This window comes from uncultured Endozoicomonas sp., from assembly GCF_947495845.1.
In the GTDB taxonomy this organism is placed as follows: domain Bacteria; phylum Pseudomonadota; class Gammaproteobacteria; order Pseudomonadales; family Endozoicomonadaceae; genus Endozoicomonas.
In genome coordinates, this window is sequence record NZ_CANMAO010000002.1 from 230687 (window position 1) to 288357 (window position 57671).

The window sequence follows — 57671 nt, forward strand, 5'->3', positions numbered from 1 at the left end:
TCAACAGACTCACTGAATGCCTCAATGAAAGCCGCCACGTATCGCTTTATTGAAAGTATGAATGACACTCACACTCTGCCCTGGTATCAAGAATATCTCGATAGCAAAAGTGCATTCAATGACGTGATTCGTGAGCGACTGGACACCGGCTACAGTTACCAGCAACTCTCACAGATACTGCAACTGGCGGGTATTGATTACCCGATTATCTATCAACATATCCGTGACTTTTCGCTGGTGCACCCGCAACCCTATTCTGAATAATTGCGTTACCATGGCTTTCCCTTTTCTGGAAAGCCCTCTCTCAAAAGCCCTCTCTCAAAAGCCCTCTCTCAAAAGCCTTCTCTCAAAAGCCCTCTTTGAACAGCCTTGTGTTAATATGCGTCATTTATCGAGTTCACGATTCATGGCGCTCAAAGCAACCATCTACAAAGCGGCAATCAATATTGCCGACATGAACCGGCATTACTACGCCGATCATGATCTGACCCTTGCCCAGCACCCGTCTGAAAATGCGGAACGCGCCATGCTTCGAGTATTAGTATGGGCTTTGCACGCTAACAGTGAACTGTCGTTTACTCGCGGCATCAGCACAGACGATGAGCCGGATATCTGGGAAAAAAACCTGAGTGGAGAAATTGAAACCTGGATTGAACTGGGTCAGCCCGATGAAAAGCGCATCCGTAAAGCCTGTGGCCGGGCACGAAAAGTCTGTATCTATAACTACGGTGGTCGAACACCTGAAGTCTGGTGGCAACAGAATAGAGACAAACTGTCACGGTTCGACAACCTACACGTGTATCGGATTCCCGAAGCCGCCAAAGAACTCACCGTACTTATGGAAAGAGTCATGAAGCTGCACTGCCTGATTGATGAAAACCAGATCACGATGGGGAATGATAAAGACTCAGGTCAGTATGAAATAACACAGCTATTTCCGGAAAACTAACGCCGATTTATATACCCGTTTCCGCTATTACTTATTGATCATTATTCCCTGAGCCAATAAAGTGCCGACCCCAGCCATGACAGAATCAAGATGACGTGGCTGGCATCATCGATCACTGAGGCCCTGAATGAAGCAACCCAATCATTTCGTCGCTGTAGAAGCCAACATAGCCGCCGGTAAATCTACCCTACTCCCCAAGCTTGCCGCAGAGCTTGGCTGGGAAGCGATTCAGGAACCCGTCAATGATCCGGAATTTACACGACTGCTTCAGGATTTCACCGACCATCCTCAGGACTCCAGCAAACGCATTCTGTTTCAGGAATACATCACTGATCGTCGTGCAGATATAGTGAAAAAACTCCCTACGGATAGAAACTATCTGATTGAGCGCTCCCTGTACTCTGATCTGATTTTCACCCAGGCGAATTTCCTGTCAATGGATGCCCCTGATGAGCGCTACATGCTGCACTACTGCGCGATCCAAAACCGTCTGAAAGATTACCCGGTGATTAGTGCGGTCGTGTATTTACGTACTGCACCGGAAGTCTCACACAGCCGATTGATCAATCGCGCAAGAGCCGCTGAGGATGGTACACCATTGTCGTATCTTCGCGATATTCATAATTATCACGAAGCGATTCTGCCTCAGATCTGTCGTTCAATGAATACACCATTGATCACAGTAGAATGGGATGATTTTGGTTGTGAAAGAAAAGTAGCGAATGCGTTATTGCAGATCATATCAAAAGAACAACAGTGATTTTTTTCCTCATAATTTGATCAATTCTCATAATTATTCAGGTTGAACCAATTTACTGCTTGCCCGTTCAGGCAGTAAATGATCTGGATAACTAGTGGATGATAAAAAGCATCACCATCGCAATAATTCATCATGCGTAATCTGGAAGATTAGTCTAAAAATAGAGTGTATCTATTCTTAGTTCTTTGTCTGTATACAGAAGTCCGCAATGAAAATGCCATTTGAACCCGGCGATCAAGTGACCACTCCCTTTTATCCCATCCACAAAAAGCATCCGAGAACGGTCATACGATGCTATCGCTCCATTGACTGCCCTTCCGGATGGTTGGTAGACACCGTGGATAGCCACGGAAAATCACTGAACGCGCTTGATTCCAAGTGGTACCAACTTGCACGTGAAAGTGAAGGGTTAAACGAAAATCAACAGTTCAATCCAGCTTAAACATGCTGTCACTGAAGAAAAAGGAGAATTTAATAATGGTAGTCGGTACTGGACTCGAACCAGCGACCCCCACCATGTCAAGGTGGTGCTCTACCAACTGAGCTAACCGACTGAAGTGCTGCGTATATTATCAATGCCGCTAAAAAAAGCAACACTGTGAGCCGGTTAATTCTAATGGGAAAACTACTTACTTATTTAATCATGCATGCATGATTAATGCTTTAACACCTGCTCACGCAACGCAGCAATTTCATCACGAACCGCAGCAGCCTCCTCAAACTCCAGATTACGGGAGTGTTCCATCATCTTTGTTTCCAGAACTTTGATGGCTTTGGTCATCGCTTGCGGCGTCATGGGCACCTGATATTCGGCCAACGGTTCAGCCACAGCGCGCTTACCTTTCGCGCCTTTCTTGCGCCCGATAATCACAGCACCTTCAAGAATATCCGCAACGGATTTAAAGACGCCTTTCGGTGTGATGCCATGCTCTTTATTGAAGTCGAGCTGCTTCTGTCGACGGCGAGCGGTTTCACTGATGGCTCGCTCCATGGAACCCGTGATTCGGTCACCATACAAAATCGCCCGACCATTAATGTTTCGCGCAGCACGGCCAATGGTCTGAATCAAAGATCGCTCTGAACGCAGAAACCCTTCCTTATCGGCATCAAGAATGGTGACCAATGATACCTCGGGCATATCCAGCCCTTCCCGCAGCAGGTTGATACCCACAAGCACATCAAAGGTTCCGATGCGCAAATCACGAATGATTTCCACTCGTTCAACCGTATCGATATCAGAATGCAGATAACGAACCCTGATCCCTTGCTCATGGAGAAACTCTGTTAAGTCTTCCGCCATCCGCTTGGTCATCACGGTCACCAGCACCCGCTCTTCTTTCGCCACCGTTTTATGAATTTCCATCACCAGGTCATCCACCTGTGTGGTAGCCGAGCGCACTTCAATTTCCGGATCCACCAATCCAGTTGGGCGAACCACTTGCTCCGCTATCTGATCCTGATGCTCTTCTTCGTATTTTCCCGGCGTGGCGGAAACGAAAATCGTCTGCGGTCGTCGTGCTTCCCATTCTTCAAACTTCATGGGCCGGTTATCCAGCGCCGATGGAAGACGAAAGCCGTATTCCACCAGGGTTTCTTTTCGGGAGCGGTCACCTTTGTACATGGCGCCAATTTGCGGCACCGTGACATGGGATTCATCAATGACCAACAAGGCATTGTCAGGAATATAATCAAACAACGTCGGCGGCGCTTCACCGGGTTTATTGCCGGACAAATAGCGCGAATAGTTTTCGATACCGTTGCAGTAACCCAGCTCAATCATCATTTCCAGATCATATTGCGTCCGCTGCTCTAAACGTTGCGCTTCAACCAGCTTGTTATTATCTCGCAATTGCTGCAGGCGATCTTTCAACTCCACCTTGATGGACTCTGTTGCATCAATAATGGTTTGTCGGGGCGTGACATAATGCGTCTTTGGATAAATGGTGGCCCTTGGTAGTTTTCGAAACACCTCACCGGTTAACGGATCAAACTCGCTAATGGATTCCAGCTCATCATCAAACAACTCCAGTCGTATGGCCTCTTTTTCCGATTCTGCCGGAAAAACATCAATCACATCACCACGGACCCGATAAGTGGCGCGGCGAAAATCCGCATCATTACGAGTGTATTGAAGCTCTGCCAGCCGACGCAATATGGTCCGCTGATCAACACGATCACCACGGTCCAGATGCATCATCATTTTCAAATAGGATTGCGGATCACCCAGACCGTAAATAGCAGACACTGTCGCAACAATAATGGCGTCCTCGCGCTCCATTAATGCCTTAGTCGCAGAAAGCCGCATCTGTTCAATATGCTCGTTTATTGATGCATCTTTCTCAATGAATGTATCGGATGTGGGTACGTAGGCTTCTGGCTGATAGTAATCGTAGTAAGAAACAAAATACTCCACCGAGTTATTGGGAAAGAACTCTTTAAACTCACCATACAACTGCGCTGCGAGGGTTTTATTATGCGCCATGATGATGGTGGGGCGTTGAATGCTCTCAATGACATTGGCAATGGTAAACGTCTTACCGGAACCCGTTACCCCCAGCAGCGTCTGACAAGCCAGGCCAGACTCAATGCCAGAAACCAACTGTTTAATGGCAACAGGCTGGTCACCAGCAGGACTGAAACGGGATGACACTTTGAACAATCGACTCATGCGACTTTTTCCAGTAAGACCAATGCTATTTACAGTTCAATTTACAATTCGATTTACTAACTGTAACGGATAAACGGATAGGAACAGAACAGCGGATTGTGTATGATGCCAACTGTGCTCTGATAACGGTTATTAACTAACTGACACCGTCATTCTACAGTGAACAGTAGATAATTTCCCAAGCACTTTGATGCCTGTATTGATAATTATACAAATGGCGTTTTTAAATTTTGGAACGAGCAAGTTATTTTGGACGACTGGGCAATACCCGAGGGCATAAAGGCGAAGAGACGAGTCATAGCCTTAGCTATGGCGAGGAGCTTCAACGCAGATCCAGTCGATCAAAATAGCTGCGCAGCCCATAATTTAAAAACAGAGTTGGTATTCAAGTCACGGGCATCCACAAACTTCCCACGGCTATCATAATCAGGTAATAACGAGGCAATCGTGACTAGTCCATCTCATCGTGTGCAAATGGTAAAACCATCCCCCACTCTGGCCGTGACTACCAAAGCAGCAGAATTGAGAGCTGCCGGACATGACATTATTGGCCTGGGCGCCGGTGAACCCGATTTCGACACACCTGAACACATCAAAGCGGCAGCGGTAAAAGCCATTGCCGACGGCAAAACCAAATACACCGCAGTGGATGGCACTGCCGAGCTGAAAAAGGCCATTATCGATAAATTCCAGCGCGATAATAATCTGACTTACTCGCCTACGCAGATTCTGGTATCCAGTGGCGGCAAACAGAGCTTTTTCAATCTGGCACTGGCGCTACTGAATAAAGGCGACGAGGTTATTATTCCTGCACCATATTGGGTGTCTTACCCCGATATGGTGTTGATTGCCGAAGGGGTTCCGGTCATTGTTGAAGCCGGCCTTGAAAACCGTTTCAAAATCACCCCGGAACAACTGGCAGCCGCCATTACCGAGAAAACCAAACTGGTGGTACTGAACAGTCCATCGAATCCGACAGGAACAGCATACAGCCGCAAGGAACTGGAAGCTCTGGCAGAGGTTTTGAAGAAGCATCCGGATATTCTGATCGCCACTGACGATATGTATGAGCACATCCTCTGGACCGAAGAATCGTTCTGCAACATTCTCATGGCCTGCCCTGAGCTCTACGATCGCACCATTGTCCTGAATGGCGTTTCCAAAGCGTACTCCATGACAGGGTGGCGTATTGGCTATGCCGGTGGCCCCGAGTGGCTGATTAAGAACATGAAAAAAATCCAGTCTCAGAGCACTTCAAACCCTTGCTCCATTGCACAAGCCGCTGCCGTTGAAGCATTGAATGGCCCGCAAGACTGCATCAAAGAAATGCTGACCGTATTTAAAAAGCGCCATGACTATGTGGTGGGTCGCTTGAATCAATTACCTGGCGTCAGCGCTATTGAAGGGGACGGCACTTTTTATGCGTTTGCCGACTTCAGCGGCGCTATGAAAACACTAGGATTTGAAAAGGACACCGACCTTGCGGCACTGCTTCTCGAAAAAGGCGTCGCTCTGGTTCCGGGTTCAGCTTTTGGCTCCAATGGCTGCATGAGACTCTCCTTTGCAACCAGTGATGAAGCCCTGGAGAAAGCACTGGATCGCATTCAAAACGCGCTTTCCTGAGGTAGAAAATGATCATGGGCTGAGCGCCTGATTCCAGCGCTCAGTCCCTTGACAGCCAACACAAGGAAGGTATTATTGATTCACCCACCTTGATCCCCGATAGCTCAGTTGGTAGAGCAAATGACTGTTAATCATTGGGTCGTTGGTTCGAGTCCAGCTCGGGGAGCCAATATACTTTTTCTCAGAATTTCCCCACACCTTTCAACACTTCTTCAGACTTTCACTCGCCTTCAAATCCTTGAATAGGCTGAACGGTTCCCCACTGGTGACAACGCGGGCACTGCCAGTGCAATTGCTTACCCGAGAAACCACAAGATGAACACGAATACACTGGCTTAAGATCCACCAAACGGCCGGTGAGATTTTTTATGAGCACCAAAAGGTTTTCTGAAAACACCGCTTGATCAGAGTTGCGAAACGAGATCAACTCATTCAACCCGCGAAGCGTAGGGTGACGATTAAGCTGATCAGAAAGAAAACGAATGGCCGCCTCTTCTCCAGACTCACTTTTCAATTGGTGCGTCATTGCTATAATGACCGCCGTTGCCGGCCGCTCATTCAGGCATCGTCCAAGAAAAGCAGTGTAGCTGCGCGAGCCACCGGAGTATTCAAACGCCTTTTGCATGACGGGCAAAGCAAGTGGCAGAAATCGAATATTTTGTGAGGATATTCGCTGCAGCACCTTAATCGATTCTTTATAGCTACCTTCATCGAACTCCAGCTGCCCTAACATCAAGCTGGCTCTTACGCTATTTTTATCACGGCTAAAAGCCTGCCGAATTAAACGACGAGCGGTCACACGGTCGTTTCCCTGAAGCGCAAGCTCAGATTGCTCACAATAGTAATGGGCGAGCAATACCGCGTATTGCTCGCCATGGGTTCGCCGTAATCGCTCAGCAACGTCAGCCGCTTTTGACCAGTCATTCTGCTGTTCATAAATCCGCAGCAACTGTTTTAAAGCCTGACTCTGGAACGCGTGCTCCTGTGATCCAAGATCCACAAGAATCGCCTCTGCCCTATCCAGTAAACCAGCGTAGGCGTAATTGGCAGAAAGCGCCAATTGAACCTGTAAGGACTGAGTTGAGGTAAGACTGGGACGAGCCAGAAGATCCTGATGAATTCGAATAGATTTTTCTACTTCACCACGCTTACTGAAAAGACTCCCAAGCGCCAGGTAGGTTTCCACCGTATCACTATTGAGATCAATGGCTTTGATAAACACATCAATCGCTTCTTCCGTCTGCTCATTGATCAAATAGTTGAGACCAGTGAAGTACTCTTGAGAAAGGCGACCACTGCCCTTGGCGGCACGCTTCTTCTGATCTCGCCAACCAAGAAAATAACCAATGACTATTGCCGCCAGAACGAGAGCCAGTAAAGCTACATCAGGCATCCGTAATCCCTTTCAGGGCACTGCTACGAAGTTTATGAAGCTCGGTATCACGACGCTCCAGTTTTCTTTTCAAGCTGGCATTAGTAAGCCGGAGTCGTGTAACCAGAATCAGAGAAATAACCAGCCCGGCAAGACCACCAATCACAAATGGCACCAGAACCAGCGTAGAGGCACTAAAGGAAGGCAAGCTCATCCCGCCCAGTTCAAGAACTACCTGCTCAGTATTTGAAAGGGTAAAGTTAACAAAAAATACCAGTAGAACAACAAACAGCGCCAGCGTTAAGAGGCGCTTGATCCATACAAGGATGGTCGTAAAAATAGCCAACTTCACGTCCGCCATACAGTCGAGTTTTTACGATAAACAGGCAGCACCGAGATTCTGTGCAACCACATTCATGTTAGTGGGTCGATAATATACCGCTTAAGGCCGAATAGAACACCTTACGTTCTATCCAGCTCTCTCTGAAGACCAAGGTTCACCCGGTCTCTCAATTCCTTACCTGGCTTAAAGTGAGGAACGTGCTTGCTTTCCAGATTCACTGCCTCACCGGTTTTTGGGTTTCTTCCCACACGCGGTGCACGGTAATGAAGGGAAAAGCTACCAAAACCTCTGATTTCAACCCGTTCACCCGTCGCCAGCGAATGCGACATCTGTTCAATAATAGCTTTTACTGCCAACTCAATGTCTTTAATAGAGAGTTGCGGTTGTAATACGGCAATCCGTTCAATCAATTCAGACCGGGTCATCTTCGTTTTTCCTTTCCCTGCCATTCCCGGAATGTCCCAGAGCCTCTGCTCTGCCAGACACCATACTCACCTACATCTACGTATAGACAAGTATTTCTACACTAGCTAACCCACAATAAGAAATCAAGCAACCCTTTGATTCATCATCAAAAAAGCCAAATCAAAAAAAACCGCAGGCATAATACCTGCGGTTTTATTCATTGAGGAACTGAGTCAGCCCCCAATATCAGAACAAGAGCATCAACAAAAAGAAGTAATAGAATTACTTGCTTTCCATCTGAGCTTTGATCAGATCACCGATAGTGGTCGGACCAGAAGTCTCTTCTTCAGTCTTAGAACGCAGCTCTTTCATCGCTACTTTCTCTTCAGCCTGGTCTTTCGCTTTGATAGACAGACTGATGTTGCGGTTCTTACGGTCAACGCTGATGATGCGAGCTTCTACTTCTTCGCCTTCTTTCAGGACGTTAGTAGCGTCTTCTACGCGATCAACACTGATTTCAGAAGCCTTCAGAGTCGCCAGAACGTCTTCAGCCAGCTCTACAACCGCAGCTTTGGCAGTGACTTCCTTAACGATACCTTTAACGATGGTGCCTTTTTCATTCAGAGCAGCATAGGTATTGAAAGGATCTTCAGACATCTGCTTGATACCCAGAGAGATACGCTCACGCTCAGCGTCGATCGCCAGGATAATCGCTTCAACTTCATCGCCCTTCTTGTAAGAACGAACAGCGTCTTCGCCAGTTTCGTTCCAGGAGATGTCAGACAGGTGTACCAGACCATCGATACCACCGTCCAGACCAATAAAGATACCGAAGTCAGTGATCGACTTGATCTTACCAGCCAGCTTGTCGCCCTTATTGAAGGAACCGGAGAAGTCTTCCCATGGATTAACTTTGCACTGCTTGATACCCAGAGAAATGCGACGACGCTCTTCATCGATGTCCAGAACCTGAACTTCAACCTCATCACCCAGGTTAACAACCTTGGATGGGTGGATGTTCTTGTTGGTCCAATCCATTTCAGACACGTGCACCAGACCTTCAACACCTTCTTCCAGCTCAACGAAGCAGCCGTAGTCAGTCAGGTTGGTTACGCGGCCAGAGGCACGAGCACCTTCTGGGAAGCGCTTGGTGATCGCTACCCATGGATCTTCGCCCAGCTGCTTCAGACCCAGAGACACACGATTGCGCTCACGGTCGAACTTCAGGACTTTAACGTTGATTTCGTCACCAACGTTGACGATTTCGCCAGGATGCTTGATGCGCTTCCAAGCCATATCAGTGATGTGCAGCAGGCCGTCAACACCACCCAGATCAACGAATGCGCCGTAGTCAGTCAGGTTCTTAACGATACCCTTAACTTCGATGCCTTCCTGCAGGGTGCCCAGCAGCTGCTCGCGCTCAGCACTGTTTTCAGCTTCCAGAACGCTACGACGGGATACAACCACGTTGTTGCGCTTCTGATCCAGCTTGATAACTTTGAATTCGAGTTCTTTGCCTTCCAGGTGCGCAGTATCGCGAACCGGACGAACGTCAACCAGAGAGCCTGGCAGGAACGCACGAATAGTTGCAACGTCAACGGTGAAACCACCTTTAACCTTACCACTGATAACACCTTTAACCACGTCTTCTGCTTCGAAGGCTTTTTCAAGCTCTTTCCAGGCTTCCATACGCTTGGCTTTTTCACGGGACAGACGGGTTTCACCGAAACCATCTTCAACCGCTTCAAGAGCAACCTGAACTTCATCATCGATGGCGATAGTCAGTTCGCCATTGTCATCCAGAAACTGAGACTTAGGGATAACGCCTTCAGACTTCAGCCCAGCGTGAACAGTAACCCAATCGCTGTCGATATCCACCACGATACCAGTAACGATGGCACCCGGCTTCATTTCAACTTCTTTTTGGCTCTCTTCAAAGAGATCTGCAAAACTCTCGATCATGTGTTTTCCTGTAGCATGGTACGCAGCAGCAAGGTAAAGGCCTTATCAGCCGGCTATAAAAAACCGGGTTTGCGACGATGCTTGTTTGTCATCCATACCGCCAGCCAGTATGGGTTACTTAAATAAGGTCCGCATCAGCAGTGCTGGCTTGTCGACCGACACGAACCTGCAAAAAAAATGGCGCACAATGCACCGTTTACAGCACCACTTGCACAGAAACATCTATAAAAGCAGTGTTTTATCAAAGCATTAATATGCGAGCAAAGGTGCTAATAAAAAATGCTTATAAAAGCCCTTTCAAACGCATTTGCTTCAGTATCTCGTTGAACACTTCATGAATGCTCATGCGGGTACTGTCAAGGACGATGGCATCATCGGCCGGTTTTAGTGGCGCTACAGTCCGTTGACTGTCTCGCTCATCCCGAGCCGTAATATCATCCAAAAGGCGATCAAAACTAGCATCAATCCCTTTTTGTTGCAACTGTTCAAACCGCCTTTTGGCACGTTCTTCTGCACTGGCGGTGAGAAACACTTTTAAAACCGCATCAGGAAATACGACAGTGCCCATGTCTCGGCCGTCCGCGACCAAACCCGGAGCTTCAGCAAAATCACGCTGCCGTTGCAACAAGGCACGACGAACACCAGGCAACGCCGCTACTTTGGAAGCCATTGCACCAACATCTTCTGTACGCAAACTGGCACCGACCTGCTCACCTTCCAGAACAATAACCAAGCCATCACGCTCTGATGGTAAAAACTGAACATCCAAATGACCCGCCAACACTTCCAGTGACGACTCATCGGAAAAATCCACACCGTGATTCAGAGCCGCAAGCGCGGTCAGACGATACAACGCACCGCTGTCCAGAAGCCCCCAACCAAGCTCTCTTGCCAGTAAAGCCGCAATGGTTCCTTTACCTGAACCACTGGGGCCGTCAATAGTGACCACCGCCACTGAAGTCTGAGACTCGCTCATAGGTACCTATATTCCATGGAATTAAGCGCTCTACTGCAGAACATAAAGCCCTGCATTATAAAAGACAGCTACAATCCTTGCTCAAGCATCCGCTGGCAAGGACTCATCATTAACGCCATCAATTACATTGATTCGCATCCCGACACGCTTGGCCAGGCCGGCAAAATCGGGAAATGATGTAGCAACGTTAGCGCAATCACGAATTTCGATGTCGCCACCGGATCGCAACGCCGCCACGGCAAATGACATGGCAATTCGGTGATCACCATGACTGTCTATGATACCACTTCCGAAAACCGATTGGGTATTATTGCCAGCACCCTTGATCACCATACCGTCCGGCAATGGTTGAGCATCGACACCCAGCGCTATCAGACCATCAGCCATCGCCTGAATTCGATCACTCTCTTTCACTCTAAGCTCTTTTGCGCCGGTTAATGTGGTCTGGCCATCCGCGCAGGCCGCGGCAACAAAGAGCACAGGAAATTCATCAATCGCAATAGGCACCAATCGTTTTGGAATCTCGATTCCTTGCAAAGGCGCATGCCGCACAACAATATCGGCCACCGGCTCACCACCTACGATGGTTTCATTTTCAAGGGTAATATCCGCACCCATTAGCTGCAATATCTCCACCACACCAGAGCGCGTCGGATTCATACCCACATGGGAAATACGAATACCAGAGCCTTTGGCAATGGATGCCGCCACCATAAAAAACGCAGCGGAAGATACATCGCCTGGTACATCAATGCGAGTTCCGGTCAGCTTACCACCGCCCGTAATCGTTACCTGACTGCCATTATCTCCAGCTACATCAACAGAGTAACCAAAACCACTCAGCATACGGTTGGTATGATCACGAACAATCCCCGGTGCCACCGTCACCGTATCGCCATCCGCATACATGCCCGCAAGCAATAGGCAGGACTGTACCTGAGCCGATGCCATTGGCAGATGATATTCAATACCCTTTAATGACAATCCGCCACGAATTTTCAGCGGCGGGCGCCCACCTTCGGAAGTTTCAATCTCTGCCCCCATTTCCGTGAGAGGATCAACCACTCGATTCATAGGACGACCAGACAACGACTCATCCCCGGTCAACACGGAATCAAAAGACTGAGCAGACATCAAGCCCGCCATCAAGCGCATAGCGGTTCCGGCATTACCAAGATACAGAGGCCCTTTTGGCGCCTTCAGCCCGTGCATGCCAACACCCTGAATCGTCACACGCCCCTGATGAGGACCATCAATTTGAACCCCCATATCGCGAAACGCTTTCAAGGTTGCCAATGCATCCTCGCCTTCGAGAAACCCTTCAATAACCGTTTCACCCTCACCTAATGCACCCAACATAATAGAGCGGTGAGAAATGGATTTATCACCGGGTACGCGAAACTCGCCAGATAATGCACCACCGGCATGAGCAATAAATGTTTGCATGCTTTCTTCTGGAGTATTAGTGCTCATAACATCTACCACCTTATTCGCTGTTGCCAGCCTGTCATTATCAATTTCATGTCTATCATGGGCAGAAACATCCGCACCCGCTTTTTCCACGCGGCGTTGCCGGGATTCAAGCAACGTTCCAAAATGTCGCCTTGCCAAACGAGCCCTGCCAAATATATTCAGCAAGGCTTGGCTATCCTTTGCCACAATTGCATTTCGAAGCGCATCCAACCCCTCGGCAAACTCATCCAGCGCTTCCAGCACCGCATGGGAATTCCCTAACGCAACATCGTGCCACATCACCGGATCACTGCCCGCAATTCGTGTAAAGTCTCGAAAACCACCGGCCGCGAAGCGGAATATCTCATAGTTGTCCGGATTCCCTGCCATCGTATCTACCAGAGAAAACGCCAGAAAATGAGGCAAGTGACTGGTCTTGGCCAACACGTCGTCGTGATGATCAATGTCCATTTGAGACACCACAGCCCCTACCGCTTCCCACAGAGTACTGACGATATTCAACGCTTCAGGGTCGGTATTCGGCAGTGGCAAAAGAATCACATCATGAGCCACAAACAGCTCTGCACGAGCTGCACCCACGCCACTTTGTTCAGAACCCGCAATGGGGTGTCCAGGCACCAGGTTAGCAGGCACCTCACCAAACACAGCGTTGGCCGCCTCAATCAATGCTCGCTTACTGGAACCCACGTCAGTGAGTACTTTTTTACTTAAATCAAACACCGACAGCGCTTGAAAAATCGGCTTCATTGCCAACATAGGCACCGATAAAACAATCACATCCGCCTTATGCACCGCATCAGCAAGGGACTGACAACCTTCATCGATAATGTTGAGCTGCAACGCCTGGCTAAGTGCATCTGCTTTCTGATCATATCCATAAATACGATAACCGGCGTTTGCCGACTTCAGCGCCGCTGCAAATGAACCACCAATCAGACCCAGCCCGATGACCAGAATATTCTGCTGAAAAGCGTCTTCAGAATTAGCCTTTTGCACCATTAACAATCCTACTTCTGACCAAGAATTTGCGACAGCGCCGCCAGACATCGACGATTTTCTTCTGGCAAACCAATGCTTACGCGAAGATGTTGAGGCAAACCATAGTTGCCCACGGGCCTGACAATCACACCATGAGATAATAAGGCCTGATAGATTGGCATCGCCTCTTGAGCCAGATTTACTGTTATAAAGTTACCCGAGGAAGGAATCCAATCCAGCCCAAGCTCAGCAAACCCTCTTTCCAACTGCACCATACCCTGCTGATTCAGGGTAATCGATTCAGTAAGATAGTCATCATCACTCAGTGCTGCCACAGCACCAAATTGTGCGGGAAGATTCAGGTTAAAAGGCTGGCGCAGGCGGTTCAAAATATCCGCAACCTCAGGATTGGATATCGCGTAACCCACCCGGGCACCAGCAAGGCCATAGGCTTTGGAGAAAGTACGAGTAACTACCAGATTGGGGTAACGACCCAGAAGCTCTACACCATCCGGAAGCTCACCCCCGGCGGCATATTCGAAATACGCTTCATCAAGAACCACAATCACATTTTCAGGCACTTTCTCCAGAAAACCTTCCAGGTCTTGCTGACTAAAAGCAGTACCCGTTGGGTTATTGGGGTTGGCTAGAAAGACAAGACGCGTATTGTCTTTAATGGCAGAGGCCATTGCATCAAGGTCATGACCATAATTCACCGAAGGAACAACAATCGCCTCAGCGCCAGTAGCCTTTACCGCAAGGGGATAAACGACAAAGGCGTATTCAGAGAAAACCGCTGACGCTTCCGGATCAAGAAACGCTTCAGCAAGCAACACCAACACATCATTGGAACCGTTGCCTAGTGTCAGCTGTTCAGGATTTACACCCAGTTTTTTGGACAGTGCATCTTTCAGCAAAAACCCACCGCCATCCGGATATCTCGCCAGCTCGGACAACGACTCAACCATGGCCTTCACGGCGACAGGCGATGGCCCTAATGGATTTTCATTACTGGCCAACTTAACAATGTCTTCTACCTTAAGCCCCTGCTCTCTGGCCAACTCATCAATAGGTTTACCAGGTTGATAGGGACTCATGCCTCTGACTCCGGCAACTGCCAGGTGCAAAAAATCACAGGCCATAATCTACTCCAATGCAATAGGCGCTGCCTGCACTGGATAACTTTCACAGTACAGTCAGGCAAAAAATATTATCGTTATTGTCAAAAGCGTTTTAGAGAACGCCTTTTGGATAAGAGCCAAGCACTCTTAAATCATTCGCCCGCTCTGCCAAACGTTCTAACACCTTTTTTACCACGGGGTCATCTTTATGGCCTTCAAAATCCACAAAGAACACATAATTCCAAACCCCGGAACGGGATGGACGAGTCTCAACCCTGGTCAGATCAAGACTGTGAACATGGAACGGCTCAAGAATCGCATGCAGTGCACCGGGCTGGTTACGCATACTGATCACCATGGACGTTTTATCATCGCCACTGGCTGGCACATCATCATTACCAATAATAAGGAAGCGCGTTGAGTTATCTGGCTGATCTTCAATCTTGTCCGCGATTTTTTCCAACCCATACATATCCGCTGCCATATCACCAGCAATGGCGGCAGAATTCCACTCACCTTTGATGCGTCTGGCCGCTTCAGCATTTGAGCTAACAGCAACACGTTCAGCCATTGGCCAATGAGAATCCAGCCACTTACGACACTGAGCCAGAGACTGAGCATGGGAGTAAATTCGGGTGATATGATCACGACGGGTATTTTCAGACACCAGCATATGTTGGTGAATACGCAGCACCACTTCCCCACAAATTTTCAGGGAAGAATCCATAAAGCTGTCCAGAGTATGACTGACAACCCCTTCGGTGGAGTTTTCAACCGGCACTACACCATAATTAACGGCGCCAGCAGCTACTTCACGGAAAACATCATCAATAGACGCCATGGGAACCGAAACCGCAGAATGACCAAAATGCTTCAGAGCCGCCTGCTGAGTAAAAGTACCTTCCGGCCCGAGAAATGCCACCTTAATAGGCTCTTCCAATGCCAGACAGGCCGACATAATTTCACGAAACAGCCGAGCCATCTCTTCATCGTTCAGAGGCCCGACATTTTTCTCCATAATTTTACGGAGAACCTTGGCTTCCCGCTCAGGACGATAAAAAACAGCATCCGGGTCTGCCGCCGTTTTCACTCTGGCCACTTCTTGAGCACAACGAGCCCGATCACTGATCAAATCGAGAATTTTCTGATCCAGCTGGTCAATTTGAATCCTTAGATGACCTAGATCGTCTTTTTTATCATTCGCCATTATCCATACCGCCGTTCAAATTCTTTCATAAATTCTATAAGAGCATCCACATGTTGCTCCGGCACTGCATTATAGATACTGGCGCGCATTCCGCCCACTGCCTTGTGGCCTTTCAGATAACGGAACCCTTCTTGTTCAGACTCAGCAAGGAAGGTTGCATCCAGCTCCGGTTTCACCAGCGTGAAAGGCACATTCATCCTGGAACGCCATACAGGGTCAACAGGGTTTTGATAAAATCCGGAATCATCAATCTGACCGTAGAGTTTTTTCGCCTTTCGACCGTTGATTTCTGCCATAGTCTCAAGCCCACCCGATACCTTCAGCCATTTGAACACCAGGCCCGCTAAGTACCAGGCAAAGGTTGGAGGTGTGTTGTACATAGACTCTTTGGATGCTTGAAGCCGGTAATCAAAAATAGCCGGGCATTGTGGTGACACCCGCTCCATCAAATCTTCCCGGACGATCACCAGAGTCAAACCAGCGGGGCCGATGTTTTTCTGGGCGCCGGCATAGATCAAACCAAATTTACTGACATCCAAAGGCCTAGAAAGAATATTGGACGACATATCCGCTACCAGCGGCACATCACCTGCATCCGGAATAAAAGGAAACTCAAGACCACCAATGGTTTCGTTGGTGGTGTAGTGCAAATAGGCCGCATCCCCATTGGATTGCCACTGAGATTGCTGAGGCATGGACGTAAACCCACCCGCACTGCCATCCGCAACCACATTGACATTGAGATACTTACTGCCTTCCTGAATAGCAGAATCTGCCCAGTGACCACTGTTTACGTAATCCGCAGAGGAATGACTGCCTTTCAAGTTCATGGGAATCGCAGCAAATTGACCTCGAGCTCCACCCTGAAGAAACAGAACCTTATAATTATTCGGAATTTTCATCAGATCGCGAAGGTCTTGCTCAGCTTCGTAAGCAACCCTCACAAATTCTTTACCACGATGACTGACTTCCATGACCGACGCACCGAGATCCTGCCAGTTCATCAGTTCATCCCGCGCCTGCTGCAATACCTCAAAAGGAATGGCCGCAGGGCCAGCTGAAAAATTAAACACCCTATTTTCTAATTGGGCCAGCACATCATTCGCACTTGGTTTCACCGACACTCCCTCCCACTAAAGGCAGCTTTTTCAACTATGACTTTCGACTATAAACCTTCGATTCCGGATCTCTGCACATAAAAACGCCAGCAAATGCTGGCGTCAATACAATTGATCAGGACTCGCTCGCCCCTTCATCTTCACTGGCAATGGGCGCTTGATCATCAGCACTGGCACCGACCTCAGTCCCCTCTTCCGGTGATTCAACGTCCTCACCCAAATCAGCCACCGTTTCCGGCTCATCCACCCGGGCAACACCCACCAGCTTTTCACCCTCGGAGACGCGAATCAGGGTAACGCCCTGAGTATTCCGGCTAAGAGTAGAGACTTCACTGACACGGGTTCTCACCAGAGTGCCCTGATCAGAAATCAACATAATTTCTTCAGCGGGCAACACCTGAACAGCGCCGACAATTTCGCCGTTACGTTCAGTGCACTGCATGGAGATAACGCCCTGACCACCACGGTTTGTCAAACGGAACTCATCCACATTGGTACGCTTACCGTAACCTTTGGCGCTGGCCGTTAGAATTTGCGCGTCATCTTCCGGAATAATCAGGGAGATAATGCGCTGACCTTCTGGCAGTTTCATACCACGAACACCACGAGCGGTTCGGCCCATAGCTCGAACATCGGTCTCTTCAAAGCGAACCGCCTTACCGCCGTTGGACAACAGCATCACCTGTTTGTCACCGGAGGTAATTTCAGCGCCAACGAGTGTATCGCCTTCATCAAGCCCCAGGGCAATCAAACCAGAAGACCGCGGACGCTTAAACAATTCCAGCGGTGTCTTCTTCACGGTACCGTTCATGGTGGCCATAAATACGAAGTAGCCTTCAGTAAACTCTTCTACCGGCAGCATCGCTGTGATTTTCTCGCCCTCTTCCAGAGGAAGAATATTCACCACCGGACGACCACGGGAGGTTCTTCCCGCCTGTGGAATCTGATAAACCTTCAACCAATACACTTTACCCTTACTGGAGAAGCAAAGGATCTGGGTATGGGTGTTGGCCACCAGCATGTGTTCAACGTAATCTTCTTCTTTAACCGACGCAGCAGACTTACCACGACCACCACGGCGCTGAGCCTGATAAGTATCCAATGAGGTGGTCTTGGCATAACCGCCATGAGAAACGGTGACCACCATGTCTTCTACATCGATCAGGTCTTCAACCGTCAAGTCACGACGGGAGCTGGTAATTTCGGTTCTGCGCTCATCACCAAACTCTTCACGTACTTTCTCAAGCTCTTCCTGAATCACTTCTTTTAACCGTTGTGGATTACACAGAATCAACATCAGTTCAGCGATTTTTTCCAGCAGTTCACGGTATTCAGAAAGCAGCTTTTCATGCTCAAGCCCGGTCAATCTATGCAGGCGCATTTCAAGAATCGCTTGAGCCTGAACCGGAGACAAATAGTACAGACCATCTCTCAGGCCAAACTCTTCTGGCAACTCGTCCGGACGACAGGCGTCAGCACCGGCACGCTCCGCCATTTCCATCATATGACCTGGATTCCAACCCTGGGCAATCAGCTTTTCTTTTGCTTCTGCTGGGGTTGGAGAATCCTTGATCAGCTGAATAACCGGATCAATACTGGACAGCGCAACCGCCAGACCTTCCAGAATATGACCACGTTCACGGGCTTTACGAAGCTCGAACACGGTACGACGGGTGACGACTTCACGGCGATGACGAATAAAGGCCGCCAGAATGTCTTTCAGGTTCATCAACTTTGGCTGGCCATCCTGCAGGGCCACCATATTGATACCGAACACGGTTTCCATCTGGGTCTGAGCATAAAGGTTGTTCAGAACCACTTCGGCGTTTTCACCGCGCTTGAGCTCAATAACCACCCGAAGACCGTCTTTATCCGATTCATCGCGAAGTTCGGAGATACCCTCAATCTTGCGTTCTTTCACCAACTCGGCAATCTTTTCGATCAGGCGAGCTTTGTTTACCTGATAGGGAATCTCGTTAACAATGATGGTGCTTTTATTCTTCTTTTCATCATGTTCAATATCCGCTTTTGAGCGAATATAGATACGACCACGACCGGTACGATAAGCCTGCAGAATACCCGCACGACCATTGATCATGGCAGCCGTTGGAAAGTCTGGCCCTGGAATGTACTCCATCAGATCGTCAACGGTCAGAGAGTCATCCGCCAGTAATGCCAGGCAGCCAGACACCACTTCCGTCAGGTTGTGAGGCGGAATATTGGTGGCCATACCCACGGCAATACCGGCGGAACCGTTCACCAACAGGTTTGGAACCCGGGTGGGCATTACCGCAGGAATTTGTTCGGTGCCGTCGTAGTTCGGCACATAATCCACGGTTTCTTTTTCAAGATCCGCCAACAACTGGTGAGCCATCTTGTCCATGCGGATTTCGGTATAACGCATGGCCGCTGCGGAGTCACCGTCAATGGAACCAAAGTTACCCTGACCATCCACCAGCATATAACGAAGCGAGAATGGCTGCGCCATTCGAACAATCGTGTCGTAAACAGCAGAGTCACCATGAGGGTGATATTTACCGATTACATCACCGACCACACGAGCCGATTTTTTGTAAGGCTTATTCCAGTCGTTACCCAGTTCGCTCATGGCAAACAGCACACGTCGATGCACTGGTTTGAGCCCGTCGCGCACGTCCGGCAGGGCACGACCCACGATGACGCTCATGGCATAGTCCAGATAGGACTGCTTGAGCTCATCTTCAATATTTACCGGGAGAATCTCTTTAGCAATGTCAGTCATGGAAACCCAGTCATCCTTTTGCTTTAGGCCAACAGATTGCAATCAGCATCCATTCCGGTTCTGTAGACCCGGATACCGATAAGGAACGGCCTCTTAATTCATCAGGTAGAACACCAGAGGAAGAAGAGGGCTCTCAGTAAGGCATCACCATTCAGGGGGGCACCCTTGTAGCAAAGCATTGCGGCTAAGCATATTGTGGTACCCCATCATCAAAAGAGTAAGAATACCACAGTCTATCCCCTGATCGCGAGTGATCTGGAGGATAAATGCACGTCTCGAAGACCGTCGATTTTTTTACCCGCAAAATCAGCCCACGCTTGCGGTGATACACAGTTTTACAGGTATAATCCCCGAATATACAACCCCTCTTCTCCTCGATGGAACGGATCAAAATGCCCGATATGCGCTCCGCACAAAATGTAGACCCCGGAGAAATTGCCAAGTTCGAAGAATTGGCCAGTCGCTGGTGGGATCCTGACAGCGAGTTCAAACCACTGCACGCCATCAACCCACTGCGTCTTAACTATATTGACGAGCGGGTTGGTCTTGCAGGTAAAAAAGTGGTTGATATTGGTTGTGGTGGCGGCATTCTGAGTGAGTCCATGGCGCGTCGTGGCGCCGATGTTACCGGCGTCGATATGGGTGAAGCACCGTTATCCGTTGCCCGACTTCACGCTCTGGAAAGCGGTGTTGATGTGAATTATCGCCAGATTACAGCCGAAGAACTCGCCGAAGAAATGCCGGGCGAATTTGATGTGGTTACCTGTTTGGAAATGCTGGAACACGTTCCAGACCCGGCTTCGGTGATTAAAGCCTGCTGCAAACTCCTGAAGCCCGGTGGACAGGTCTTTTTCGCGACGCTTAATCGGAACCCAAAATCCTTCCTGTTCGCCATTGTCGGAGCAGAATACATTTTAAAAATGCTACCGAAAGGCACTCACGAACACAGCAAGTTCATCAAGCCCAGCGAACTGTGCAGCGATATGCGCAAAGTTGACCTTAATGTCCATGACATGACCGGCATGACGTACAATCCTCTGACCGGTGTTTACCGGCTTAATCCCAGGGATGTCTCAGTCAACTATCTGATTCATGGCTCAAAAAGCACAGAGCAATCACAGAAGCAGTCACAGAATCAGTCACAGAATCAGTCACAGAATAAAAACGAGCCCTGACTATGAGCGCCATTGAAGGCATTTTTTTCGATTTGGATGGCACCTTTCTGGACACCGCTGATGATTTTATCATTATCGTGAATCGCCTGCTGGATGAACATAACTACCCACCCATGGATGAGCAACTGATTCGTCAGCATGTGTCTGCAGGCTCGCGGGCATTGATGAAGCTGGCCTTTAAATTACCCCATGGGGACGAACTGGAAGCCAAGCGGGAACACTTTCTGCGTTACTACGATCAGCTCATTCAAAACGACAGCCGCCATACATCTGCAAGCCCTTATCCTGGTATCGTGCCATTAGTAAGCGCCATAGAAGACAGAAATCTGGCCTGGGGTATCGTCACCAACAAACCAAAGGCTTATGCACATTCCCTGATGGCGCAGGCTGGCTTAAGGGATCGATGCCATGCCTTTGTTTGCCCTGAAGATGTCAGCACCCCCAAACCAGATCCTGAGTCATTGTTACTGGCTTGCCAACAAGCGGGTTGCTCACCGGAAAAGAGTGTCTACATTGGCGACCATGACAGAGACATCATCGCCGGAAAGAAAGCAGGGATGATTACGATTGCAGCTCACTATGGTTACATCCTACCGGATGAAAACCCATTCGACTGGCAAGCCGACGTCAACATTGCCAATGCTGGAGAGCTGGAACTCTGGCTTGACCGAATAAACTGGGAAGTCCCCGCCTGAGGAATAGAATATGTTTAAGTACGACGCACCCAATGCACTCCTCAACGATAAAGTGATATTAATCACCGGCGCAGGCAGCGGTATCGGCAAAGCAGCGGCCCTGACCTTCGCTCGGCACGGCGCCACGGTTATTTTACTGGGCAGAGACATCAAGAAACTCGAATCGGTGTATGACGAGATTGAAAGCAACCAATGGCCGATGCCGGCCATCTTTCCATTAAATCTTGAAACAGCAACGGATCACGATTACGCCAATCTGGCTGAAACCATTGAGAATGAATTTGGTCATCTTGACGGCGTACTACACAACGCCAGTCTTCTGGGGGAATTAAAACCCATTGGCCAATATCCGACAGAAACCTGGAATCGCATTCTTCAGGTCAACCTCACCGCTGGCTTTATGCTAACCCGTGAAATACTACCCTTACTGCGCCAATCCAAGACGGCATCGGTTATTTTTACCTCTTCCGGTGTTGGCCATAAAGGTCGTGCCAACTGGGGCGCCTACAGTGTTTCCAAGTTCGCTACTGAGGGTTTAATGCAAGTACTGGCCGATGAAGAAGACGGCGTCAGCAGCATTCGGTTTAATAGTATTAATCCTGGCGGCACCCGTACCGCCATGAGAGCATCGGTCTTTCCAGGCGAGAACCCTGAAAACCTGCCAACGCCAGAAGAGATCATGCCTGTTTATCTCTATTTAATGGGAGATGAGAGCCAATCTACCAGTGGTAGAGCCTTTCATGCCCAGCAAGGATAATGCTAAATTCTGCAAATCTGCGTATTAACTGACCCTCAGCAATCTCACCCGGTAGAATAATCAACCGGGTCGAGTTCCAATTCTGTGTAAATCTCCTAATCACCCATATTTATTTGTCTATGCTCATGCTTCACACAGACTAAGATGACGAGCCGTGTACTTCATGCTAAATAGACTTTCTTTCTTGCTGATATTAACGACATATGTAGCTTTGTTTTCAGCGCAAGTACAAAGTTATGATCAAAAAGATTTAAATAATGAAATAGTGATCGCAGCCAACTGGCAACAGCACTCAGCAGAATATGAAGCCTATTTTTATCAAGTATATAACATTGCCAGCGACCGCCTTAGTAAGGCCATCAGCAAAACGCCGGCCGGAAAAAAACCGGCCATCATCACGGATATCGACGACACACTGCTATCGAATACCCGCTATTTCAGCAGTCTTGTGGGCACTGAAGATCGGAGAAATACAGAACGCTCATTAAGCTACTGGCAACAGGAAGATCCCAAGGCGCTTCCCGGTGCCGTAAGCTTCTTGCAAAAAGCCAACGATATGGGCGTCGACATCTTTTACATCAGCGGGCGTTATCATTCTGTTAAAAACATTACGATTAGACATTTACGTAATCTTGGCTTTCCAGTGAAAAGTGAAGAACACGTCCTGCTACAGGAACGAAACAACAAAACCCTGAGCAAGAATGACAACCGTCGTTTAGTGATAGAAAAGGGTTATTTCCCCATTATGCTATTAGGTGATCAGCTTAGTGATTTTGAAAACACCAGCCATCTAGCGCTACCTGACCGTAATCACTGGGTTCTGAGCCATCAGACTTTTTTTGGCGACTCGTGGTTCATCTTTCCTAATGTCGTCTATGGGCAATGGGAAGAAAAAATTTCCGAAAAATACCCTCGTCATGCACCACTTGAAATCCACCGGGCTAGAAAATATCTTTCCCAGATTACTCAGAATACAAGCCTGAGAGTGCCTGACTCGTATTACCAGCACATTGCCCTCGCTGACCTATGGATACAGCACTCAGCTGATTTCACCGCAAATACTTTGCAAACCTATTCAGCTGCCAGTGATGCCCTGTCTGCACCAGAAAACCTCTCCAGAAATAACAAAGCCATTGTCGTTGATATTGATGGAACGGTTATTCAATACCCACCGATCCATTTAACGCCATCCTTTTGTTATACGTTTGATACGCCTGAAACGAAGGTTAATGATTATCTCAAACAACTGAATTCACCATTAGTTCCAGGTGTCAAAGCGTTTCTGGATAAGGCACACCACCTTGGATATGAGATTTTTTATTTGACAGCCAGATCCAATTCTTCAGGAAAACCTGGCCATCAAGGAGATATCGCCCTTCTGACACTGGCACAGCTAAATGCAAACAATTTGCCCAATGCGAACCCGGGCAATCTACTTAACAGAGAAAGTTATTGCCCAGACAATTTACTCAGCTGTGGAAAAAATCATCAGAGAAGCGCCATCAGGAGCGGTATAATCAATAATACGAAATATAATATCGCGCTTTTTGTCGGTGACTATTTAAGCGATTTTGATCTTATTGAACAGGGTTTATCACCATTTGAGAAGTCATCAGTTGAACAGAGTCAGCACCTATATGGCCGAAAGTATTTCTTGACCCCAAATCCCGTTAATAAAACCTGGATGTGGCAGTTTTACTCTAAAATTGCCGGGAAAAATATTTGCCTGCTCAGTGAGCAGGAGCGTGCCGATCTTCGTGTCAGTCTTCTTTTAGACTGGGAAGGAAAGCACGACTATTTAAAACCAAATCATGAAACCATTGACGAATGACATTAGACTTCGACCACTTTGGGGCCGCCAAATGCAGTTACTTTTGGTATAGCCCCTTTCCACTTCTCAATTTCAACAATACAGGTAAAAGCGGAGCATGACTGGGCTAACTCCGATGTGCCGATATCAAGCGTTACTGTGTTTGGATCACCATAGGTATCAACGGAGCCGATTTCTGCATTGACAGGTGCATACCATGCACCTTCTTGAATTCTGGCGACACCGGGAGCGTATCGTTCAGTAATGACAGCACCCGCAATCAATTCTCCACGATCATTAAAGACTCGAACAAGATCACCATCATTAATTCCTCTTTTCTTTGCATCCTGTTTATTCATATACACAGGCTCTCTTCCCTGAACCGAATAAGTTTCACGAAAGTCAGTGGAGTCACAAAGCTGAGAGTGCAGCCGCTTATCAGGATGACAGGATTGAAGCGCTATGGGAAAACGATCAGATCCCGGACCTCCGTGACTTCGCTCGGCTTTTTCCATCCATGAAGGATGCCCTTTGCAGTTGTCATAATTGTATCTGGCAATTTTTCGACTATAGATTTCAATCAGTCCAGAGGGCGTTCCTAATGGGTGAATTTCAGGGTCATCACGGAATTCGGCATGCCTTACCCAAGGGGTTCCAGCGCCAAAATCGAAATACCCTTCCTGCCAGAAGGTTTTAAAATCTGGCATCTCGAATTTGCCTTTATTTTTACTGCGACAGCCATCGTATAAGAAATTCAACCAGGTAAACTCATCCCGCCCCATAGTGTACTCTTGGTGTCGTCCAATTCGGCTACTGAATTCACGCCAGATATTCCAGTCTGAGCGGGATTCAAATAATGGTTCCACCAGTTTTTGCATAGCCAGCACACCCCGCTGTGCGTATGAACCGTATAAATCCAAATCATGCCGCTCAAACTGAGTACAGGCGGGAAATACAATATCCGAAAAACGACAGGTGGCGTTCCAGGCATAATCCACAGTGACCACACACTCCAGTTTCCTGAAAGCGGCCTTCATCCGGTTTTTATCTTGATGGTGATGCCAGGGGTTATTGCCAGAAATCACAATCATTTTAATATCCGGTAGCGTCACCTCGCTGCCGTTATATTGGATCACTTTACCCGGCTCGTGGATCGCATCAATCCAGCGTGCCACGGGTATCACTCTGGAATAGCCGTTATAGTCATCATTATCAAAAATGGGCGGTACGTCTTCAGGAGGATTCAGTGGAAAGGAGTTAGGCCCAGAGCCACCAGACGACGGTGTACCAATGGATGAATAATGGTGACCATAACTAATACCGCCACCGGGCAAGCCAATCTGCCCAATCATTGACGCCAGTACTGCCGCCATCCAATAAGGCTGCTCACCGTGTTGTTGTCGCTGGATACACCAGCCCATCAGAATCTGAACTCGCCCTGCAGTCATTATATCCGCCAGCTCTTTTATTTTGCTGACGCTGACACCACAAATGGGTTCCGCCCACGCAGGGGATTTCGGCGTACCGTCCGTTTCACCTTTGACATAGGCTTTGAACTCTTTAAAGCCTAATGTGTAACCACGAATAAACTCCGCATCGTATCGTTTATTGATAATCATCTCATGGGCAATAGCCAGCATCAGCGGCACATCGGTCTGCGGGTTGACATAGACCGTTTCAATGCCCAAAAAGTCAGCAGTTTTCGATACCGTCGGATCAATACTGATCACTCGGATTTTCTTGTCCTTAATCCGCTCTTTCAGCTGTTTGAGATATCCGATGCCGCTGTGGGTTTCGCAGTTCCACCCAACCTGCAAATTCTTCAGAAGGTCATTGGCCCAAATGACGATAAGATCCGAATTATCCAGTATCAACGGCCATGAGGTACCCTGGGAATAGACTTCCGTTGACCCAAGCACATAAGGCAAGATAACTTGCGCGGCACCTGTCGAGTAATCTCCAATTTTTCGGATGAAATTCCCATGCAAGGCGATCGCTCTTTGCATATGGTTTGTTGCAGAGTGGAACTGACCGGTTGCTCTCCAGCCCGTTTGTCCGGCATACAGTGCCCACGGACCGTAGTCGGTTTGGATACGATTCAACTCTCGAATTAATAAGTCATAAGCCTGCTGCCAGGTCACCCGCACATATCGATTATCACCCAGAGTTTTTCGTTCTGCCTTGTGCCCGTACTTAAGAAAAGCCTCCCTGACCATGGGATAACGAATGCGTGAAGGGCTATAAATCGACCCGGCAATGCCGTTAAGCATGTCTGTGGGATTTTGATCCATTTCAAAAGGCCTGATATCCGTAACAATTCCGTTTTTACGATAAGCTCGAAATGCACCAAAATGCGACCCGGTTACCCGCCAGCCGTCGTCCAGTAAACTGTCCGCCGGGTCTTGGTTTTTCTGCTCCTTTGACAGTGCAGAAAAAGGCAACAGGCCTGATGTTGACGCGGCCAGTGCGCCTTGTAAAAAACGACGACGCTTAAGGGTCATAATCAATCACCAATTCCTATTTATCGGTTCGCTACTGGCTGGACAGACTCAGGTGGCAACTTGGGTCGTGCGGCTGAATCTGCTGGCTCTTTTTGTTCTGCTTCTTGCTCTGATCGACCGGCATGATGAGGGTCAGCATAGGTAGATGAATGCAGCTGCAAGTACTTCAATACAAGATTCTGAGTGTCATCATCCATATTCACAAAGGCAATCATGCCGTTAAACATGCCAGGCCAGGTATTTGCGTCAAAATGTGCCACCTCGGGCTGACTGTGGCACTGGCTGCAGGATTCTCGGTAAGTGGTACTGGCAAAATCCCACATACCGGCCACGTTATCCGTCAATTCACCACTGCCAGTCCAGATATCAACGATGACTTTCTGCCAGGTCAAGCCCGTCACATCATCCACTTTCTCTTCCAGCACTTGCACGACACTGTCCGATTGAGCAGCCTCTTTGATTAATTCAGCCTCTCGAATATTTATACCGAAATCTTCGTTAATAATCCGGCCAGTACCTATGCGTTTACGCCAACCTTCCAACCGAAATTTCACCCGATCTTTCTCTTTATCCGTAACGGTGATTTCAGTAGCCACATTCAATACACCGGCTTCCTCTTTACTGGTCGCATCCATAAACAAGGGTTTTTGAAGCACGGCGTAATAGTTTTTGCCAACCTCTGGAATAGTGACACTGACTGCAGACAATAAAAGGTGAGAGCGTCCGTCCGTCACCGGCAGGTGATGAGCTATTCCTTTGTGGCAATCGATGCAGCTCTGATCCCGTTCAGCTGCCGCTTTCATTTGTTTCTGCGCCAGTGGCGACATATCTTCCCACTTCATACTCGCGTAACTGTGGCAGTTTTTACACTCCAGCGAATTATTGGCCGATAGACGAGCCCACTCGTGTGATGCCAATTCAATCCGTTTCGCTTCAAATTTTTCTGGTGTATCAATAGTGCCAAATATGGCGCCCCACACTTCTTTTGACGCCTGCATCTTCCGGGCAATCTTATGAGTCCAGTTATGAGGTACGTGACAATCAGGACAGGTCGCCCGAACGCCCGAGTGATTACTCCAGTGCACGGTTTCCTGCAATTCCGGATAGACCGTATCGCGCATACTGTGACAGGAAATACAAAATGCTTCGGTATTCGTTAGCTCCAACACCGTATTGAAACCACCCCAGAAAATAATACCCATCAAAAACGACGCTATCGCGATGGTGCCCAAACTCAGATATTTTGCCGGCTTGGATAATGTTTTCCATATATCCAACAACCAGCAGATAGCCTTACGTATCAGCTGCATAACCATTTAGTCCGCGGGAAGAAGGTAAAGAAATCAACCGTGTCCTGGAGGACCAAAGATCATCTGCGAAAACCAGACGAGAAAACCGTACCCGCTGATCAAGGAAATTGTCACTATGGGGAAAAGTAGAACGACAACGATAAAGAGCGCTTTATACTCTTTACGTCGTTCAGTAGTGGGGCTGTCCACAACCGCATCCTCAACATCAGAAACCGTATTTTCATACTGTATTTTCATACTGTATTTTCATACATTACTGAGGAAAGCAGTATAGGACAGGAATGCGAACTATGACGCCTGGATTGTCAGAAAATGGTTTCTAGCTACAACATTCAATTCACAACATTCTATTTACAACAGGGACCAGTCAATTTCACCACAATGAATTCTCTGAGCCGACATATAATAAACAACCTGCCCCGCCGTGACCTCTGCACCGCTGGAAGGGTTTAATCGTAGATCATTCCCCGTCGCCGAATCCGCAACGCCCAGGGCAATGGCCTCATGATTCAGTTTCAGGAATTCCAGCAAACGGCCAAAGGTAGTTCCATTAAAGTCGTCAGGTACTCTTACGCTGTACTGGGTAGGCCCCACCAAGGTAGACAACAGCTGTTGCTGGATGCGTGATGACCCGGGATCCTGCGCAGAGCGAACCAATAACTCCATGGAAATATTGCTATGGCACTCGATTTCAGGACAGTGGGATTTCAGTAACGTTATCATTTCATCATTTTCAAACCAGGCAACGATGTGCGCATTGGTTTTTAATGCGGCTAACGTTAGACACGTTGCCAACGTCTGATCATCCGTATTTCGAAACACAACCACACGAGCTGCGTTATCCACGCCCGTACGCTGTATCAATGACTGCTCATTCAAACTTTCACCACGGATGAACAACACTTTCTCCGGGTAGGGGTTATCCATTTCCTCCGTCGCGCACAACAACACTTTCCGGTCTTCTCGCTTATTGTCACCGTAGATCAATTCAATCATTCGTTTAGTGTGGCGGGAGTGCCAGCCAAAAATAACAATATGGTTCTCGAGGTTTGAATAATCTCCCCTGCCCTGCATTTTTTTTCTCCAGACAGTAATAAAATAAGACGACAACTTCCCAAGAATGGCAGCAGCAACCACAACCCCACCGGGCAGCAGAAAAAAGGCTGCCAATACACGACCAAGTGAGGTTTGTGGGCTCAGATCACCGTAGCCCACGGTTGTGGTTGTGGTCACATAGAAATAGAACCATTGATCAATGGACAGTAACGTCACTTCGTCCGCCAGCCACATCAACCACCAGGAAATAAGGAAATGCAGAAAAAAAGCCAGCAAAAGCGCAATCCAACTGACTTTCAGGAACTGACTTTGAAAGAAGCGCAGTGTTGTTTTCAAATAATTCAATCTTCTCTCTCCATGAACGACCATGTCATGAAAACGGCCGAATCATGTTAACACACAGTTTTATGACTATTGCGATGTTTATATATCATTACTCATAAAAGCGAAACAGAGCTAAGTAATATTGGCATAAACACGGATTGTTCAGATCTCGCCTATACTCCATCCTGCGCCATTAATTGACCTGCCACTGGAAAGCCATGCGACACCTGACTCCTGAAAAACATCCGACCTTTGTCCTGATTTTGCTGACGCTGTTCGCGATCGTCGGGCCTGTGTCTATTGATATTTTTACACCCTCACTGCCAGCAATCACAGAACATTTTGGCACCACTTCCGCCATCGCTCAGTGGAGTGTTGGCCTATTCATGCTGGGCTTTTCAGTGTCTATGCTGATCGTTGGCCCACTGGCAGACCGTTTCGGCAGAAAGAACACTCTGTTATTTGGTTACTCCCTGTATCTTGTCGCCACCGCAGTGACCCTTTGGACCGACAGCATTTACCTGTTCATCGCCGCACGTTTTGCCCAGGCGGTTTTTGGCTGCTTCGGAACCGCAGTGGCGCGAATGATGGCCAGAGATTATTACCAGGATCAAATGGAAGTGAAGATGCTTGCCTATATTGGCGGCTGTCTAACCATTGCCCCAATGGCCGCACCCATTGCCGGTGGTTATCTCCAAGAATTTGCAGGCTGGCAATACAGCTTTTATGCCATGGCAGGTATGGCTATCATCGCCATTGCCGCATTAACACTGTTACCTGAACAGTTCAAAGTCGCAAAAAACCATGACCAACAAAAGCAATCTATGCTGACAGCCTATAAAGCAGTCCTGACCGATGCTCGCTACATGCGCTTTACCGTCGCCGCTGGTGCTGCTTTTGCCGGCGCATTTGTGTTTGTTGCCGGTGGCTCTTTCGTGATCATTGGTCAGCTGGGCGTATCACCGGCAACTTACGGCTATTTGTTTGCCATTGCGATTGCCAGTTATTTGATCAGTGCTTCTTTTGGCCCAAAAGTAACCGCCAAAATGAGTCGCAGCCAAAGTACATTATTTGCCGGTAGCTTTCTAATTTTGGGAGCAATGGTGTCTTTGGCCAGTGGTCTATTAACCGACGGTCAATCCATTTCCGGATATGTAGCCGGCATTGCCATCTATGAGTTAGGTCTTGGGCTATTTATGCCGTTGTGCCAGGCACGTTCCACTGAACACATGACTGACAATATGGGCACCGCTGCGGGCATGATTTTCTTTATCGAAATGTTACTGGCTACGTTAATCAGCGCCTTGATTGGTTTTCTACCAGAAGCAGGCACACTATCACTCTCTGCCATCACATTAATTGCGGTTGCCGTTTCTGGCCTATGCCTTATGAGAACCGGAGCGACGACCGCTACTCCACAAGCCGCCTGATTCTGTTACCATCAAAAGTGGGCATGCTTATGAATATAATGTGCCCGCTTTTTTTATACTTGCATTCGGGTAGCAAAATCAATGAGCGATAGCGTGTACATGGAAATGGCCCACTCTCTGGCCAAACTGTCGAAATGTGTTCGCCTGCAAGTAGGCTGCATGCTGGTCAAGGATGGACGAGTACTCTCTACCGGTGTAAACGGTACGCCTTCCGGTTACATCAATTGCAATGAGGCAGAATACGAAGAACATCATACCTGGTCGTTGCGCCATGAAATTCATGCAGAACTGAACGCTGTCATCTGGGCGGCAAGATTGGGAACACCCATTGAAGGCGCGACCGCCTATGTCACCCACAGCCCTTGTGACCAATGCACTAAAAATTTACTCGCAGCCGGCATAAAAAGAATTGTTTATGATATTCAGTACGATCGTAATCCTCAGGAAGAATTATCTCAATTCTGTCGTGAGAATGGGGTTGAGATTGAGCAGGTTTCAGTAACATAAAGTAATTCTGCCCTTTTTTACTCAGCCCGCTCCAAAAATTATATTCTCTGATTTAGTGGTTGACCAACATCAGGCAACCACCACACATTTGAATTTGTAGCACTGCCTCCTCAAAATAAAAACGGTAGTTCCATTTATCCTCTCAATCAGAAATACACAAGTCCATTTAGTCAGTAAATTGTAATCAATCCGCTGATACAGCGCAGTAATAAGAATTATGATTGATAGCTGTTAAAACGATAATTTATGAGTCCAGAGCATAACAAACACCTTTATTAAACTCAGATTCTACTAATCTATGGAGCACAATATATAAATGAAATGGATCTGAAAAATGAGTACAAACTCCGCTACCGGCTTGAATAATTCCGCCCCCTACACTGTTACGACCGACATCAAGCATCAGACCAACATCGAGCATCAGCCCACTGTCACATACCATTCAAAGTCTACATGTGCAGCCCTTGAAACAGCCACTTTTTTATCGAATGATAAATCTTATAGAAAGGAAACCTCATTTACATCGATAAATAACCGCAGCACCAGCCCCAATTTTGATGTAGCCATTGAGGTTCAGGAGGACACTGCCCCCCCAACTCAACAGCAAACCAAAGACTCAAACCTTCGTGCTTCAACACCCCAAGAGACGGTAAAATCCACAAACGAAAACCCCAACACATCAGGCTTCACCGAGGTAACGATAGACAATAATACTAGTGAGCCTAATGACGCTACTGAAGGTCTTCAGAATATAGAAAACGGCCTACAATCTCTCAAGAAAGTAATATTTGCACCTGATGCCACAGCAGGCAATGAGATAAATGAGCAACTACGAACCAATATTGACAGCCTACTGAACGAGCTTGCAACAATTAAACAAGAAGAGAGTGATGCTCAAACCAAACTCTATAAATTCGCGAAGTTCAGCGGCTACTCGCTTTTGGCAGTCTTTGCCGTCGTTAATCTTTACGGCCTTGGAAGTATTTTAACCGCCACTGGTCAAGCAAATTTTGGAGCGATTGCATTCCGCTCGATTGCGGCTATCGCACCCGCATGTCTCTATTTGGGTAACTTAGGGGCAACTTCAGAGAAACTGAAAGCGGGCGCCAGCAAGGCAATGGATTTCCTCAAAAACTGTTGCCAACACGCTAACAACCATAACCAGACAGAGGCGCAAACCTCAATCAGTACCTTGGTCAGTAGACTGAAAAATGCCCCCGAGGTGATGAAAACATCCTTTTTTGCGACACTCGGTTTGGTATACGCGGGCGGGTCAACAATATTGGATGCTTCCAATGCAAAGGCTGGCACCTTCGAAATATTCAAACTGTGGGGAGCAGGAGATACCGTTGCCAACGCATTATCTTACTTTATGGCGGCGGGCAATGGCCTTGTTGAAGGTCTCGGTACCCTGGCCTCTGTGGTTCAGGTATTCCGGCTCTATGCTGATCCAATGAAAAAATTGGTCCGTGGAAGCTACCATAGCGAAAACGAACTGAAAGAGATCGCATCCATGTTGGAGAACCTACACAATCTGGAAGTGGGTCAGGAGGGGTGCATGCGGGACTTTCTGGGCAGTATGACCTCCGCTGAGCGCACAAAATACACAGAAATTTGTAGCGACCTCAAAAAAAACAAAAATGACCTGATCAAAGAGCTTAATAAATATCTAAACAATGAAGCTCTAGATAAAGACTGTTATGGCAGACTAATGGCCGCAATAGAACTGGTGAGTATGGGATTAATTTCAATCTATGTCGGATGGCAATTTGGTTCAGCCTTTTCTGCGGGGCAAAAATTGAACCATTATAAAAATAGCTTGACCGCCTACCCTCTGGGGAAAAATGTAATGGAAACCCTGAGTTACTTCCTTCAGGGATCCGCTTTCTCTAATTACCCTATAGAAATTCTCAAAAAAATATATCAAACATTGAAAAAAATGCTTACCACGGGCATAGAGTGGCCAAAAACCGGGCAGGAGTGGGGAACAAAGGGCATTCAAATATTATTTCTTATAGCTCCAATATCCTATGCCATCGTTGCCCAGGGTGGAGCAGATGCATTACGTGAAGTCATCAATAAGGAGCATGAGTTAGGCTTAAGCTCTTCGACTATCTTATCTGATTGGGTTCCGCCAATGGGGTATGTATTTGATATCACCTTAATTGCCTCACTCTTGAGCTTACTTGGCAAGGCAACCTATGACACAGTTAAGCCACTTGCAGAATCCATTGCTACAAAGGTCAGCCTGTGTATGGGCTGCTCAAAGCAGCCGAGCTCAGAAGAGCTTGATAGGATGGAGGCAGGTCTGCCTTCAAAAGGCAATTCAGACCATAACCCTTTACTCAATAAATCGAACACAGGTTCACAATGCTCGTTCATCAGTAATAAAATGTATTATGAGAAAGGTTAAAACATAAATACCCATTCATCTTGAGCGGAGTCAAAGGATAAAACACCACACTTCGACTCCGCTCAGTGTGAACGGTATGAGTATTAGCGCTTCCCTATACTAGTCATAATGTCCTTACTGCATACAAAAAAATCAGACAGTCGTCTTGTTTATCTTACAGGTCGACTTTTCTTCTACGTAAATTCCACCGTTATAGTGATACAATGGCGCCATAATAAACGTACATTGGCAGGCGATTCATGCTTCAAGCAACATCATTTCAACAACAAGCCTTTACGGAACTGCAGAAGCAACTTAAAGAACGGATTCTGATTCTTGATGGTGCCATGGGCACCATGATCCAAGGTTACAAACTTACCGAAGAAGATTATCGTGGCGAACGATTTTCTCAACACCCCTGCGATGTCAAAGGCAACAACGACCTGCTGGTTCTGACTCAACCCGACATCATTCAACAGATACATCGAGAGTACCTGGAAGCCGGTGCCGATATTCTGGAAACCAACACGTTCAACGCCACCACCATTGCCATGGCGGATTACCAGATGGAATCTCTGGTGCCGGAAATCAACCGTGAAGCTGCCCGGCTGGCACGGGAAGTAGCGGATGAATTTACCCGCAATAATCCGAACCGCCCTCGCTTTGTTGCCGGCGTTCTTGGGCCAACCAATCGAACAGCCTCGATTTCTCCTGATGTCAATAATCCAGGTTATCGAAACACCAACTTTAATGAGCTGGTCACCGCCTATCAGGAAGCAACTATCGCACTGATTGAAGGCGGTATAGACATTCTGTTGATTGAAACCATTTTCGATACCTTAAACGCAAAAGCCGCTATCTTTGCGGTGCGAGATCTATTTGATCGGCTGGGATTTAGCTTGCCGATTATGATTTCCGGCACCATTACAGACGCTTCTGGTCGTACATTGTCTGGACAAACGACAGAAGCCTTTTGGAACTCCATAGAACATGCACAGCCAATTTCCGTCGGCTTAAACTGTGCGTTAGGGGCTTCCGAGCTGCGCCCTCATTTGGAAGACCTTTCGAACTGCGCAAATACCTTTGTCAGCGCCCACCCTAATGCTGGCCTGCCCAATGCTTTTGGTGAATACGATCAAACGCCGGACGAAATGGCGGAGATTGTCGGTGAGTTTGCCGAATCCGGGCTGGTTAATATTATTGGTGGCTGCTGCGGTACGTCTCCCGCACATATCAAAGCCATTGCAGACAAAATGGCGACCATTGCTGGTCGCAAAGTTCCAGAAATCCCTGTTGCCTGTCGTTTGAGTGGCCTTGAGCCCTTTAACATTGATCAGAACTCGCTGTTCGTCAACGTGGGTGAGCGGTGTAACGTCACCGGCTCCGCCCGCTTCAAACGGTTGGTGATCGAAGAAGATTACGATACGGCTCTTGAAGTCGCCCTGAATCAGGTGGAAAACGGCGCCCAGGTCATCGACATCAATATGGATGAAGGGATGCTCGATGCCAAAAAGGCCATGGTCACCTTTTTGAATCTGATTGCTTCTGAACCGGATATTTCCAGAGTCCCCATCATGGTGGATTCCTCCAAGTGGGATGTGATTGAAGCAGGCCTGCAATGCATTCAGGGCAAAGGTATTGTTAACTCCATCAGCATGAAAGAAGGCGAAGACGCCTTTCGTCATCATGCTCGCCTTTGCCGGAATTACGGTGCGGCGGTCGTAGTTATGGCCTTTGATGAAACCGGTCAGGCGGATACCGAAGCTCGCAAAATTGAAATTTGCCAGCGCTCCTACGACATTCTGGTGAACGACATTGGTTTTCCACCTCAGGATATTATTTTTGATCCAAACATCTTCGCTGTTGCCACTGGTATTGATGAACATAATAACTACGCCGTGGATTTTATTAATGCCGCGACGTATATCCGGGATAACCTGCCTCACGCACTGAGCTCCGGTGGTGTCAGTAATGTGTCCTTCTCTTTCCGCGGCAACAACCCGGTTCGTGAAGCCATTCATGCGGTGTTCCTGTACCACGCCATTAAAGCTGGCCTGACCATGGGCATTGTTAATGCCGGTCAGCTGGAAATCTATGAGGAGATTCCCAAAGCGCTTCGCGAAAAAGTAGAAGACGTGATTCTCAATCGCTCCGACGATGCCACCGAAGCGCTACTGGCCATTGCAGACCAATTCCGTGAAGGCGGTTCCTCGGCAAAAAAAGAAGAAGATTTGGCGTGGCGAGAATGGCCGGTGACCAAACGGCTGGAACACTCTCTGGTGAAAGGCATCACTACCTACATTCTTGAAGACACTGAAGCTGCCCGGTTAGAAGCCAACCGTCCGATCGAGGTGATTGAAGGGCCGTTAATGGACGGCATGAACGTGGTAGGTGACCTGTTTGGCGCCGGTAAAATGTTCCTGCCTCAGGTGGTTAAAAGCGCCCGTGTTATGAAGCAGGCAGTAGCGCATCTGATTCCATTTATTGAAGCCGAAAAAGGCGGAGTCAGCCGGTCAAATGGCAAGATTTTAATGGCAACAGTAAAAGGCGATGTACACGACATTGGTAAAAACATTGTCGGTGTCGTGCTGGCCTGTAACAACTTTGAAGTGGTGGACCTTGGAGTGATGGTGTCCTGTGACACTATTTTAAAAACAGCCGTAGAAGAAAACGTCGATATCATCGGGCTCAGCGGGCTGATTACACCGTCCCTTGATGAAATGGTGCATGTGGCCAGCGAAATGCAACGCCTGAATATTGAAATTCCGTTAATGATTGGCGGTGCGACCACGTCAAGGGCTCACACCGCGGTTAAGATAGAACCCCAATTTCAGAATGATCTTGCCATCTATGTGACGGATGCTTCTCGAAGTGTCGGAATTTCTACACGACTGATGAGCGATACTCTGAAAACGGAACTGGTGCAAGAGACCCGTTCCGAGTACGAGAAAATCCGCATCCGCCACGAAAAACGCAGCAACAAAAGAGCATTACTTTCCTATGAAGAAGCGCTGGATAATGCCTTTACGCCAAACTGGAAAAACTATGAACCACCAGTGCCTGCTTTTACCGGTGTAAAAACCTTCGAGGACTTCCCTCTATCCGAACTGGTGGACTACATTGACTGGACGCCCTTCTTTATGACGTGGGATCTTGCGGGCAAATATCCAAAAATCCTGCAGGATGAAGTGGTGGGTGAAGCGGCCACCAGTCTTTACCACGATGCCCGAGAGATGCTTGATAAATTGGTGAATGAAAAGCTGATTGGTGCTCGAGCGGTGATTGGTTTCTGGCCAGCAAACCAGGTCAACCGTGATGACCTTGCCGTCTATCAAGATGAGAGCCGTGAAGACGTCGTGTGTCATCTACATCATTTGCGTCAGCAGGCTCCAAAGCCTGAAGATAAACCCAACTACAGCCTTGCAGACTTTGTTGCACCGGAATCCACCGGGTTAAAGGATTATGTGGGCGGCTTTATCGTCACTGCCGGTATTGGTGCGGATGAATTGGCTAAGCAGTACGAAGATGCCGGTGATGATTACAACAGCATTATGGTGAAAGCACTGGCGGATCGTTTTGCCGAAGCCTTTGCTGAATACATGCATGAAAAAGTCCGGAAAGACTATTGGGGCTACGCATCCGATGAAACACTAAGCAATGAAGAACTGATCAAAGAGAAGTATGCAGGTATTCGCCCAGCCCCGGGTTACCCTGCCTGCCCGGATCATACGGAGAAAGAAACGCTCTTTACGTTGCTGAAAGGGGAAGAAAACAGTGGCGTTTCCCTCACTGAGCACTTTGCCATGCTGCCAGCAGCCAGTGTCAGCGGTTGGTACTTTTCTCACCCGGAAGCCAAGTACTTTGGTCTGGGAAAGATTGATCAAACACAGCTGGAGCCCTACGCAGAGCGTAAAAGCTGGTCTGTTGACAAGGCAATTCGCTGGTTACGGCCCAATCTGGCAGACTAATACCAATGTCGCTTTTAAATTATGGAGTGAGCAAGTTATTTTGGGCGACTGGGCAATACCCGAGGGCATAAAGGCGAAGAGACGAGTCATAGCCTTTATGCCCTCGGGTAGTAGCTATGGCGAGGAACTTCAACGCAGATCCAGTCGGTCAAAATGGCTGCGCAGCCCATAATTTAAAAGCAGAATTGGTATAATATCCCTCAGGGGCAGGCACTCTGCCCCGCTTATTTTCAGAGAATGATGATCAAACTGAAACCAATCCTCCATTTTCTTATCTAAAGCTCATCAAGCCATTAGCAGGTAGGAGTCAGCTTGAAACATCGGCTAACCACCATCATCAAATTGGGATTACCCATCATGCTGGCCATGCTCTCTCAAAGCATGATCAATCTGGCAGATGCGGCGTTAGTGGGTCCCCTTGGTGAAGCCGCTTTGGCTGCCGTGGGTGCCGGCAGTTATGCCAATTTTGTTGCATTATCCTTACTGGCAGGCCTTTCCGCCGGGATTCAAGCTCAAGTAGCTCGAAGAGATGGCGCCGGGCGAACAGCAGAATGCATTGTCCCGATCAATCATGGATTATTACTTTCAGTGTTATTTGCATTGCCAGTGAGCCTGCTGTTAGCCAGTGCTGCCCCCTGGTTACTGAACCTGATCTATCACTCAAACACCGCTTCCTTCACCAGCGATGCCACGGCTTACTTTCAGATACGTGTGTTGTCGCTGCCTGCGGCGGCGATGATCCTGTCATTTCGGGGGTTCTGGAATGGCGCGGGTCAACCCAGATCATTTCTTTATCTTTTGGTGATCACTCATATCAGCAACGTTGCGATCAGCTATTTGCTCATCTATGGGAACTTTGGCTTGCCGGCATTAGGCGTTAAAGGCGCCGCATTAGGTACCCTAATTTCGATGTACCTTTGCGCCCTCCTTAACTTCATCAAGGTAAAGCAACAAACAAAAGCCAGTGGCTTATTATCGCAATGGGGCAACCTGTCATCCTTTAAACGACTGGTGCAACTGATCATCCCCGACTCACTGCAGCAAACCTTATTCGCTTTGGGAATGATGCTGCTGTTCGCTATGGTTGCCAAAATGGGGACATCCGCCATGGCGGTGGCCCATGTATTGATGAATATTTCGTTGGTATTGATCCTGCCCGGACTCGGACTGGGGATGGCTGCCAACACACTGGTCAGCAAAAGTCTGGGCGCTCATGAGCCTGAACGAGCATGGCAATGGGGGCAGGAAACCATGTATACCGCTTCTGCCAGCTTGCTCCTGCTCAGCCTGCCATTACTGCTGATGCCTGAGACAGTGCTTGCTCTCTTTCTGCATAATCCGGCATTAGTTCAACTTGGAAAAATACCGCTGCAACTCACCGGCATCGGATTAATACTGGACGCGCCCTCTCTGGTTTTTATTCAGGCATTACTGGGCGCTGGTGCTAATCGAGTAGTTTTATACATTCGTTTCTTATTGCAATGGTTGCTGCTACTGCCCGTCTGTTGGCTGATTGGGCCAGAGCTGGGGCTGGGGCTGACCGCCTTTTGGGCAGTCACCACTATTCAACGGTTAATCAGTTCCATCAGTTTTATGGCCGTATGGAATGCCCGAAAGTGGAGCCGGATTTCGATCTGATACCAATGTCGTTTTAAAATTTTGGAGCGAGCAAGTTATTTTGAGCGACTGGGCAAGGCGAAGAGACGAGTCATAGCCTTTACGCCCTGTGGGTGGTAGCTATGGCGAGGAACTTCAACGCTGATCCAGACGGTCAAAATAGCTGCGCAGCCCATAATTTAAAAACAGAATTGGTATAACTCAAGACTTGTAGATATCCAGAATGATATTACAGGAATCGGTATTCAGTGATTTGTCACAGGTAATGACCACCGCTGATTCGCAGGTTTGAACCACACCTGAGTACATAATTGCGCGAGCATCATCGGTCATTGCGGCACTGTCTTGAAAACCAGCATTGCGTACCAACTCTTCATGGGTATTATTAACGCAACGCTCATAGGCTTTCTGTACCACAAGATTATCGGAAAGTAGCTGAATTTCATCGATAACAACGCTGGACTCAACCTGCCCACAACCGCTCATGACGAGAGCCAGAAAACCTGGGAGCACAAAACGAAGCAAGGAGGAATCAACATATCGAAAGTGACACAGACGAAAAGCAACGGTGATTATTTTTATCATTATTATATGTCTCACGGTTTACCAAGCGGTTTCTTTTGCCCATTAAGTACCCGGCCATATGGAATCGAATATTTCATAGGGCTGGGTACTTATCCTTGGGCTAATATCCTTACTTAGCAGAACGCTGAAACCGTCACGAATACTAACAGTTTAAATAACCATCAACAGCAAAGTCGGTCACAAATTTACGATCGCTAAACAGGTAGCTGAGGCACTCGTGCTGACCACGGGGTAATTATTGACCTTGCCGGAAACATATTTCGTACATAGTTGGCCAAGCTCTCTGCAAGGCGCAACGACGGCAGTATACATAAGCTATGTGTCCAGAGTTGCAAGGCAGCCTGAGGTGCTGATCAATAAGTCAGAAAATATGAATTCAGCTGGTCAACTACTTACAATAGCGATTACTCAAATTTACCAGCAATAAAACTTATTCCCTTCACTGATGTCAAACCTATTAAACTTGTGGGACTCAATCATTTCTTCTAATCAATCATTTCTTCTAAGGGTGGCATCCAGCCATGAATCAGGCTGAATACGTTCAATATTCAAGCGGCAACGACAAGGTAAAAGCCTTTATAAAAGGGGCTATCGCCATACTACCGATTAGTGTTGCCGTTATCCCCTGGGGGATTTTAACCGGCTCTTTGGCCATTGAGTCAGGCCTTGACCCACTGCAAAGTCAGGGGCTATCTGCCATTATCTTTGCCGGCGCGGTGCAACTGGCGATCATGGGCATGATTCAAGCCGGAGCTGGGATCGCCAGTATTCTTGTTTCGGTACTGTTTATTACTTCACGGCACTTTCTTTACTCTATGGTGATGCGCAGCCAGATCAGTTCGCTCCCCCTTCGCTGGCGACTTTCTCTGGGCTTTCTATTAACCGATGAGTTGTTTGCCATCGCCAACCCCGGGCAGCATCCTAAGTTTGATCGCTGGTATGCCTTGGGGGGTGGTCTGTTTTTCTATTTGGGCTGGAACATCGCTACCCTGGTCGGCATTATCGCCGGCGAACAGATAGACGACCTTGATAGCCTTGGGCTTGATTTCGCCATCGCCGCCACATTCATTGCATTAATAATACCCATGATAAAAAAGGGTTCTCTGCTGCTTTGCGTGCTCACGGCCACGGTGGTTTCAATTATCAGCGAATACCTTCACTTTCAACCCAGCCTTTTGATTGCAGTGCCCGTGGCCATGTTGGTTGGTTTTCTGTATGCGCGTTCTTTTGAGGGGGAGTAACGAATGAACACATGGTCCATTCTGTTATGCGTTGCGGTATTAGTTTACGGCAGTCGGTTTCTATTGATGGAGCCATGGTTACCGCTGCGCTTATCTCAAAACGTGCAACAACTCTTGACCTATTCTGCACCTGCAGTGCTAACCGCCATTGCGACACCCATTGTCTTCTTTCCTGAAAAGCAACTAAGCATTAGTATTGATAACCATTATCTGGTAGCAAGCATCATCGTCGTATTATTAGCAAAACTGACGAAAAACACACTCATTACGGTCGTACTGGGAATGCTGTGTTTTGCGTTACTGCACCGATAAAAAGCTGACAAAAGGGGAACTAAGTTCCCCTCTATTTATGATTACTTTTTTCCAGAACCAGTAATGGACCCCATCAATTTGGCAACGGATTTTTTAAAATCATCAATGGCAGATACGCCCAGCTTTTTCACATCCATAAGATGCGGCTCTGCCTGATCGAAGTACTCATCAAGATGATCGATTTCTTCATGCTGCATATCCAGACGTTCCGATTCCAGCTCCTTCTCCAGCCGTTTTAGTGTCGCCTTTACTTCCTTAATCTGAGCTTTCAACTCTTTGCGATGTGCCTTGTATTCCTTGAGTGTTGGCATGATTGTCTCCTCAGGCAGTAAACGCGATCAAAATAGCGGGCAGAATAAAGAATACGCCGATGACATAGGCCAAAACCATCCACTTATTCCGGCTGGCTTTTTGAGCAAATCGTCGGGCTATTGTCGGTGGTATTTTTCTCAGGAACGGAATACCGTAAATAAGCACGACAGCGGACACATTAAATAATAAGTGCACCAAGGCAATCTGCAGAGCAAAGAAGCCCATTGCCCCCTGAACGGCGGTTGCGGCTAACAACGCCGTAATGGTCGTACCGATATTCGAACCCAGAGTAAATGGATATATCTCTTTCAGTTTGAATATGCCATTACCCGCCAACGGCACAATAAGACTGGTGCAAGTAGAAGACGACTGTACGGCAATGGTCATCATCATACCGGAAAAAATACCAGTACCTGGGCCACGGCCAATGGCTTTGTGCAAAATCTGCTTGGCTTTGCCAACCATCAACTGCTTAAGCAATTTACCGAGAAAAATAATGGAGATAAAAATACAGGCAAGCCCGACAAGCGCTAGGCTGACACCGCCCCAGAGATCCGGTAACGACCCGAACAAACCTTTAAACAGATTAACCACTGGCGAGGTCAGTACTTTGACAAAATCCAGTCCTTTAATGCTATAGGTTCCGCCGCCCATAAGTAGTGACGCCAGCATATTGGACGCTTTGGCGAGAAAGCCAGTCATAATTTCCAGTGGCAGGAAAATCATGACCGCCATTAAATTAAAAAAGTCGTGAACCGTTGCCGCTGAAAATGCACGACGGAACTCTTTTTTCTTGCCAACATGGCCCATACTCACCAGAGTATTCGTCACGGTTGTACCAATGTTTGCCCCCATAATCATGGGAATGGCCATTTCGACGGGCAAGCCACCGGCCACAAGACCCACAATAACGGACGTTACCGTACTGGATGATTGCACGACGGCAGTCGCAAGGGCACCGGTCACCAATCCCATGATTGGATTGGTAGCAAAAGCAAACAGTTGACGTGCGCCGTCTGCTCCACCAGACGCCCACTTGAATCCCGATCCGATCATACCTACCGCGGCGAGCAGCAGGTAGATCATCAAAACAACAAATAGCCACTGGACGACATGACTTTTAGAGTCAGCCGGCATGGCTGCAGAACTGGGTTGCATTTAAACATCCTGCGAAATGATCAATCGGACTTCCCGACAGCCATGATCAACACTGCCGGAGAGAAGGTTGGCTGTATATCAAACAAACAGCCTTTGAAGAGCGCATAGGATAAAGAAACACGGGTTCAGTCTCAACCCTGCTCCATCACTAAAAGTACCATCCCCTGACAACCAGTCACGATCACATTGTGGCCCCGCGCGACAGAACGATCCGATTGAACCTTCCAGAACGTATCGCCGATCTGGAGTTTACTGATCCCTGCCGGAAGGTCGTGATCCAGCAAAACCGTTCTGCCAACCAGCTGCAGCGCACGGTTATTAAGTTCTGGGCTATCACTCTTATTGTTTACTTTGCGGAAAAATTTCCAATAAGCCACCGTAAAAAGCAGACTGCCAATACCAAACCACATCAGCTGAGAAGGCCAACTCACATCGGGGGAAATCCAGAGAATCAGCGCGACTAATGCCGAAGCGGCAGCGCTGCCTAACAAAAAACCACCAGCGCCCAAAGCTTCTGCACCCAGAAAAACAAAGAACAGAATAAGCCAGTGCCAGGGTTCAAAAGACATTGCTATATCCATCAGCCATCCTTCCGTTGTGAAACGTCTCCAACCAGCTCCTTGATACCGGCGATAGAGCCGATCAAACTGCCGGCCTCTAAAGGCATCATGACAATTTTGCTGTTGTCTGCAGAAGCCACATCTTTAAGCGCCTCTACATATTTCTGAGCAACAAAGTAATTAATGGCCCGGTGATCACCTTCTGCAATGGCCTTGGATACACGACTGGTGGCAACCGCTTCGGCTTCTGCCAGACGTTCCCTGGCTTCCGCTTCACGTTTGGCCGCTTCTAATGCACCTTCTGCCTTAAGAATCTGCGCCTGCTTTGCACCTTCGGCCACTTTAATGGCCGCTTCCCGGGAACCTTCTGCTTCGAGAATCTGTGCGCGCTTTTCCCGCTCCGCCTTCATCTGGCGTCCCATGGATTCAACCAAATCAGCCGGTGGTGCGATGTCACGCAACTCTATACGCGTCACTTTCACACCCCATGGGTCAGTTGCCTCATCAACTTTGGTCAACAGTCGTTCATTGATACGGTCGCGGTTGGATAACATTTCATCCAGTTCCATAGAACCGAGCACCGCACGAATGTTAGTCATCACCAGGTTCTTCATGGCGCGATCCAAATCATTGACCTCATAAGAGGCTCTTACTGGATCCTGAACCAGATAAAAACACACCGCATCGGTAGTGACCTGAGCATTGTCAGAACTGATTACTTCCTGGGGCGGAATATCCAGCACCTGCTCCATCATGTTTATTTTCTTACCAATCGCATCAACCACCGGAACAATGACATGCAGCCCGGGGCTGAGAGTGCGCGTGTACTTTCCAAAGCGTTCGACAGTGTAATTGTATCCCTGAGACACGATTCTGACACCGGTAGTGATCAGCACGCCAATCAGTACGACGAAGACAATGGCGGTTATTTCCATACCCATTAGAGCTCCCGCTGTAGAGTGAAGCGGGAGAGTAAAACCTCCCACATTATTATTCGGTTTAAACGTTCAGTCAGTGTACGACAGCAATCACTTCATACGAAAGCACTTCAGAATAAAAGCGTAATTGAACGCCTCTTCATCAATCCACTCATAACGTTTGCTGGCGCCGGCATGACCAGCATGCATATTAATATTGAGTAGCAACAGGTTGTCGTCTGTTTTTCGATCACGAAGTCGGGCGACCATTTTTGCGGGTTCCCAATAGGTTACCTGCTCATCAGAAATACCCGAGTTAAACAACATGGGCGGATACGCTTTTGCCTCAACATTGTCGTAAGGCGAGTACTTCATGATGTAATCAAAGTCACCGGCGTTCTCGACAGGGTTGCCCCACTCTTCCCACTCTGGTGGCGTTAATGGCAGAGAAGCATCACTGATGGTGTTAATCACATCAACAAACGGCACATCAGCAACCACAGCACCAAACAAATCTGGCCGGAGATTGGTCACAGCCCCCATCAACAAACCACCCGCACTGCCGCCATTGATGGCAACCTGACCTTTTTGACCATAACCCTGATCAATCAAGTGTTCCGTCACATCAATAAAATCGTAAAAGGTATTCAGCTTATGGCGCATTTTTCCATCAAGGTACCAGCTATACCCTTTCTCATCTCCGCCCCGAATATGGGCAGTGGCGTAAACAAAACCACGATCCACCAGGCTGAACAGTTTGGATGAGAAACCAGCCGTCATACCAAAACCATAGGAACCATAGCCGTATACCATTAATGGGTTGGCGCCATCGAGTGTCAGGCCTTTCTGATGAATGATCGTCACAGGAACCTGTGCGCCATCTCGCGCCTTCACATATTCACGATGAACTTCATAGTGTTCCGGATCAAAATTTGGGGTTTCCCGGGTGTATAAATGCGTTGTGGAGGCCGTTGTTAAATCGAGTTCAAGCACCGTTGCCGGGCGAATAGGAGAAGAGTAATCCAGCCTGACTTTGGTGACGTTATGATCCCAATCGCCGGAAAAATCCAGTTCATAAGCTTCATCTGGCATGGAAACCAAGTGTTCTTTACCCGATTCCATATTCACTACGATTAGCTCATTCAACCCCCGTTCATTGTTTTTCTGTTCGATAATCAGGTAATGACTGTAAAAATGGATTTCATCAAGACTGGTGGTTTCACTCTCCTTTCGGATTAGCTGCCACGCTGTCTGATCCCACTGTTGTACACTGGTTTTGAACAGCTGAAAATTATGGGCTTCATGAAGATTCGTGAGAATATAGAAATCCCCTCGATAGTGATCAATATCAAAGACCACATCATCTTTGCCATGGGCAAATAGCCGAAAATCTAACGTCTTTCGAGGAGAGACATAAACGACCTGGCTGGAGCCGCTGTTCAGGTAAACCATCAGATAGTCTCGATCTGTCGTTTCTCCCAGAGATAAAAACATACTGTCGAATTCATCGGGCTTTGAGTAAACCAACTCTTTCGCGCTTGGTCCTTTATGAATATTGACCCGATAGATATCGCGCCCTCTGGCCTGTTCATCGCGCTCAACAATCAATAGATGTTCGTCGTCCACCCAGAGAATGGAGCCGGTACTGTTTGGAAAGGACCAGTCAAGATCTTCGCCGGTTTCAAGGTTGCGCACTTTAATCGTGCGATCCATAGAGCCCGTCAAGTTAAAGCCATAAGCCAGAAAGCTATTAATCCGATTAGTGACCGATGGACCAAACATGAATAGCTCTTTGCCTTTGGCTTCCTGGTTAACGTCCATATACACCGTTTCGGGAGCTTCCATGGATGTGTGCCGACGGCAGAGAACAGGATAGTTCTTACCTTTTTCTTCACGATAGTAGTAAAGATAATCACCTTTCTTCACTGGCCAGGATTGGTAGTCTTCTTTAATCCGGGAAAGAATTTCATCGTACAGTGACTCACGGACCGGCTGGTAATCTGCCATCTGCTCATCTTTATAGGCAGCTTCTGCTTCAAGATATTTCAGAATGTCCGTATTTTTAAAATCCAGATCCCCTGCCACGATTTTTTGCCAGTTTTCATCACGGAGCCATTGGTATTCATCGATACGTGTCTGTCCGTGTTGTTCGATGGTGACCGGTATTTTTGCAGCAACAGGGGCGTTCAAAGGCGATTCCTCAACACTGATTAACTTTGCAGGTGGTTGTTGCAGAACAGAAACAACCACCAATATGATTGTATAATATAAGCTAAAACCAAGAAATTACTTTATCATGCTCCAGGCTTTGCTTCACAAACTGCTCATAGTTTATGGCAAGACAATCGTCAGGGGCGTTAATGCCTCGGGCTTTCAGATCCTGATTCATGGCTATTAGCTTACAGGTGGAACGTATAGTCTCTAATTGTCGTTTGCCAACCAGCAGCCCATAAATACCGTCTTCAATCAGTAAGATGGTATCGCCCTCAGCAACACTTCGCAGGCAATTATCAAAAGGCTGCCCCGTTTTATTGATGGTATGCAGTGTTTTCATCAGAAATTCAAAACCCTGGAGTGCTGCTGAATAAATAGTGGCAATTCATCGGCAGACAGTATCGTAACGCTTTCTTGAAGATCGCCAAGGCTCAGGCCTCGTTCATCCAACGACGTTTGATCAACATGGATTTCATCAACACCGTAAAGTGGTAATGCCTGCAACATAGAGGACAGGTTTTTACGGCCAATGCTGTTGCTATCCTGTCCTTTGACTAACTGATAAACACCATCGCCCATAAGCAGCAAATGGGTTTCCAGATCATAAGAGGCTGAAACCAGCGCGACATCCAGAGCTTCACGGGCAAACTGACCGTGATAGGGAGCACGGGTTGAGACCACACAGATGGAATGACTCATATCAGCCTCCAAAGGTCACAAAACGATCGGCAGAAACAACACCATCCAAGAGTTGCCCAAGACCCGATAACTCATAACCTTCACGCAGATTATGAGCCGGCAGGCTGTATCGCTCAGCCTCACGACCATCAACCACACCTCTTCTGAGAGCTGCAGCAATACAGACAACAGCATCCAGTTTGTTTTTTTGCACAAACGTTTGCCACTCATCAGGAAGATTCATTTCATCCTGAGGCGGCTGAGCCAAACCAGTGGCCACATTCACACCATCCTGATAGAAAAACAGCCGAACAATCTCATGCCCCTGAGCCACTAGTGCCTGGGCAAATTGCAAGGCACTGTGAGGTGCCTGACTGTTGGCCGGAGCTCCGTAGATGGCCAGCGCAAACTTCATGGAATAAACCTTTTTAATGACTATCGAATGATCTTAACAGAAAACAAAAAAGCCCCACCAAACGGTGAGGCTTTTTCTTCAAGCAGACAACAATCAGTCGTCACTGGCACCCAGCAGGTGAAGCAGTGCAGTAAACAGATTGTAGATATCCAGATACAGAGAAACGGTAGCGCGGATGTAGTTGGTCTCACCACCGTGAATGATACGGCTGGTATCAAACAGGATAAAGCCGGACATCAGCAGCACAATCAGTGCAGACAGCGCCATGCTGGCAGCGGGCACATTGAAGAACATCAAAGCGATACTGGCAACCACGGCAACAATCAGACCCACCATCAGGAAGCCACCCATGAAAGAGAAATCTTTACGGGTAGTCAGCACATAAGCAGACAGAGAGAAAAACACAACAGCGGTTCCGCCCAGAGCCTGCATGATCAGAGATGGGCCGTTAGCCATTCCCAGATAGTGATTCAGCATTGGTCCGAGGGCAGCACCCAGAACACCGGTAAAGGCAAATACAGCCACGATGCCTTTGGCAGAATCCGCCGTTTTGTTCACAACAAACAGCAGACCAAAGCCTACCAGAGAAAGAACCAGAGCCGTCATCTGGCTGATTTGCAGAGCCATGGCAACGCCAGCAGTGAAAGCACTGAACAGCAGAGTCATGCCCAGCAGCATATAGGTGTTGCGGAGAACTTTGTTGATCTCGATGCCAGCACCGATGCTGGCCGAAGCTGTCATTGCAGGTTTGCGATCCATCTTGATTATTCCTCTATCTGGATGTCTATTTTGATTATATCAGACCGATCTGCTAGGGCTATAGTTTTAACAATTCCTGACAAACCATTACCTTAGAAGCTGTTCACAATCTTTCTGCGAGCTGCAAACGATGATAAAACGCCCCTGTTTTTCAGTTTTCTTCGTTGCGTAGCGCCACTATGCGCCTCAAAAAACTGAAAAACAGGAACATTTTCTCCTCGTTTTCGCTATTCGCAAAAGATTATGAACAGCTTCTTAGCGTGATCCTACGTGGCACACAGCGTAACATCAATTCCATAAAATGCCTTCCAGAACCAAGTCCTGATTATTACCCTTTATCGACGCCCCACCACAACCTTTGCAGAGTGAAGTGTGAATTCTGTACCGTTCTTTCGATAAATTCTGTTGATTAAGGGTGTTTTCCAGCTCTGCAGCCCACTCGTTCATTCCGCTGATTCTTTGATCATACTCGGATATTCCGTCGGGCAGCTCCCCACGAATGATAAAGAGCGCCTGAGAAACTTCATCGTTTTTCAATTGGCTGGTGAATTGGCTGAGCCGCTTTTCCAACGACACCTTATTAGAAAGAATCATTGCAAAGCCAGAATCAGAACTGGCCTGAATACCGCCTTCCGGCTCAAAAATATCAACCAGTGTGTAAACCCGGCCATTACCCCGTTTGACGGAATACACGAAATAAACAGCCCCAGCCTGTTCACCAACGAAGTAAGACTGGGCTTTATCCTGACCGTACAATCTGGGAATTTTAAATATTTCGTTGGCCCAAAAGTTACTGGCACCACAGGAAAAGCTCTGACATTCAAAAAGCGGCTTCACGCCCAGCTCTTTCAATCTGGTAACAAAGAAGTCATAACCCTGCTCACTGCCATGGCCTGATGACAGTTGATACAACGTTCGATGCAGCATGCCACTTTGCCAGCGGGCATTGTCTGATGTAACCACGCCATTGACCCGTTTCATCCGGCTGGTGATCACCGGATGATTTTGCCGGGCTTCCTTGATGGATATTTCGACCTTGCCGTTAGGATAAGAAGGCAAAGGCTCACGGGCGCTGTAACCAATAGACGGAAGTAGCCCGATAAACAGGCAGGCAATAAAACGCCTCACCCCAAGGGAACGAAAACCTGCGCTCTGTCTAACTGGTGCTGGTTGTAAAACGATATTCACCATGCCATCCCCCCTGGTCACTAATCACATCATACCCTAGAGCTGAACACAGAGTTAACTACTGCAGCAACCGATTCTACCTGATCGTCCATATGCAGATGGTGATGTCCTTCCATGGCATGAAACACAAAATGCGGCAGTTGATGGGCAAATTCATCCACTATTTGCCCGGATACCCCTTTACTGGCATACACAACATGTGCCGGACAAATCACTTCGTTAGGAAAAGCCAGGGTTTGCTCCAGAGTAAATCGTGTGGGCGAACCCAGTTTCAGCCTGGCATCGTGAGTCCACACCCAACCGTCATCCACCTCCCGCATGGATCTATCCACCAAAAGCTCAGCAGATGCGGAAGACACTTTGAACTCACTCAGGGTTCTGGCTCGAATGGCTTGTTGTTTTGAACGGTAGACGGTTTTCGGTAATTGATCCGTCGGTGTCTGACGCTGCAAGATATATCGGGTCAATGCACCAGGGGACTCTTCAGGCTTGCGAGGTCGGGGGAAAAGACCATCAATGGCCACCAGCCCGGTCAAACGATCTTTTAAAACCGAGCCTGCCGCCATGGTACATACGACAGCGCCCAGAGAATGACCAACCAATCCAAATTTATCCAGCTTCAAGGCATCTGCGATATACAACAGATCCTCAACATAGTGCCAGACATCGTAGCTGAAACCAGCAGGCCGATGTTGAGAATGACCGTGACCCGCCTGATCCACAGCAATCAGCCGGATTCCCTGAAGGTGAGGTGCCATAGGTGTAAAACTGGCGAGGTTATCCAACCAGCCATGCAGTGCAATCACCGGATGTCCATCAGGATCACCCCACTGTACCGCTGAAAAGGTTAAATGCGGTGTACTGATGGTGATCGCCTCAGGCTGCATCAAGAATTCCTTATGATCGAAAACAATAAAAACCGAGAAAAGACGATAATAAGAGCAAGGCTGGAAAGATACAATAAAGAGGCTTATCCACGAAGAGGCTATCCCCGAAGAGACGCCCCCAACGCAAGCATTATTTATCAGACTCAAATAGCGGCTCAAGCATAGGCATCGACATAGCCTGATGAACCAACGCCATTAAATCCAACTCACAAAGGCGTGTCATTTCCTTTAGGTCCTCCAGCACATAGTAAACGGGCTGCAGGATATCAATGCGATAAGGGGTTCTCAGAGCCGTTAAAATATCAAAAGGTGCACGAACGGGTATCGAGCTTTCCAGCGCATAAGCGGTTTCGCCAAAGCTCGAAAGTATACCACCGCCGTATATTCGCAGGCCTTTTGATGTATTGAGAAGACCAAACTCAACGGTCATCCAATACAGTCTGGCTAAATACGCTCTTTCCTCTTTAGTTGCAGAAAGCGCCAAACGGCCATAGGTTTCGGTAAAATCTGCAAACGCCTGATTGGTCAATAATGGGCAATGACCAAATATTTCATGAAAAATATCCGGCTCCTGAAGGTAATCAAGTTCCTCCCGAACCCGGATAAACGTAGCGACCGGAAATTCTCGATTGGCCAGCAATTTAAAAAATCGATCAAAAGAAATCAGAGCCGGCACTCGAGCGACACCCCACCCGGTTCGTTGTTTCAATACGCCATTAATTTCATCAAGCTGAGGAATACGATCCGGCGGCATAGACAGAACCTCAATGCCTTCGAAATACTGATCGCAGGCACGAGCTTCCAGCTGCTTTATCTGGCGCTGATAGAGCATGCTCCAAGTTTCATTTTCTTCATCGGAATAATGAATATAACCCGATTCATCTGGAACACGAGCCTTGTACTTTGTTCTTTTCATGACACACCACCTCTGTCAGATACTAAGTAGTTAACCACCTGAAATCATATTTTCTGACTCATTGCTCAGACCCTCTGACTGCGTTGCAACTCTAGTCACATAGCTCGCTATGCTCACGCTGTTGCGCCTTGCAGAGAACCTGGTCAAAAAGCCAGAAATATTCGACTCCAAATGGTCAACTACTTATAGAACCCCCCGCTCAATCTGGTCTCTTTCAATACTCTCAAACAGGGCCTTAAAGTTCCCTTCACCAAAACCCTCGTCACCTTTCCGTTGGATAATCTCAAAAAAGATTGGCCCGATGACCGTTTTAGTAAAAATCTGCAGTAGTAAACCTCCGTCTTCGGTAGGTGCACCATCTAACAGAATATTATTGGATTTCAGTGTGTCCACATTTTCATGATGCCAGGGCAGGCGTTTAGCCAGCATTTTATAGTAAGTCTCTGGCGGACCCGGCATAAAATCGGTACCGCTGCGCCGCATATCCGGTACTGTTTTATAGATGTCATTGGAATAAAGCGCAATGTGCTGAATTCCTTCTCCATGATATTGCTTCAGATATTCTTCAATCTGGCTTTTATCATCGGATGACTCATTGATGGGTATCCGCAGCTTGCCGCAAGGGCTGGTCATGGCTCTGGATTTCAGGCCCGTTAGCTTTCCCTCAATATCGAAATATCGAATTTCTTTAAAATTAAATAGATCTTCGTAGAACGAAGCCCATTTATTCATATTCCCCTGGTGGACATTATGGGTCAGATGATCGATATAACTAAGCCCAAGCCCTTCAGGTTCAGGATCAACACCATCAATAAACTCAAAATCATTGTCGTAAATAGAGCCATTGTCCCCATAACGGTCCACAAAATAAATCAGACTACCACCAATCCCCAAAATAGAAGGAATAGTCAGTTCACCAGCACCAATCTGGTGAGCCGGGCCTGCTTTGCCCCCCAACCTTAATGCTCGCTGATAAGCATACTCAGCATCTTCCACCCGAATACTGAAAGCACAGGCACAAGGCCCGTGCAACTGAGCAAACTGCTCTGCAAAAGAACCCGATTCACGGTTAACAATAAAATTCACATCACCCTGCCGGTAAAGAGTGACTTTTTTGGAACGATGTTCTGCAACACGGACAAAACCTAACTGTTGAAACAGTTCATCCAGCACCGTTGAATCCGGTGCCGAATATTCCACAAATTCAAAGCCATCGGTGCCCATTGGGTTTATATCGCTGATTATTCTTCGCTTATTCATGGTCATCCCTCACTTTCTTATATAAAAAGTATACGACTGACCCAATGCAAAAGCCTTGCGTCCTGCAGGCCACTTTTGCATGATGATACAAAGGTTTTGTATCAGGAAGATGGCCAATGACTTTAATGTGCGCTAACCCGGATATTATATAAACAGCCTCCTGATTCTCTCCTTAATGATCGGCTATTCAACACTTAAAATAACAACTCCACCCTGTTGTGGTTTAAAACATAAGCGGCGGATAAGGAGTGCAACATGAACAAAAACCCCTTGGATGCCTTCGACCTGAAGCTATTATCCGAACTTCAACAGGATCATTCGTTATCGCTCCACCTGCTGGCAGAACGCATCAATTTATCATCCTCTCAGTGTTCAAGACGGATCGCCCGTTTGAAAGAAAATGGTTACATCCAAAAACAGGTGACGGTGTTGAATCCGGTCGCCATCGGGCTCAATGTGGAGGCATTTATTACCGTTCGCCTGAATAATCATTCATCCGATACTGCAAATTATTTCAAACAGGCTATTATCAATTTCGCGCCGGTATTGGAGTGTCATGCCATCACCGGCAGTGATGGCGATTACCTGCTCAAAGTCGTGGCAAAAAATCAGCAGGCGCTATCGTACTTCCTGATGGAAGAGCTGATGAAAATACCCGGTGTTAGCCAGCTTAAAACCGCAATGACACTTTCAGTGATAAAATCAACAACAGAGTTGCCACTGGAAATCTAGATAGATTATGGAGTTTCCAATGAAGTTCACCCTGCTCGGCACAGGCAGCGTCAAAGGGTGTCCCGTGTATGGTTGCGACTGCCCTGCCTGCATCAATACGCTGATGAATCCTTTTCTGACCCGGCGGTCAGCCTCTGCGACCCTTGAGTCCGAAGGCGAGTTGATTCTCATTGACGCCGGCCTGACCGATCTTGAAGACCGCTTTCCCGCGGGTACTTTACGACAGATTCTGCTCACTCACTATCATATGGATCATATTGCCGGGTTGTTCAGTCTGAGGTGGGGCAGAGCCCTTAACATTCCGGTCTATGGGCCAGACTGTGATGATGCCCCTGTTGAGTTAATCAAACACACCGGCATTCTTGATTTCACACAGGCAATAACACCTTTTGCCCGCTTTCTGTCCGCTGGCATTGAGATCACACCGTTGCCTCTGAAACATTCCCGTCCAACCTATGGATACCAATTTCGACAAAATGGAAAAAACGTCATCTACCTAACAGACACCCTTGGGTTGCCTGATGAAACATTGACTTATTTAGCCCGCGACTCTATCGATGTGATGATCATTGATTGCAGTTATCCACCTAACCTGGAAAATTTCCCCGGTGCCCATAACAGCCTCACCGATGTCATTCATCTCCACGAAGCTATTCATCCAGCAAGAACCATTCTGACCCATATAGGCCATGAGATGGATCATTGGATGAGCACCAACACACTCCCGGAAAATATTGAACCCGGACATGACGGTATGGTGATTATGGTTTAAAAAACCCGCTTCAGAGCAAACCATCCAATCTCCGACTATGATGATTCCTTAATCCGATTGTTAATCATTGAGAGTAATCGTTAGATGTCCGAATACACTGAACTCATGGGTGAACTTCTGGAGCTGGGCGCCAGCGCAAATCCGGCGCTGCCTTTTACCGCCTGCATACTGGATGCCTCCGGCCAAATTCTGGTAACCGCTTGTAACGCCAGCCACATCAGCCCTCTTTATAGTGCAGAAGGTCTTGCCCTTCACTCTCTGGCCAGTGAATTTGATTGTCGAGACCAACAACCTCTGACGCTACTAACGACGGCAGAGCCAGATGATTTAAGCTTGATGGCCATATATCGTTCCAGACGTCAGGGCATCAACATTAATCAAATCGTCTACGCCGTGCCTCGTGCAAAACTGAAAACGCTGTGGCCAGATGACCCTAGCCAGGGTCTTGATGAAAGTTTGAAACGGTTTCCTGAAAGCTTTAGAAGTTCATTAACGATTGAAGGCAACGAGCTGGCTGATGAGTGTTTCGATGCGTTCGAAGAAGGAAAAATGCTAACCGATAAAGGTGAGGCACCACTAAAAAGTCTGGATATTGACCAGTACTGGATGACCGGGGACTGGTTATTGGATGACTGGGAAGATTTTGAAGAGTAATGTTTGAATCTATCATCAACCAACCGTAAAAGGCAGAAGACAGTAACGCTTCTGCCGCTCACTTTCTGATAGCAACACCGCCCGAGAAGCACGCCATAAAACTGTGATAACCGATACTGGATAATCACTTTTAAAGAGAAACGTCAACGCCCAACCCCACGTAAAGGGCTGTTTTTAAGAGCGCTTAACCACTCATCTTTGATACAAACCATCAATCAAACCAAAGAAGACAGATACAAAATAACAATTTGCCTCTACGCCAATAGATTCAATATCTACAGGGAAGTGCCCCAAAACTCGCCCACTTTGATGCCATGACTATATTTTCAATACAGATTCAGATTTGCTCTCTGTTGGAGAGAAAGCACTTTTGAACCACCTTGCGAATGTCTCATGTGCATTTGCACATTTATGGAAGAAAACTGGAGAGCACCTATGAAAGCCATTAAACAACTCTTTTCCGCTATTGCCATTGCCAGCGTTTCACTGTCGGCCAATGCAGACCTGGAACTGCGTGTTGACCGCCCTGATCATGACCTGACAGCCAGAGTTTATATGGATAATAAACCGGTTAAAGGCGCGACCGTTGTTGTTCACAGAGACAATGGTTTTAATCAGGAAATGACCACAGATGATATGGGACGCGCAAACTTCACCAGTCTGGTTGGTTATGGCCCGGTAACTATCAAAGCATCAAAAGATGGTCAGGACAGCAATGCCCGTTTTGTCTTTCTTAATATGAAATAAATATATGAAATAAATGGTTGAATGCCGGTCGACTCATGCCGACCGGTTTCCCAAACTACCTGCCTCTACACCTTCAACTGTCACTCATCAAATAACGAGAATGAAACGCAAGATGATCGGCAATAAAGGTGCTGATGAAGTAATACGAGTGGTCATACCCTTCTTGCATCCTTAGCTCTAAAGGATAACCCGCTGTCTTAGCCGCAGACTGCAGTGACTCCGGACGTAACTGCTCAGCAAGAAACTGATCGGCACTTCCCTGATCGACGAGTGCCGGCACTTTTGCATCAGACGACAACATTAACTCCGTTGCATCGTATTGACGCCAAAGCAGTTCATCATCACCCAGATAGTTTGCAAACGCTTTTTGCCCCCATGGGCAATTGATGGGATTACTGATAGGGCTGAATGCTGACACCGATGCATAACGTTCAGGGTTTTTCAGGGCAATAGTCAGAGCGCCATGGCCGCCCATTGAGTGGCCTGAAATACTTCTTTTTTCAGATACCGGGAAATTAGCTTCGATTAACCCAGGCAGTTCAGAAACAACATAGTCGTACATCCGATAATGTTTATCCCATGGCGGACGTACAGCATTCAAGTAAAAACCTGCCCCCAACCCAAGATCATAAGCACCGTCAGGATCGTCTGCCACATCTTCACCACGTGGGCTGGTGTCCGGCGCAACCAGGGCAACCCCTAACTCAGCCGCTATCCGTTGAGCACCGGCTTTCTGCATAAAATTCTCATCCGTGCATGTCAGCCCAGACAACCAATAAACGACAGGAACCGGATTTATTTCTGCTTGAGGCGGCAAATAAATCGCAAACCGCATATCACAGCTCAATACATCAGAGTGATGTCGATACTGCTCATGACGACCACCAAAGGCTTTATTAGCACTGACTTTTTCAAGAGCCATTAACGAATCCTTTTTTAAAGCCCTGCCAAGAGCAGGGCTATTCATCAATGCAATTATTACTGATAATGAATGACCGAACGAATACTTTCACCTTTATGCATCAAATCAAAGGCCGTATTGATGTCCTCTAATCCCATGGTATGGGTGATAAAGTCATCCAGTTTAAAATCACCATTCATGTATTGATCCACAATACCCGGCAGTTCAGAACGACCTTTCACACCACCAAAGGCAGAACCGCGCCATACACGACCAGTGACCAGCTGGAATGGCCGTGTGGATATTTCCTGCCCGGCACCGGCAACACCAATAATCACTGATTCGCCCCAACCTTTGTGACAACACTCAAGAGCTGAGCGCATGATGTTAACATTACCAATACACTCAAAAGAGAAGTCCACACCGCCGTCGGTCATTTCAACGATCACTTCCTGAATCGGCTTGTCATGCAACTTAGGGTTAATGCAGTCCGTCGCGCCCAGCTTCGTAGCCAGCTCGAATTTGGACTCATTAATATCAACGCCAATAATACGACCAGCGCCGGCCATCTTGGCACCAATGATCGCAGAAAGACCAATGCCTCCCAGGCCAAACACGGCAACGGTATCACCAGGCTGAACTTTTGCAGTTTTCAATACAGCCCCCATGCCAGTTGTGACACCACAACCCAGCAGACAGACTTCCTCAAGCGGCGCTTCCGGATTTACTTTCGCCAATGAGATTTCTGGCAATACGGTGTATTCAGAAAATGTTGAACAGCCCATGTAATGGAAGATCGGCTGACCGTCTTTATAAAAACGAGTCGTACCGTCTGGCATCAAGCCCTTGCCCTGGGTTTCACGAATTTTCTGACACAGATTCGTTTTGCCGGACAAACAGAACTTACATTCACCGCACTCCGGCGTATAGAGCGGAATAACATGGTCGCCTACAGCAACACTGGTTACACCCTCACCGATCATTTCAACAATACCGCCACCTTCATGACCGAGAATCGCAGGGAAAACGCCTTCCGGATCATCACCTGACAATGTAAATGCATCAGTATGACAAACACCGGTCGCAACAATACGTACCAGAACTTCACCGGCTCTTGGTAGCATGACATCCACTTCTTCAATGGATAAAGGTTTGCCTGCTTCCCAGGCAATGGCTGCTTTTGATTTGATAAATTGATCGGACAT

The 57671-nt window shown here is 47.7% G+C and carries 51 protein-coding genes and 2 tRNA genes (1 of these 53 cut by a window edge); 21 read left to right on the forward strand and 32 right to left on the reverse strand.

The genetic code is table 11. The annotated features are described in order from the left end of the window. From Q1B11_RS02795 to Q1B11_RS02810, 4 genes are all read left to right on the forward strand, one after another. Nucleotides 1–264 carry the end of a hypothetical protein gene (locus tag Q1B11_RS02795; RefSeq protein WP_299727067.1) on the forward strand. It extends 624 nt beyond the left edge of the window, so the window shows 264 of its 888 coding nt (coding positions 625–888); the start codon falls outside the window, past its left edge; the stop codon is at nucleotides 262–264. Between the two features lie 115 nt (nucleotides 265–379). Then, nucleotides 380–949 (forward strand): YaeQ family protein, encoded by a 570-nt coding sequence (locus Q1B11_RS02800; RefSeq protein ID WP_366139428.1) that lies wholly within the window; start codon nucleotides 380–382, stop codon nucleotides 947–949. A 127-nt stretch (nucleotides 950–1076) separates the two neighbouring features. Beyond that, on the forward strand, nucleotides 1077–1709 hold the full coding sequence (locus Q1B11_RS02805; protein ID WP_299727070.1) for a deoxynucleoside kinase: 633 nt from the start codon (nucleotides 1077–1079) through the stop codon (nucleotides 1707–1709). A gap of 208 nt (nucleotides 1710–1917) precedes the next feature. After that, the gene (locus tag Q1B11_RS02810) at nucleotides 1918–2151 is read left to right on the forward strand and encodes a hypothetical protein (protein ID WP_299727073.1); all 234 of its coding nucleotides are present in this window, start codon (nucleotides 1918–1920) and stop codon (nucleotides 2149–2151) included. A 36-nt stretch (nucleotides 2152–2187) separates the two neighbouring features. Here Q1B11_RS02810 and Q1B11_RS02815 read toward each other — a convergent pair. Then, nucleotides 2188–2263 (reverse strand) — tRNA-Val (locus Q1B11_RS02815). A 101-nt stretch (nucleotides 2264–2364) separates the two neighbouring features. Next, on the reverse strand, nucleotides 2365–4377 hold the full coding sequence (uvrB, locus tag Q1B11_RS02820; protein WP_299727076.1) for an excinuclease ABC subunit UvrB: 2013 nt from the start codon (nucleotides 4375–4377) through the stop codon (nucleotides 2365–2367). Between the two features lie 474 nt (nucleotides 4378–4851). Between uvrB and Q1B11_RS02825 the strand changes: the two genes are divergently transcribed. Both Q1B11_RS02825 and Q1B11_RS02830 read left to right on the forward strand, forming a co-directional pair. Continuing rightward, a complete protein-coding gene (locus tag Q1B11_RS02825; protein ID WP_299727247.1) occupies nucleotides 4852–6000 on the forward strand; it encodes a pyridoxal phosphate-dependent aminotransferase in 1149 nt (382 codons plus the stop codon). Nucleotides 6001–6093: 93 nt separating this feature from the next. Then, nucleotides 6094–6169, forward strand: a tRNA-Asn gene (locus Q1B11_RS02830). Between the two features lie 51 nt (nucleotides 6170–6220). Here Q1B11_RS02830 and lapB read toward each other — a convergent pair. The 10 genes from lapB to gyrA all read right to left on the reverse strand — a co-directional run bounded on the left by lapB (nucleotide 6221) and on the right by gyrA (nucleotide 19716). Then, nucleotides 6221–7393, reverse strand: coding sequence for a lipopolysaccharide assembly protein LapB (gene lapB / locus Q1B11_RS02835; protein ID WP_299727079.1), 1173 nt, complete (start codon nucleotides 7391–7393; stop codon nucleotides 6221–6223). Then, the gene (locus Q1B11_RS02840) at nucleotides 7386–7733 is read right to left on the reverse strand and encodes a LapA family protein (protein ID WP_299727082.1); all 348 of its coding nucleotides are present in this window, start codon (nucleotides 7731–7733) and stop codon (nucleotides 7386–7388) included. The genes lapB and Q1B11_RS02840 overlap by 8 nt, the downstream gene beginning before the upstream one ends. Before the next feature lie 101 nt (nucleotides 7734–7834). Next, nucleotides 7835–8140 (reverse strand): integration host factor subunit beta, encoded by a 306-nt coding sequence (gene ihfB / locus Q1B11_RS02845; protein WP_067517946.1) that lies wholly within the window; start codon nucleotides 8138–8140, stop codon nucleotides 7835–7837. 262 nt (nucleotides 8141–8402) lie between these two features. Next, the gene (gene rpsA, locus Q1B11_RS02850) at nucleotides 8403–10082 is read right to left on the reverse strand and encodes a 30S ribosomal protein S1 (protein WP_067517948.1); all 1680 of its coding nucleotides are present in this window, start codon (nucleotides 10080–10082) and stop codon (nucleotides 8403–8405) included. A gap of 283 nt (nucleotides 10083–10365) precedes the next feature. Further along, on the reverse strand, nucleotides 10366–11058 hold the full coding sequence (gene cmk, locus Q1B11_RS02855) for a (d)CMP kinase (RefSeq protein ID WP_299727095.1): 693 nt from the start codon (nucleotides 11056–11058) through the stop codon (nucleotides 10366–10368). A gap of 81 nt (nucleotides 11059–11139) precedes the next feature. Continuing rightward, nucleotides 11140–13530: a bifunctional prephenate dehydrogenase/3-phosphoshikimate 1-carboxyvinyltransferase gene (locus Q1B11_RS02860; RefSeq protein ID WP_299727249.1), complete on the reverse strand. Its 2391-nt coding sequence runs from the start codon at nucleotides 13528–13530 to the stop codon at nucleotides 11140–11142. Between the two features lie 8 nt (nucleotides 13531–13538). Then, the gene (gene hisC / locus Q1B11_RS02865) at nucleotides 13539–14651 is read right to left on the reverse strand and encodes a histidinol-phosphate transaminase (RefSeq protein ID WP_299727100.1); all 1113 of its coding nucleotides are present in this window, start codon (nucleotides 14649–14651) and stop codon (nucleotides 13539–13541) included. Nucleotides 14652–14742: 91 nt separating this feature from the next. Next, nucleotides 14743–15837 carry a prephenate dehydratase gene (gene pheA, locus Q1B11_RS02870; RefSeq protein ID WP_299727103.1) on the reverse strand — a complete coding sequence of 365 codons (1095 nt, stop codon included), beginning with the start codon at nucleotides 15835–15837 and terminating at the stop codon, nucleotides 14743–14745. After that, a complete protein-coding gene (gene serC, locus Q1B11_RS02875; RefSeq protein WP_299727106.1) occupies nucleotides 15837–16955 on the reverse strand; it encodes a 3-phosphoserine/phosphohydroxythreonine transaminase in 1119 nt (372 codons plus the stop codon). Before serC ends, pheA begins: the two co-directional genes overlap by 1 nt. 115 nt (nucleotides 16956–17070) lie before the next feature. Continuing rightward, nucleotides 17071–19716, reverse strand: coding sequence for a DNA gyrase subunit A (gene gyrA, locus Q1B11_RS02880; RefSeq protein ID WP_299727109.1), 2646 nt, complete (start codon nucleotides 19714–19716; stop codon nucleotides 17071–17073). Between the two features lie 392 nt (nucleotides 19717–20108). Here gyrA and ubiG point away from each other — a divergent pair, with 392 nt between their 5' ends. From ubiG to Q1B11_RS02900, 4 genes are all read left to right on the forward strand, one after another. Next, nucleotides 20109–20891 (forward strand): bifunctional 2-polyprenyl-6-hydroxyphenol methylase/3-demethylubiquinol 3-O-methyltransferase UbiG, encoded by a 783-nt coding sequence (ubiG, locus tag Q1B11_RS02885; protein WP_299727112.1) that lies wholly within the window; start codon nucleotides 20109–20111, stop codon nucleotides 20889–20891. A gap of 2 nt (nucleotides 20892–20893) precedes the next feature. Further along, nucleotides 20894–21586, forward strand: a complete 693-nt coding sequence (locus Q1B11_RS02890; protein WP_299727115.1) for an HAD-IA family hydrolase — start codon at nucleotides 20894–20896, stop codon at nucleotides 21584–21586. A gap of 10 nt (nucleotides 21587–21596) precedes the next feature. After that, nucleotides 21597–22343, forward strand: coding sequence for a YciK family oxidoreductase (locus Q1B11_RS02895; RefSeq protein WP_299727118.1), 747 nt, complete (start codon nucleotides 21597–21599; stop codon nucleotides 22341–22343). Between the two features lie 163 nt (nucleotides 22344–22506). Next, complete coding sequence (locus Q1B11_RS02900) at nucleotides 22507–24174, forward strand: HAD family acid phosphatase (protein WP_299727121.1); 1668 nt, start codon at nucleotides 22507–22509, stop codon at nucleotides 24172–24174. Nucleotides 24175–24176: 2 nt separating this feature from the next. Here Q1B11_RS02900 and torA read toward each other — a convergent pair whose 3' ends face one another. The 4 genes from torA to Q1B11_RS02920 all read right to left on the reverse strand — a co-directional run bounded on the left by torA (nucleotide 24177) and on the right by Q1B11_RS02920 (nucleotide 29356). After that, the gene (gene torA, locus Q1B11_RS02905; RefSeq protein WP_299727124.1) at nucleotides 24177–26654 is read right to left on the reverse strand and encodes a trimethylamine-N-oxide reductase TorA; all 2478 of its coding nucleotides are present in this window, start codon (nucleotides 26652–26654) and stop codon (nucleotides 24177–24179) included. A 20-nt stretch (nucleotides 26655–26674) separates the two neighbouring features. Beyond that, on the reverse strand, nucleotides 26675–27964 hold the full coding sequence (gene torC, locus Q1B11_RS02910) for a pentaheme c-type cytochrome TorC (RefSeq protein WP_299727127.1): 1290 nt from the start codon (nucleotides 27962–27964) through the stop codon (nucleotides 26675–26677). 33 nt (nucleotides 27965–27997) lie between these two features. Further along, nucleotides 27998–28201 (reverse strand): periplasmic nitrate reductase, NapE protein, encoded by a 204-nt coding sequence (locus Q1B11_RS02915; RefSeq protein WP_299727130.1) that lies wholly within the window; start codon nucleotides 28199–28201, stop codon nucleotides 27998–28000. 114 nt (nucleotides 28202–28315) lie between these two features. Then, nucleotides 28316–29356 carry an ion channel gene (locus Q1B11_RS02920; RefSeq protein ID WP_299727133.1) on the reverse strand — a complete coding sequence of 347 codons (1041 nt, stop codon included), beginning with the start codon at nucleotides 29354–29356 and terminating at the stop codon, nucleotides 28316–28318. Nucleotides 29357–29562: 206 nt separating this feature from the next. Between Q1B11_RS02920 and Q1B11_RS02925 the strand changes: the two genes are divergently transcribed. The 5 genes from Q1B11_RS02925 to Q1B11_RS02945 all read left to right on the forward strand — a co-directional run bounded on the left by Q1B11_RS02925 (nucleotide 29563) and on the right by Q1B11_RS02945 (nucleotide 39279). Next, nucleotides 29563–30774 carry a multidrug effflux MFS transporter gene (locus Q1B11_RS02925; protein ID WP_299727136.1) on the forward strand — a complete coding sequence of 404 codons (1212 nt, stop codon included), beginning with the start codon at nucleotides 29563–29565 and terminating at the stop codon, nucleotides 30772–30774. A gap of 81 nt (nucleotides 30775–30855) precedes the next feature. Next, nucleotides 30856–31281, forward strand: coding sequence for a deaminase (locus tag Q1B11_RS02930; protein ID WP_299727139.1), 426 nt, complete (start codon nucleotides 30856–30858; stop codon nucleotides 31279–31281). A gap of 334 nt (nucleotides 31282–31615) precedes the next feature. Further along, complete coding sequence (locus Q1B11_RS02935; RefSeq protein ID WP_299727142.1) at nucleotides 31616–33694, forward strand: hypothetical protein; 2079 nt, start codon at nucleotides 31616–31618, stop codon at nucleotides 33692–33694. Between the two features lie 239 nt (nucleotides 33695–33933). After that, on the forward strand, nucleotides 33934–37641 hold the full coding sequence (gene metH / locus Q1B11_RS02940) for a methionine synthase (protein WP_299727145.1): 3708 nt from the start codon (nucleotides 33934–33936) through the stop codon (nucleotides 37639–37641). Between the two features lie 312 nt (nucleotides 37642–37953). Next, on the forward strand, nucleotides 37954–39279 hold the full coding sequence (locus tag Q1B11_RS02945) for an MATE family efflux transporter (protein WP_299727148.1): 1326 nt from the start codon (nucleotides 37954–37956) through the stop codon (nucleotides 39277–39279). 180 nt (nucleotides 39280–39459) lie between these two features. Here Q1B11_RS02945 and Q1B11_RS02950 read toward each other — a convergent pair whose 3' ends face one another. Beyond that, nucleotides 39460–39843, reverse strand: coding sequence for a hypothetical protein (locus Q1B11_RS02950; RefSeq protein ID WP_299727151.1), 384 nt, complete (start codon nucleotides 39841–39843; stop codon nucleotides 39460–39462). A 521-nt stretch (nucleotides 39844–40364) separates the two neighbouring features. On the opposite strand from Q1B11_RS02950, the gene Q1B11_RS02955 reads away from it, so the two are divergent. Together Q1B11_RS02955 and Q1B11_RS02960 are read left to right on the forward strand one after the other, a co-directional pair. Then, nucleotides 40365–41084 carry an AzlC family ABC transporter permease gene (locus tag Q1B11_RS02955; protein WP_299727154.1) on the forward strand — a complete coding sequence of 240 codons (720 nt, stop codon included), beginning with the start codon at nucleotides 40365–40367 and terminating at the stop codon, nucleotides 41082–41084. Between the two features lie 3 nt (nucleotides 41085–41087). Beyond that, entirely contained in the window at nucleotides 41088–41396 is a 309-nt protein-coding gene (locus Q1B11_RS02960; RefSeq protein WP_299727157.1) for an AzlD domain-containing protein, read from the forward strand. Between the two features lie 41 nt (nucleotides 41397–41437). Here the strand turns inward: Q1B11_RS02960 and Q1B11_RS02965 are convergent, their stop codons facing one another. The 13 genes from Q1B11_RS02965 to hppD form a co-directional block, all read right to left on the reverse strand. Beyond that, nucleotides 41438–41707, reverse strand: coding sequence for a hypothetical protein (locus Q1B11_RS02965; RefSeq protein WP_067517988.1), 270 nt, complete (start codon nucleotides 41705–41707; stop codon nucleotides 41438–41440). A gap of 10 nt (nucleotides 41708–41717) precedes the next feature. Next, entirely contained in the window at nucleotides 41718–42866 is a 1149-nt protein-coding gene (locus Q1B11_RS02970) for a Na/Pi symporter (protein ID WP_299727166.1), read from the reverse strand. A gap of 131 nt (nucleotides 42867–42997) precedes the next feature. Then, nucleotides 42998–43447, reverse strand: coding sequence for an NfeD family protein (locus tag Q1B11_RS02975; protein WP_299727169.1), 450 nt, complete (start codon nucleotides 43445–43447; stop codon nucleotides 42998–43000). After that, nucleotides 43447–44367 (reverse strand): SPFH domain-containing protein, encoded by a 921-nt coding sequence (locus Q1B11_RS02980; RefSeq protein ID WP_299727172.1) that lies wholly within the window; start codon nucleotides 44365–44367, stop codon nucleotides 43447–43449. Before Q1B11_RS02980 ends, Q1B11_RS02975 begins: the two co-directional genes overlap by 1 nt. A gap of 87 nt (nucleotides 44368–44454) precedes the next feature. After that, the gene (locus Q1B11_RS02985) at nucleotides 44455–46533 is read right to left on the reverse strand and encodes a S9 family peptidase (protein ID WP_299727175.1); all 2079 of its coding nucleotides are present in this window, start codon (nucleotides 46531–46533) and stop codon (nucleotides 44455–44457) included. 82 nt (nucleotides 46534–46615) lie between these two features. Continuing rightward, a complete protein-coding gene (gene tusB, locus Q1B11_RS02990; RefSeq protein WP_299727178.1) occupies nucleotides 46616–46897 on the reverse strand; it encodes a sulfurtransferase complex subunit TusB in 282 nt (93 codons plus the stop codon). After that, a complete protein-coding gene (gene tusC / locus Q1B11_RS02995) occupies nucleotides 46897–47256 on the reverse strand; it encodes a sulfurtransferase complex subunit TusC (RefSeq protein WP_299727181.1) in 360 nt (119 codons plus the stop codon). The genes tusB and tusC overlap by 1 nt, the downstream gene beginning before the upstream one ends. A gap of 1 nt (nucleotide 47257) precedes the next feature. Further along, complete coding sequence (gene tusD, locus Q1B11_RS03000) at nucleotides 47258–47650, reverse strand: sulfurtransferase complex subunit TusD (RefSeq protein WP_299727184.1); 393 nt, start codon at nucleotides 47648–47650, stop codon at nucleotides 47258–47260. Nucleotides 47651–47743: 93 nt separating this feature from the next. Beyond that, nucleotides 47744–48409: a Bax inhibitor-1/YccA family protein gene (locus Q1B11_RS03005; RefSeq protein WP_299727187.1), complete on the reverse strand. Its 666-nt coding sequence runs from the start codon at nucleotides 48407–48409 to the stop codon at nucleotides 47744–47746. A gap of 288 nt (nucleotides 48410–48697) precedes the next feature. Next, nucleotides 48698–49600 (reverse strand): DUF4892 domain-containing protein, encoded by a 903-nt coding sequence (locus tag Q1B11_RS03010; RefSeq protein WP_299727190.1) that lies wholly within the window; start codon nucleotides 49598–49600, stop codon nucleotides 48698–48700. A gap of 26 nt (nucleotides 49601–49626) precedes the next feature. Beyond that, the gene (locus Q1B11_RS03015) at nucleotides 49627–50484 is read right to left on the reverse strand and encodes an alpha/beta hydrolase (RefSeq protein WP_299727193.1); all 858 of its coding nucleotides are present in this window, start codon (nucleotides 50482–50484) and stop codon (nucleotides 49627–49629) included. A 130-nt stretch (nucleotides 50485–50614) separates the two neighbouring features. Further along, on the reverse strand, nucleotides 50615–51400 hold the full coding sequence (phhA, locus tag Q1B11_RS03020) for a phenylalanine 4-monooxygenase (RefSeq protein ID WP_299727196.1): 786 nt from the start codon (nucleotides 51398–51400) through the stop codon (nucleotides 50615–50617). Between the two features lie 183 nt (nucleotides 51401–51583). After that, nucleotides 51584–52660 (reverse strand): 4-hydroxyphenylpyruvate dioxygenase, encoded by a 1077-nt coding sequence (hppD, locus tag Q1B11_RS03025; RefSeq protein WP_299727199.1) that lies wholly within the window; start codon nucleotides 52658–52660, stop codon nucleotides 51584–51586. Between the two features lie 255 nt (nucleotides 52661–52915). Here hppD and Q1B11_RS03030 point away from each other — a divergent pair, with 255 nt between their 5' ends. The 4 genes from Q1B11_RS03030 (at nucleotide 52916) to Q1B11_RS03045 (ending at nucleotide 55565) form a co-directional block, all read left to right on the forward strand. Then, nucleotides 52916–53392, forward strand: coding sequence for an Lrp/AsnC family transcriptional regulator (locus tag Q1B11_RS03030; RefSeq protein ID WP_299727202.1), 477 nt, complete (start codon nucleotides 52916–52918; stop codon nucleotides 53390–53392). Nucleotides 53393–53411: 19 nt separating this feature from the next. Further along, the gene (gene phnP / locus Q1B11_RS03035) at nucleotides 53412–54164 is read left to right on the forward strand and encodes a phosphonate metabolism protein PhnP (RefSeq protein ID WP_299727205.1); all 753 of its coding nucleotides are present in this window, start codon (nucleotides 53412–53414) and stop codon (nucleotides 54162–54164) included. An 84-nt stretch (nucleotides 54165–54248) separates the two neighbouring features. Then, nucleotides 54249–54818, forward strand: a complete 570-nt coding sequence (locus Q1B11_RS03040; RefSeq protein ID WP_299727208.1) for a hypothetical protein — start codon at nucleotides 54249–54251, stop codon at nucleotides 54816–54818. A 435-nt stretch (nucleotides 54819–55253) separates the two neighbouring features. Further along, complete coding sequence (locus tag Q1B11_RS03045; protein WP_299727211.1) at nucleotides 55254–55565, forward strand: carboxypeptidase-like regulatory domain-containing protein; 312 nt, start codon at nucleotides 55254–55256, stop codon at nucleotides 55563–55565. Between the two features lie 73 nt (nucleotides 55566–55638). On the opposite strand, the gene fghA is transcribed toward Q1B11_RS03045, so the two are convergent. Then, the gene (fghA, locus tag Q1B11_RS03050) at nucleotides 55639–56487 is read right to left on the reverse strand and encodes an S-formylglutathione hydrolase (RefSeq protein ID WP_299727214.1); all 849 of its coding nucleotides are present in this window, start codon (nucleotides 56485–56487) and stop codon (nucleotides 55639–55641) included. A 56-nt stretch (nucleotides 56488–56543) separates the two neighbouring features. Further along, on the reverse strand, nucleotides 56544–57671 hold the full coding sequence (locus Q1B11_RS03055; protein ID WP_299727217.1) for an S-(hydroxymethyl)glutathione dehydrogenase/class III alcohol dehydrogenase: 1128 nt from the start codon (nucleotides 57669–57671) through the stop codon (nucleotides 56544–56546).

Excerpts from the sequence above, each read along its gene's own strand:
- Q1B11_RS02970 (WP_299727166.1), bottom strand. The coding sequence starts at position 42,866 with ATGCAACCCAGTTCTGCAGCCATGCCGGCTGACTCTAAAAGTCATGTC.
- Q1B11_RS02825 (WP_299727247.1), top strand. The coding sequence starts at position 4,852 with ATGGTAAAACCATCCCCCACTCTGGCCGTGACTACCAAAGCAGCAGAA.
- Q1B11_RS02935 (WP_299727142.1), top strand. The coding sequence starts at position 31,616 with ATGAGTACAAACTCCGCTACCGGCTTGAATAATTCCGCCCCCTACACT.
- hisC (WP_299727100.1), bottom strand. The coding sequence starts at position 14,651 with ATGGCCTGTGATTTTTTGCACCTGGCAGTTGCCGGAGTCAGAGGCATG.
- Q1B11_RS03055 (WP_299727217.1), bottom strand. The coding sequence starts at position 57,671 with ATGTCCGATCAATTTATCAAATCAAAAGCAGCCATTGCCTGGGAAGCA.
- Q1B11_RS03040 (WP_299727208.1), top strand. The coding sequence starts at position 54,249 with ATGTCCGAATACACTGAACTCATGGGTGAACTTCTGGAGCTGGGCGCC.
- pheA (WP_299727103.1), bottom strand. The coding sequence starts at position 15,837 with ATGGCGAATGATAAAAAAGACGATCTAGGTCATCTAAGGATTCAAATT.
- Q1B11_RS02895 (WP_299727118.1), top strand. The coding sequence starts at position 21,597 with ATGTTTAAGTACGACGCACCCAATGCACTCCTCAACGATAAAGTGATA.
- Q1B11_RS03010 (WP_299727190.1), bottom strand. The coding sequence starts at position 49,600 with ATGGTGAATATCGTTTTACAACCAGCACCAGTTAGACAGAGCGCAGGT.
- tusB (WP_299727178.1), bottom strand. The coding sequence starts at position 46,897 with ATGAAAACACTGCATACCATCAATAAAACGGGGCAGCCTTTTGATAAT.
- torC (WP_299727127.1), bottom strand. The coding sequence starts at position 27,964 with ATGCAGCTGATACGTAAGGCTATCTGCTGGTTGTTGGATATATGGAAA.
- Q1B11_RS02965 (WP_067517988.1), bottom strand. The coding sequence starts at position 41,707 with ATGCCAACACTCAAGGAATACAAGGCACATCGCAAAGAGTTGAAAGCT.
- cmk (WP_299727095.1), bottom strand. The coding sequence starts at position 11,058 with ATGAGCGAGTCTCAGACTTCAGTGGCGGTGGTCACTATTGACGGCCCC.
- Q1B11_RS02805 (WP_299727070.1), top strand. The coding sequence starts at position 1,077 with ATGAAGCAACCCAATCATTTCGTCGCTGTAGAAGCCAACATAGCCGCC.
- Q1B11_RS02960 (WP_299727157.1), top strand. The coding sequence starts at position 41,088 with ATGAACACATGGTCCATTCTGTTATGCGTTGCGGTATTAGTTTACGGC.
- Q1B11_RS03005 (WP_299727187.1), bottom strand. The coding sequence starts at position 48,409 with ATGGATCGCAAACCTGCAATGACAGCTTCGGCCAGCATCGGTGCTGGC.
- Q1B11_RS02915 (WP_299727130.1), bottom strand. The coding sequence starts at position 28,201 with ATGAAAATACAGTATGAAAATACGGTTTCTGATGTTGAGGATGCGGTT.
- fghA (WP_299727214.1), bottom strand. The coding sequence starts at position 56,487 with ATGGCTCTTGAAAAAGTCAGTGCTAATAAAGCCTTTGGTGGTCGTCAT.
- Q1B11_RS02955 (WP_299727154.1), top strand. The coding sequence starts at position 40,365 with ATGAATCAGGCTGAATACGTTCAATATTCAAGCGGCAACGACAAGGTA.
- Q1B11_RS02980 (WP_299727172.1), bottom strand. The coding sequence starts at position 44,367 with ATGGGTATGGAAATAACCGCCATTGTCTTCGTCGTACTGATTGGCGTG.
- Q1B11_RS03045 (WP_299727211.1), top strand. The coding sequence starts at position 55,254 with ATGAAAGCCATTAAACAACTCTTTTCCGCTATTGCCATTGCCAGCGTT.
- Q1B11_RS02800 (WP_366139428.1), top strand. The coding sequence starts at position 380 with ATGCGTCATTTATCGAGTTCACGATTCATGGCGCTCAAAGCAACCATC.
- Q1B11_RS02930 (WP_299727139.1), top strand. The coding sequence starts at position 30,856 with ATGAGCGATAGCGTGTACATGGAAATGGCCCACTCTCTGGCCAAACTG.
- uvrB (WP_299727076.1), bottom strand. The coding sequence starts at position 4,377 with ATGAGTCGATTGTTCAAAGTGTCATCCCGTTTCAGTCCTGCTGGTGAC.
- Q1B11_RS02925 (WP_299727136.1), top strand. The coding sequence starts at position 29,563 with ATGCGACACCTGACTCCTGAAAAACATCCGACCTTTGTCCTGATTTTG.
- Q1B11_RS02950 (WP_299727151.1), bottom strand. The coding sequence starts at position 39,843 with ATGATAAAAATAATCACCGTTGCTTTTCGTCTGTGTCACTTTCGATAT.
- ubiG (WP_299727112.1), top strand. The coding sequence starts at position 20,109 with ATGCCCGATATGCGCTCCGCACAAAATGTAGACCCCGGAGAAATTGCC.
- Q1B11_RS02860 (WP_299727249.1), bottom strand. The coding sequence starts at position 13,530 with ATGGTGCAAAAGGCTAATTCTGAAGACGCTTTTCAGCAGAATATTCTG.
- gyrA (WP_299727109.1), bottom strand. The coding sequence starts at position 19,716 with ATGACTGACATTGCTAAAGAGATTCTCCCGGTAAATATTGAAGATGAG.
- Q1B11_RS03015 (WP_299727193.1), bottom strand. The coding sequence starts at position 50,484 with ATGCAGCCTGAGGCGATCACCATCAGTACACCGCATTTAACCTTTTCA.
- tusC (WP_299727181.1), bottom strand. The coding sequence starts at position 47,256 with ATGAGTCATTCCATCTGTGTGGTCTCAACCCGTGCTCCCTATCACGGT.
- Q1B11_RS02975 (WP_299727169.1), bottom strand. The coding sequence starts at position 43,447 with ATGGATATAGCAATGTCTTTTGAACCCTGGCACTGGCTTATTCTGTTC.
- ihfB (WP_067517946.1), bottom strand. The coding sequence starts at position 8,140 with ATGACCCGGTCTGAATTGATTGAACGGATTGCCGTATTACAACCGCAA.
- Q1B11_RS02890 (WP_299727115.1), top strand. The coding sequence starts at position 20,894 with ATGAGCGCCATTGAAGGCATTTTTTTCGATTTGGATGGCACCTTTCTG.
- Q1B11_RS02900 (WP_299727121.1), top strand. The coding sequence starts at position 22,507 with ATGCTAAATAGACTTTCTTTCTTGCTGATATTAACGACATATGTAGCT.
- Q1B11_RS03030 (WP_299727202.1), top strand. The coding sequence starts at position 52,916 with ATGAACAAAAACCCCTTGGATGCCTTCGACCTGAAGCTATTATCCGAA.
- torA (WP_299727124.1), bottom strand. The coding sequence starts at position 26,654 with ATGACCCTTAAGCGTCGTCGTTTTTTACAAGGCGCACTGGCCGCGTCA.
- hppD (WP_299727199.1), bottom strand. The coding sequence starts at position 52,660 with ATGAATAAGCGAAGAATAATCAGCGATATAAACCCAATGGGCACCGAT.
- Q1B11_RS02810 (WP_299727073.1), top strand. The coding sequence starts at position 1,918 with ATGAAAATGCCATTTGAACCCGGCGATCAAGTGACCACTCCCTTTTAT.
- rpsA (WP_067517948.1), bottom strand. The coding sequence starts at position 10,082 with ATGATCGAGAGTTTTGCAGATCTCTTTGAAGAGAGCCAAAAAGAAGTT.
- phhA (WP_299727196.1), bottom strand. The coding sequence starts at position 51,400 with ATGAAAAGAACAAAGTACAAGGCTCGTGTTCCAGATGAATCGGGTTAT.
- lapB (WP_299727079.1), bottom strand. The coding sequence starts at position 7,393 with ATGCCTGATGTAGCTTTACTGGCTCTCGTTCTGGCGGCAATAGTCATT.
- Q1B11_RS02840 (WP_299727082.1), bottom strand. The coding sequence starts at position 7,733 with ATGGCGGACGTGAAGTTGGCTATTTTTACGACCATCCTTGTATGGATC.
- phnP (WP_299727205.1), top strand. The coding sequence starts at position 53,412 with ATGAAGTTCACCCTGCTCGGCACAGGCAGCGTCAAAGGGTGTCCCGTG.
- metH (WP_299727145.1), top strand. The coding sequence starts at position 33,934 with ATGCTTCAAGCAACATCATTTCAACAACAAGCCTTTACGGAACTGCAG.
- tusD (WP_299727184.1), bottom strand. The coding sequence starts at position 47,650 with ATGAAGTTTGCGCTGGCCATCTACGGAGCTCCGGCCAACAGTCAGGCA.